Annotated in this window: 62 protein-coding genes and 1 pseudogene (1 of these 63 only partly in view); 28 read left to right on the top strand and 35 right to left on the bottom strand. The window is 58.7% G+C overall.

Going from position 1 to position 55,143, the window contains the following annotated elements; translation table 11 throughout:
- The 5 genes from PMI32_RS14760 to PMI32_RS14740 all read right to left on the bottom strand — a co-directional run.
- Window positions 1-1,316 (bottom strand): GntT/GntP/DsdX family permease (locus PMI32_RS14760; RefSeq protein ID WP_008029388.1); only part of this gene is annotated, 1,316 nt, incomplete at its 3' end.
- Between the two features lie 286 nt (window positions 1,317-1,602).
- Window positions 1,603-2,367: a hypothetical protein gene (locus PMI32_RS14755; protein ID WP_008029390.1), complete on the bottom strand. Its 765-nt coding sequence runs from the start codon at window positions 2,365-2,367 to the stop codon at window positions 1,603-1,605.
- 155 nt (window positions 2,368-2,522) lie between these two features.
- Entirely contained in the window at window positions 2,523-3,572 is a 1,050-nt protein-coding gene (locus PMI32_RS14750) for an NAD(P)H-dependent flavin oxidoreductase (protein ID WP_008029391.1), read from the bottom strand.
- Window positions 3,573-3,635: 63 nt separating this feature from the next.
- Window positions 3,636-4,025 carry a tautomerase family protein gene (locus PMI32_RS14745; RefSeq protein ID WP_008029393.1) on the bottom strand — a complete coding sequence of 130 codons (390 nt, stop codon included), beginning with the start codon at window positions 4,023-4,025 and terminating at the stop codon, window positions 3,636-3,638.
- Window positions 4,026-4,147: 122 nt separating this feature from the next.
- Complete coding sequence (locus PMI32_RS14740; protein ID WP_008029395.1) at window positions 4,148-5,665, bottom strand: CoA-acylating methylmalonate-semialdehyde dehydrogenase; 1,518 nt, start codon at window positions 5,663-5,665, stop codon at window positions 4,148-4,150.
- 530 nt (window positions 5,666-6,195) lie between these two features.
- Here PMI32_RS14740 and PMI32_RS14735 point away from each other — a divergent pair.
- A complete protein-coding gene (locus PMI32_RS14735; RefSeq protein WP_008029397.1) occupies window positions 6,196-6,555 on the top strand; it encodes a DUF6124 family protein in 360 nt (119 codons plus the stop codon).
- Between the two features lie 154 nt (window positions 6,556-6,709).
- On the opposite strand, the gene PMI32_RS14730 is transcribed toward PMI32_RS14735, so the two are convergent.
- Window positions 6,710-7,381, bottom strand: a complete 672-nt coding sequence (locus PMI32_RS14730) for an MOSC domain-containing protein (protein ID WP_008029400.1) — start codon at window positions 7,379-7,381, stop codon at window positions 6,710-6,712.
- Window positions 7,382-7,495: 114 nt separating this feature from the next.
- On the opposite strand from PMI32_RS14730, the gene PMI32_RS14725 reads away from it, so the two are divergent.
- Window positions 7,496-8,380, top strand: a complete 885-nt coding sequence (locus PMI32_RS14725; protein WP_008029402.1) for a LysR family transcriptional regulator — start codon at window positions 7,496-7,498, stop codon at window positions 8,378-8,380.
- Window positions 8,381-8,525: 145 nt separating this feature from the next.
- Here the strand turns inward: PMI32_RS14725 and PMI32_RS14720 are convergent, their stop codons facing one another.
- The 4 genes from PMI32_RS14720 to PMI32_RS14705 all read right to left on the bottom strand — a co-directional run bounded on the left by PMI32_RS14720 (window position 8,526) and on the right by PMI32_RS14705 (window position 12,080).
- Window positions 8,526-9,455: an NAD(P)H-dependent flavin oxidoreductase gene (locus PMI32_RS14720; protein ID WP_008029403.1), complete on the bottom strand. Its 930-nt coding sequence runs from the start codon at window positions 9,453-9,455 to the stop codon at window positions 8,526-8,528.
- A 3-nt stretch (window positions 9,456-9,458) separates the two neighbouring features.
- Window positions 9,459-10,013 (bottom strand): cytochrome b, encoded by a 555-nt coding sequence (locus PMI32_RS14715; protein WP_008029405.1) that lies wholly within the window; start codon window positions 10,011-10,013, stop codon window positions 9,459-9,461.
- 82 nt (window positions 10,014-10,095) lie between these two features.
- Entirely contained in the window at window positions 10,096-11,769 is a 1,674-nt protein-coding gene (locus PMI32_RS14710; protein ID WP_008029408.1) for a cation acetate symporter, read from the bottom strand.
- Window positions 11,766-12,080: a DUF485 domain-containing protein gene (locus tag PMI32_RS14705; protein WP_008029410.1), complete on the bottom strand. Its 315-nt coding sequence runs from the start codon at window positions 12,078-12,080 to the stop codon at window positions 11,766-11,768. Before PMI32_RS14705 ends, PMI32_RS14710 begins: the two co-directional genes overlap by 4 nt.
- A 271-nt stretch (window positions 12,081-12,351) precedes the next feature.
- Here PMI32_RS14705 and PMI32_RS14700 point away from each other — a divergent pair, with 271 nt between their 5' ends.
- A complete protein-coding gene (locus PMI32_RS14700) occupies window positions 12,352-13,263 on the top strand; it encodes a LysR family transcriptional regulator (RefSeq protein WP_008029412.1) in 912 nt (303 codons plus the stop codon).
- On the opposite strand, the gene PMI32_RS14695 is transcribed toward PMI32_RS14700, so the two are convergent.
- From PMI32_RS14695 to PMI32_RS14685, 3 genes are all read right to left on the bottom strand, one after another.
- Window positions 13,180-14,427 carry an MFS transporter gene (locus PMI32_RS14695; protein WP_008029415.1) on the bottom strand — a complete coding sequence of 416 codons (1,248 nt, stop codon included), beginning with the start codon at window positions 14,425-14,427 and terminating at the stop codon, window positions 13,180-13,182. The genes PMI32_RS14700 and PMI32_RS14695 overlap by 84 nt on opposite strands.
- 4 nt (window positions 14,428-14,431) lie before the next feature.
- Window positions 14,432-15,655, bottom strand: a complete 1,224-nt coding sequence (locus PMI32_RS14690; RefSeq protein ID WP_157214363.1) for a YbfB/YjiJ family MFS transporter — start codon at window positions 15,653-15,655, stop codon at window positions 14,432-14,434.
- 137 nt (window positions 15,656-15,792) lie between these two features.
- Window positions 15,793-16,122: a DHCW motif cupin fold protein gene (locus PMI32_RS14685; protein ID WP_008029418.1), complete on the bottom strand. Its 330-nt coding sequence runs from the start codon at window positions 16,120-16,122 to the stop codon at window positions 15,793-15,795.
- Window positions 16,123-16,313: 191 nt separating this feature from the next.
- On the opposite strand from PMI32_RS14685, the gene PMI32_RS14680 reads away from it, so the two are divergent.
- A complete protein-coding gene (locus tag PMI32_RS14680) occupies window positions 16,314-16,628 on the top strand; it encodes an NIPSNAP family protein (RefSeq protein ID WP_008029420.1) in 315 nt (104 codons plus the stop codon).
- 359 nt (window positions 16,629-16,987) lie between these two features.
- On the top strand, window positions 16,988-17,659 hold the full coding sequence (locus PMI32_RS14675; protein ID WP_008029422.1) for a class I SAM-dependent methyltransferase: 672 nt from the start codon (window positions 16,988-16,990) through the stop codon (window positions 17,657-17,659).
- Window positions 17,660-17,767: 108 nt separating this feature from the next.
- Here the strand turns inward: PMI32_RS14675 and PMI32_RS14670 are convergent, their stop codons facing one another.
- Window positions 17,768-18,085: a hypothetical protein gene (locus PMI32_RS14670; protein WP_008029424.1), complete on the bottom strand. Its 318-nt coding sequence runs from the start codon at window positions 18,083-18,085 to the stop codon at window positions 17,768-17,770.
- A gap of 119 nt (window positions 18,086-18,204) precedes the next feature.
- The gene (locus PMI32_RS14665; protein ID WP_008029425.1) at window positions 18,205-18,501 is read right to left on the bottom strand and encodes a DUF3144 domain-containing protein; all 297 of its coding nucleotides are present in this window, start codon (window positions 18,499-18,501) and stop codon (window positions 18,205-18,207) included.
- Window positions 18,502-18,744: 243 nt separating this feature from the next.
- Here PMI32_RS14665 and PMI32_RS29370 point away from each other — a divergent pair, with 243 nt between their 5' ends.
- The 4 genes from PMI32_RS29370 (at window position 18,745) to PMI32_RS29760 (ending at window position 21,030) form a co-directional block, all read left to right on the top strand.
- The gene (locus PMI32_RS29370; protein ID WP_008029427.1) at window positions 18,745-19,200 is read left to right on the top strand and encodes a hypothetical protein; all 456 of its coding nucleotides are present in this window, start codon (window positions 18,745-18,747) and stop codon (window positions 19,198-19,200) included.
- A 67-nt stretch (window positions 19,201-19,267) separates the two neighbouring features.
- Window positions 19,268-19,699: a DUF8617 domain-containing protein gene (locus tag PMI32_RS14660; RefSeq protein ID WP_008029429.1), complete on the top strand. Its 432-nt coding sequence runs from the start codon at window positions 19,268-19,270 to the stop codon at window positions 19,697-19,699.
- A 250-nt stretch (window positions 19,700-19,949) separates the two neighbouring features.
- Window positions 19,950-20,378: a hypothetical protein gene (locus PMI32_RS14655; protein ID WP_008029431.1), complete on the top strand. Its 429-nt coding sequence runs from the start codon at window positions 19,950-19,952 to the stop codon at window positions 20,376-20,378.
- A gap of 274 nt (window positions 20,379-20,652) precedes the next feature.
- Window positions 20,653-21,030, top strand: coding sequence for a c-type cytochrome (locus PMI32_RS29760; RefSeq protein ID WP_081501768.1), 378 nt, complete (start codon window positions 20,653-20,655; stop codon window positions 21,028-21,030).
- Here the strand turns inward: PMI32_RS29760 and PMI32_RS29765 are convergent.
- Window positions 21,011-21,211, bottom strand: a complete 201-nt coding sequence (locus PMI32_RS29765) for a MerR family DNA-binding transcriptional regulator (RefSeq protein WP_008029432.1) — start codon at window positions 21,209-21,211, stop codon at window positions 21,011-21,013. The two genes, PMI32_RS29760 and PMI32_RS29765, sit on opposite strands and share 20 nt — an antisense overlap.
- 367 nt (window positions 21,212-21,578) lie before the next feature.
- Here PMI32_RS29765 and PMI32_RS14650 point away from each other — a divergent pair, with 367 nt between their 5' ends.
- Entirely contained in the window at window positions 21,579-22,031 is a 453-nt protein-coding gene (locus PMI32_RS14650) for a hypothetical protein (RefSeq protein WP_008029433.1), read from the top strand.
- A 267-nt stretch (window positions 22,032-22,298) separates the two neighbouring features.
- On the top strand, window positions 22,299-23,432 hold the full coding sequence (locus tag PMI32_RS14645) for an aminotransferase class V-fold PLP-dependent enzyme (protein WP_008029435.1): 1,134 nt from the start codon (window positions 22,299-22,301) through the stop codon (window positions 23,430-23,432).
- Window positions 23,433-23,755: 323 nt separating this feature from the next.
- Here PMI32_RS14645 and PMI32_RS14640 read toward each other — a convergent pair whose 3' ends face one another.
- Window positions 23,756-24,637 (bottom strand): LysR family transcriptional regulator, encoded by an 882-nt coding sequence (locus PMI32_RS14640; RefSeq protein ID WP_008029437.1) that lies wholly within the window; start codon window positions 24,635-24,637, stop codon window positions 23,756-23,758.
- A gap of 100 nt (window positions 24,638-24,737) precedes the next feature.
- On the opposite strand from PMI32_RS14640, the gene PMI32_RS14635 reads away from it, so the two are divergent.
- The 3 genes from PMI32_RS14635 to PMI32_RS14625 are packed head-to-tail and all read left to right on the top strand — an operon-like array spanning window position 24,738 to window position 27,293.
- Window positions 24,738-25,802, top strand: coding sequence for an alkene reductase (locus PMI32_RS14635; RefSeq protein ID WP_008029440.1), 1,065 nt, complete (start codon window positions 24,738-24,740; stop codon window positions 25,800-25,802).
- Window positions 25,803-25,812: 10 nt separating this feature from the next.
- Window positions 25,813-26,652, top strand: a complete 840-nt coding sequence (locus tag PMI32_RS14630) for a pirin family protein (RefSeq protein WP_008029441.1) — start codon at window positions 25,813-25,815, stop codon at window positions 26,650-26,652.
- Window positions 26,653-26,708: 56 nt separating this feature from the next.
- Window positions 26,709-27,293, top strand: coding sequence for an isochorismatase family protein (locus tag PMI32_RS14625; RefSeq protein WP_008029443.1), 585 nt, complete (start codon window positions 26,709-26,711; stop codon window positions 27,291-27,293).
- Window positions 27,294-27,674: 381 nt separating this feature from the next.
- Here the strand turns inward: PMI32_RS14625 and PMI32_RS14620 are convergent, their stop codons facing one another.
- Window positions 27,675-28,505: an alpha/beta fold hydrolase gene (locus PMI32_RS14620; RefSeq protein WP_008029447.1), complete on the bottom strand. Its 831-nt coding sequence runs from the start codon at window positions 28,503-28,505 to the stop codon at window positions 27,675-27,677.
- Between the two features lie 234 nt (window positions 28,506-28,739).
- On the opposite strand from PMI32_RS14620, the gene PMI32_RS14615 reads away from it, so the two are divergent.
- Window positions 28,740-29,189 carry a MerR family transcriptional regulator gene (locus tag PMI32_RS14615; protein ID WP_008029448.1) on the top strand — a complete coding sequence of 150 codons (450 nt, stop codon included), beginning with the start codon at window positions 28,740-28,742 and terminating at the stop codon, window positions 29,187-29,189.
- 53 nt (window positions 29,190-29,242) lie between these two features.
- Here the strand turns inward: PMI32_RS14615 and PMI32_RS14610 are convergent, their stop codons facing one another.
- The 3 genes and pseudogenes from PMI32_RS14610 to PMI32_RS29770 all read right to left on the bottom strand — a co-directional run.
- Window positions 29,243-30,247, bottom strand: a complete 1,005-nt coding sequence (locus PMI32_RS14610; RefSeq protein WP_008029451.1) for a hypothetical protein — start codon at window positions 30,245-30,247, stop codon at window positions 29,243-29,245.
- A gap of 289 nt (window positions 30,248-30,536) precedes the next feature.
- A complete protein-coding gene (locus PMI32_RS14605) occupies window positions 30,537-31,301 on the bottom strand; it encodes a tetratricopeptide repeat protein (protein ID WP_032828761.1) in 765 nt (254 codons plus the stop codon).
- 523 nt (window positions 31,302-31,824) lie between these two features.
- Window positions 31,825-32,055: pseudogene (locus tag PMI32_RS29770) on the bottom strand (AMP-binding protein); the annotation flags it as partial.
- A 135-nt stretch (window positions 32,056-32,190) separates the two neighbouring features.
- Here PMI32_RS29770 and PMI32_RS14595 point away from each other — a divergent pair.
- On the top strand, window positions 32,191-33,627 hold the full coding sequence (locus PMI32_RS14595) for a M15 family metallopeptidase (RefSeq protein ID WP_008029458.1): 1,437 nt from the start codon (window positions 32,191-32,193) through the stop codon (window positions 33,625-33,627).
- A gap of 4 nt (window positions 33,628-33,631) precedes the next feature.
- Here PMI32_RS14595 and PMI32_RS14590 read toward each other — a convergent pair whose 3' ends face one another.
- The 5 genes from PMI32_RS14590 to ggt all read right to left on the bottom strand — a co-directional run bounded on the left by PMI32_RS14590 (window position 33,632) and on the right by ggt (window position 38,374).
- Window positions 33,632-34,090 (bottom strand): GNAT family N-acetyltransferase, encoded by a 459-nt coding sequence (locus tag PMI32_RS14590; RefSeq protein WP_008029460.1) that lies wholly within the window; start codon window positions 34,088-34,090, stop codon window positions 33,632-33,634.
- A 20-nt stretch (window positions 34,091-34,110) separates the two neighbouring features.
- Complete coding sequence (locus PMI32_RS14585) at window positions 34,111-34,485, bottom strand: nuclear transport factor 2 family protein (protein WP_008029461.1); 375 nt, start codon at window positions 34,483-34,485, stop codon at window positions 34,111-34,113.
- Entirely contained in the window at window positions 34,475-35,545 is a 1,071-nt protein-coding gene (locus PMI32_RS14580; protein ID WP_008029463.1) for a sterol desaturase family protein, read from the bottom strand. The genes PMI32_RS14585 and PMI32_RS14580 overlap by 11 nt, the downstream gene beginning before the upstream one ends.
- Before the next feature lie 498 nt (window positions 35,546-36,043).
- Window positions 36,044-36,577 (bottom strand): cysteine hydrolase family protein, encoded by a 534-nt coding sequence (locus PMI32_RS14575; RefSeq protein ID WP_008029467.1) that lies wholly within the window; start codon window positions 36,575-36,577, stop codon window positions 36,044-36,046.
- 69 nt (window positions 36,578-36,646) lie between these two features.
- Window positions 36,647-38,374, bottom strand: a complete 1,728-nt coding sequence (ggt, locus tag PMI32_RS14570) for a gamma-glutamyltransferase (protein WP_008029469.1) — start codon at window positions 38,372-38,374, stop codon at window positions 36,647-36,649.
- Window positions 38,375-38,523: 149 nt separating this feature from the next.
- On the opposite strand from ggt, the gene PMI32_RS14565 reads away from it, so the two are divergent.
- Window positions 38,524-39,033 (top strand): methylated-DNA--[protein]-cysteine S-methyltransferase, encoded by a 510-nt coding sequence (locus PMI32_RS14565; protein WP_008029471.1) that lies wholly within the window; start codon window positions 38,524-38,526, stop codon window positions 39,031-39,033.
- Between the two features lie 108 nt (window positions 39,034-39,141).
- On the opposite strand, the gene PMI32_RS14560 is transcribed toward PMI32_RS14565, so the two are convergent.
- Both PMI32_RS14560 and PMI32_RS14555 read right to left on the bottom strand, forming a co-directional pair.
- Window positions 39,142-39,729, bottom strand: a complete 588-nt coding sequence (locus PMI32_RS14560; RefSeq protein WP_008029473.1) for an NUDIX domain-containing protein — start codon at window positions 39,727-39,729, stop codon at window positions 39,142-39,144.
- Between the two features lie 50 nt (window positions 39,730-39,779).
- A complete protein-coding gene (locus PMI32_RS14555; RefSeq protein WP_008029475.1) occupies window positions 39,780-40,217 on the bottom strand; it encodes a hemerythrin domain-containing protein in 438 nt (145 codons plus the stop codon).
- Between the two features lie 146 nt (window positions 40,218-40,363).
- On the opposite strand from PMI32_RS14555, the gene PMI32_RS14550 reads away from it, so the two are divergent.
- Window positions 40,364-40,783 carry a GNAT family N-acetyltransferase gene (locus PMI32_RS14550; protein WP_008029477.1) on the top strand — a complete coding sequence of 140 codons (420 nt, stop codon included), beginning with the start codon at window positions 40,364-40,366 and terminating at the stop codon, window positions 40,781-40,783.
- Between the two features lie 125 nt (window positions 40,784-40,908).
- On the opposite strand, the gene PMI32_RS14545 is transcribed toward PMI32_RS14550, so the two are convergent.
- Window positions 40,909-41,259, bottom strand: coding sequence for a hypothetical protein (locus PMI32_RS14545; RefSeq protein WP_008029480.1), 351 nt, complete (start codon window positions 41,257-41,259; stop codon window positions 40,909-40,911).
- 161 nt (window positions 41,260-41,420) lie between these two features.
- Here PMI32_RS14545 and PMI32_RS14540 point away from each other — a divergent pair, with 161 nt between their 5' ends.
- From PMI32_RS14540 to PMI32_RS14500, 9 genes are all read left to right on the top strand, one after another.
- Window positions 41,421-41,669 (top strand): hypothetical protein, encoded by a 249-nt coding sequence (locus PMI32_RS14540; RefSeq protein ID WP_008029482.1) that lies wholly within the window; start codon window positions 41,421-41,423, stop codon window positions 41,667-41,669.
- Between the two features lie 20 nt (window positions 41,670-41,689).
- Window positions 41,690-42,019, top strand: coding sequence for a DUF6388 family protein (locus tag PMI32_RS14535; protein WP_008029485.1), 330 nt, complete (start codon window positions 41,690-41,692; stop codon window positions 42,017-42,019).
- 28 nt (window positions 42,020-42,047) lie between these two features.
- Complete coding sequence (locus PMI32_RS14530; protein WP_008029486.1) at window positions 42,048-42,752, top strand: YoaK family protein; 705 nt, start codon at window positions 42,048-42,050, stop codon at window positions 42,750-42,752.
- Between the two features lie 158 nt (window positions 42,753-42,910).
- Window positions 42,911-43,303 carry a sulfurtransferase complex subunit TusD gene (gene tusD / locus PMI32_RS14525; protein WP_008029488.1) on the top strand — a complete coding sequence of 131 codons (393 nt, stop codon included), beginning with the start codon at window positions 42,911-42,913 and terminating at the stop codon, window positions 43,301-43,303.
- A 1-nt stretch (window position 43,304) separates the two neighbouring features.
- Window positions 43,305-43,667 (top strand): sulfurtransferase complex subunit TusC, encoded by a 363-nt coding sequence (gene tusC / locus PMI32_RS14520; RefSeq protein ID WP_008029490.1) that lies wholly within the window; start codon window positions 43,305-43,307, stop codon window positions 43,665-43,667.
- Window positions 43,667-43,960, top strand: a complete 294-nt coding sequence (tusB, locus tag PMI32_RS14515) for a sulfurtransferase complex subunit TusB (RefSeq protein ID WP_008029491.1) — start codon at window positions 43,667-43,669, stop codon at window positions 43,958-43,960. The genes tusC and tusB overlap by 1 nt, the downstream gene beginning before the upstream one ends.
- Window positions 43,957-44,292 (top strand): TusE/DsrC/DsvC family sulfur relay protein, encoded by a 336-nt coding sequence (locus tag PMI32_RS14510; protein WP_008029493.1) that lies wholly within the window; start codon window positions 43,957-43,959, stop codon window positions 44,290-44,292. Before tusB ends, PMI32_RS14510 begins: the two co-directional genes overlap by 4 nt.
- Window positions 44,289-45,290, top strand: a complete 1,002-nt coding sequence (locus PMI32_RS14505; RefSeq protein ID WP_008029495.1) for a glycosyl transferase family protein — start codon at window positions 44,289-44,291, stop codon at window positions 45,288-45,290. The genes PMI32_RS14510 and PMI32_RS14505 overlap by 4 nt, the downstream gene beginning before the upstream one ends.
- A gap of 90 nt (window positions 45,291-45,380) precedes the next feature.
- A complete protein-coding gene (locus tag PMI32_RS14500) occupies window positions 45,381-46,388 on the top strand; it encodes a glutathione S-transferase family protein (protein WP_008029497.1) in 1,008 nt (335 codons plus the stop codon).
- Window positions 46,389-46,501: 113 nt separating this feature from the next.
- Here PMI32_RS14500 and cysG read toward each other — a convergent pair whose 3' ends face one another.
- The 6 genes from cysG to PMI32_RS14470 all read right to left on the bottom strand — a co-directional run bounded on the left by cysG (window position 46,502) and on the right by PMI32_RS14470 (window position 54,144).
- Entirely contained in the window at window positions 46,502-47,896 is a 1,395-nt protein-coding gene (gene cysG, locus PMI32_RS14495; protein ID WP_008029501.1) for a siroheme synthase CysG, read from the bottom strand.
- Complete coding sequence (gene serS, locus PMI32_RS14490; protein WP_008029502.1) at window positions 47,897-49,177, bottom strand: serine--tRNA ligase; 1,281 nt, start codon at window positions 49,175-49,177, stop codon at window positions 47,897-47,899.
- Between the two features lie 15 nt (window positions 49,178-49,192).
- The gene (crcB, locus tag PMI32_RS14485; protein WP_008029503.1) at window positions 49,193-49,567 is read right to left on the bottom strand and encodes a fluoride efflux transporter CrcB; all 375 of its coding nucleotides are present in this window, start codon (window positions 49,565-49,567) and stop codon (window positions 49,193-49,195) included.
- On the bottom strand, window positions 49,567-50,889 hold the full coding sequence (locus PMI32_RS14480; RefSeq protein WP_008029505.1) for a replication-associated recombination protein A: 1,323 nt from the start codon (window positions 50,887-50,889) through the stop codon (window positions 49,567-49,569). The genes crcB and PMI32_RS14480 overlap by 1 nt, the downstream gene beginning before the upstream one ends.
- A 150-nt stretch (window positions 50,890-51,039) precedes the next feature.
- Window positions 51,040-51,663 (bottom strand): outer membrane lipoprotein periplasmic chaperone LolA, encoded by a 624-nt coding sequence (lolA, locus tag PMI32_RS14475; RefSeq protein WP_008029508.1) that lies wholly within the window; start codon window positions 51,661-51,663, stop codon window positions 51,040-51,042.
- A 72-nt stretch (window positions 51,664-51,735) separates the two neighbouring features.
- A complete protein-coding gene (locus tag PMI32_RS14470; protein WP_032828762.1) occupies window positions 51,736-54,144 on the bottom strand; it encodes a DNA translocase FtsK in 2,409 nt (802 codons plus the stop codon).
- Window positions 54,145-54,439: 295 nt separating this feature from the next.
- On the opposite strand from PMI32_RS14470, the gene trxB reads away from it, so the two are divergent.
- On the top strand, window positions 54,440-55,143 hold the 5' portion of the coding sequence (trxB, locus tag PMI32_RS14465; protein ID WP_008029514.1) for a thioredoxin-disulfide reductase. It continues 256 nt past the right edge of the window; 704 of the gene's 960 nt are visible here — the first part of the coding sequence; its start codon is at window positions 54,440-54,442; the stop codon falls past the right edge of the window.

Here is a 55,143-nt window from a genome sequence, read left to right on the forward strand (position 1 = left end):
AAGGCGACCAGCGAAATAATGGTCTCCAGCACGGTCCAGGTCTTGAACGTCTGGGTGACGCTCATGTTGAAGTATTCCTTGATCAACCAGAAGCCGCCGTCGTTGACGTGGGAAAAGATCACCGACCCCGCGCCGGTCGCCAGCACCAGCAACTCCGGGTGCGGATAACCCAGACCGATGGCCACCGGCGCGACAATGCCGGAAGCGGTGGTCATGGCCACGGTGGCGGAACCGGTGGCGATGCGCATCAACGCAGCGAACAGCCAGCCCATCAGCAGCGGCGACAGGTGAAATTCGTGGGCCAGGCTGACGATCTGGTCGGTGACCCCGGCGTCCACCAGGATCCGGTTCAAACCGCCACCGGCGCCGACCAGCAAGGTGATGCTGGCCGTCGGTGCCAGGCATTCGTTGGTGAACTTGAGGATCGATTCACGGTTGAAGCCCTGGGCGAGGCCGAGGGTCCAGAAGCTCAGCAAGGTCGCCAGCAACAGCGCGATCACCGAGTTGCCGATGAACAACAGGAACTGGTTGAAGCCGCTGCCCGGTGTGGAAATCAGGTTGGCCCAACCGCCGATCAGCATCAACAGCACCGGCAACAAAATGGTCGCCATAGTGATGCCGAAACCCGGCAGGCTGTCGCGCGGTTCACGCTCGAGGAACTGCCGTTCCAGCGAGTTTTCCGCCGGCAGTTGAATGCGCGGCACGATGAATTTGGCGTACAGCGGACCGGCAATAATCGCCGTCGGAATGCCGATCAAAATCGCATACATCAACGTCTGCCCGACCGACGCCTGATACACCTGCACCGCCAGCATCGCCGCCGGGTGAGGCGGCACCAGCGCATGCACCACCGACAGCCCGGCGACCATCGGCAAACCGACCATCAGGATCGACACACCCACGCGGCGCGCCACGGTAAACGCAATCGGCACCAGCAACACAAAACCGACTTCGAAGAACAACGGCAGCCCGACCAGAAACGCAATGCACACCATCGCCCAATGCGCGTTCTTCTCACCAAAACGGTCGATCAAGGTACGCGCCACCTGCTCGGCGCCGCCGGACTCGGCCATCATCTTGCCGAGCATCGTGCCCAGCGCCACCACCAGCGCGATATGCCCCAGGGTCTTGCCGACACCGGCCTCGTAGGCGCCGACCACGCCGGACGGCGGCATGCCGGCGAGCAATGCCAGGCCGATGGAGACCAGGGTGATGACGATGAAGGGATTAAGCCGGTAACGGGCGATCAGAACGATCAGCGCGATGATGGCGATGGCGGCATACACCAGCAGCCAATAGCCGAAGGACAGGGTCATGCGGTACTCCTCGAAAGGGTCACGTCGAATGGGTTGTGAAACTCATAAAACATTTCGAGAGGTGATTTTCAAACGAGGCGAAAGTAATTTTCGTAGAGGGATAAGGGTTGTCGTGCAGAGGTATGGGGGGTCGTGTTTTTTGAAACTGGGCCAGGCGGATTTTCATCGCGCCTGAGCCATCCATGTTGAATTTTGAAGTAGAGCTCGCGTTTGAATTGTTTGGCGCAGTCGGCGAAAAATGTCGGCAGGAAGTTGTTCAAAGCGAGCCAGGCAGTTGCCAGGCCCTTTATACAGAGAGCGGCGCCTGATGCGACTGCTCAGCCTCGGAAACTGCAATATATCTAGCTTCCTGCCGAATGTAGGCCAGGCGCATCAATGCATTGGCAATATCGTCAAACCCAACTTGAACAGCTTCGTGTTTTTTTACTCTCTTGCGCAGCTTGTTCAGGTTGATACTTTTTTGTCCACGTAACTGCTCTCGTTCAAGAATGTAGAAGGTCCAGTTGCCCATCTCCAGCACTGAACTGACTAGCTCTTTTTGGGCGCTCTTGTAAGACGCTTTTTCCGGTGCCGTAGCGAGCGATGGGTTGGGGTTCCATTTTTCGTGAAGCCCCTTGAGCAGGTCGCATTTGCCGTTATCCAGCGTCAGGTAAGCGAAGATATAAAAGTCAGACCAATGATCGGCAGGTAAGGCTTTATTGGTTTCACAGTCAAATCCCTCTGCAAAAGACGTATCAAATTTCTGGCTCTTGCTATACGAGTCCTTCGACTTCACCTGGATGGTGAATTTTTCCTTGAACAAGAAAAAGACCAAGTCATGGACGTCACCCTCCATCTTCGTCGAAAAATGCGAAACAGGAACCTGAAACTCTGGGGGCTTCATCCTGAACAACGCTCTGTAGACTAAATATTCTGCGATATACCCCCTGAGCAGTGGATCGTGCAGTGCTGAAAAACTCCAGCCCCAGAATGACTTCAGAAACCCTGCTACTTTCATCTTGCCGGATTGGAGCAGCGGCTCATCACCCGTCAACGGATCTAACAAATTCATAGGCCCAATGCACTCTTGTGTCGTTGAATGTTTTGATATCGACAGATCAAGTGAAATGTCTTCGGGGCTGGTAACCAGCGCGACTCGAAGTGGCACATTAGCATCATCCTCAGTACTCAGTCCTCCGTGAGGTTGCACTGCACTAAAGGTCTGACTCAGTCGTTCATTTCCGCAGCGAGCACATTCACCAGCGCAGCGGCCGGCATCTCACGAATCAGGGGCGCGCCCTGCCCCGCCCACTGCACGGCAAATTCCGTGTTTGCCTGGGCGGTAGCCGCGGCGTTGAGCGCTTTGTTGGCGTCATAGGCGCGCGGATAGTCTGGCAGTGCCGAGCCAGCCTTTTCGAGGCAGGTGAAGTTGCGGTTGACCATGCCTCGGGCAGGACGCCCGGAGATGACGCTGGTGACGGCAGTCTGGTGCGCACGCGGCCCCTTCAAGGCCTCGCGATAGGCGCTGTTGGCGGAGGATTCGGGGCAGAGAATAAACGCCGTTCCCAACTGTGCGGCATCGGCGCCCAACTGCATGACGGCCTTGATTCCCGCGCCGTCCATGATGCCGCCCGCCGCGATCACCGGCAGTCGGCAAGCCGCCACCAGCACACGCACCAGCGCAAACGCCCCCATCTGCGAGTCCTGTTTTGGATCGAATACCCCGCGATGCCCCCCGGCTTCATAACCTTGTGCGACCAGCGCATGCACGCCGGCGTGTTCCGCGCTCTGCGCTTCGGCCAGGTTGGTCACGGAACACAACAGGATGATGCCCGCAGCCTTGAGCGCATCGATTGCCGGTTGTGGCGGCAGCCCGAAATGGAAGCTGACCACCGCCGGCCGTTCTTCCAGCAGCATCTGCAACATGTCCGGGTCTTCGACAAAAGAGGTGTAGATCTCACGCAGCGCCGTCGGTGCAGCGGCCCCGAACTGCGCAAAGAACGGCGCCAGAAATGTCAGCCACTGTGTTTCGCGAGCGCTGTCATGGACAGCAGGCTGGTGGCAAAAAACATTCACATTGAACGGTTTGTCTGTCAGCGCGGCCGTCTCGCGGATCATGTTCCGCGCCTGCTCGACGTTGCTTGCCCCGATGCCAATCGCGCCGAGGCCGCCGGCGCTGGACACCGCTGCCGCCAGTCGGGGCGTGGAAACCCCCACCATCGGCGATTGAAGGACGGGCAGTCGAATGTTCAAAAGAGACAGCAGCGGAGTGGACATGACATCACCTGAAAGAGAGTTGCACAGAGGTAAAAACGGACCACTTGGCCCACGCGGCAAACCCTAAAGTTCGCCGGTCAGAAATTGCGCCCTTCCACGGCCGAAGGACCAGTCCGCATCGGTGTTCTCCACCAGCGAAACAATCAGGTCGTCGGGTGACAGGCCACACTCGGCTTGCAGCCTCTCGGCCAGCAAGCGGTAGAACGCGGTTTTTTGCGCCTGTAGACGCGGTCGCGAAATCACCGTCAGCAACACCACATTGGTCGTGCGTGTGTAACCCAATCCGGTGTCGTGCAGCACCAACTCCCCCGGACGATGTTGCGTGACGCTTTGGTAGCGATCACTGCCGGGCACTTCAAAGGCCTCGACCATCGCCTGATGGGTTACGTCCAGCAGGGTCTTGAGTTGTTGGTCATTGCGCCCCTGAATGATGTCGAACTTGAGCAGCGGCATAGCGGTTCACCTGTGCGGAAAAAACCGGGAGCGAGGTGTTCGCTCCCCCTGGGAAAAACGATGCCGTGCAAGCCCGCGCCAACACGTCATCCACCCCAAACCCGTGGAGCAGAAAGCGGTGCTTACTTGGAGGTCGGCATGGCGAATTCCGCGCCCTTGGCGATGCTGTTCGGCCAGCGCTGCATGATCGACTTCTGCTTGGTGTAGAAGCGCACGCCCTCTTCGCCGTAGGCGTGTGTGTCACCGAACAGCGAGCGCTTCCAGCCACCAAAACCATGCCACGCCATCGGCACCGGAATCGGCACGTTGATGCCGACCATCCCCACTTGAATGCGACTGGCGAACTCACGTGCGATGTGACCGTCGCGGGTATAGCAAGCGGTGCCGTTGCCGAACTCGTGTGAGTTGACCAGATCGACCGCCTCGGCAAAGTCCTTCACGCGCATGCACGCCAATACCGGACCGAAAATTTCCTCTTTGTAGATTTTCATCTCGGGGGTGACATGGTCGAACACCGTGCCGCCGAGCCAGAACCCTTCGGCGCAATTCGCGCCAGCCTGGGCGCCGTCAAAACCACGGCCGTCGACCAGCAGTTCTGCGCCCTCCTCAATGCCTTGTTCGATGTAGCCGGTGATGCGTTGCAGCGCCACTTGCGACACGATCGGGCCCATCTCGGCGGCCAGGTTCATGCCTTCGAGGACTTTGAGCGTGCGGGTGCGTTCCACCAGTTTCGGCATCACTTTATCGGCGACATCGCCGACAAACACCGCCACCGAGATCGCCATGCAGCGCTCGCCGGCAGAGCCGAACGCGGCGCCGATCAGCGCGTCGACCACCTGATCGATATCGGCGTCGGGCATCACCACCATGTGATTCTTCGCGCCGCCCAGTGCCTGGACGCGCTTGCCGTGGCGGGCACCGGTCTCGTAGATGTAGTTGGCAATCGGCGTCGATCCGACAAAGCTCACGGCTTTGACGTCCGGGTGATCGATCAGCGCATCCACCGCTTCTTTATCGCCCTGCACCACGTTAAACACGCCATCCGGCAGCCCGGCTTCCTTGAACAATTCGGCGATCAGCAGCGAAGGCGACGGGTCGATGGGGCTCGGCTTGAGCACGAAGGTGTTGCCGCAGGCGATGGCCACCGGGAACATCCACATCGGCACCATCACCGGGAAGTTGAACGGGGTGATGCCGGCCACCACGCCCAGCGGCTGGCGCATGGTCCAGTTGTCGATGTTGGTGGAGACCTGTTCGGTGTAGTCACCCTTGAGCAGTTGCGGGATGCCGCAGGCGAACTCGACGACCTCGATGCCGCGCGTCACTTCGCCCTGGGCGTCGGTGAAGACTTTGCCGTGCTCGGCGGTGATCATGCGCGCCAGTGTGTCGCGGTGTTCATTGAGCAACGCCAGGAACTTGAACAGGATGCGGGCGCGACGCAGCGGCGGCAGCGCCGACCAGGCGGGAAACGCGGCCGCTGCCGACTTCACTGCCGCGTCGACTTCAGCGGCATTGGCGAGGGCCACTTTGCCGATGACGGAGCCGATGGCAGGGTTGGTGACGTTCTGCGTGCGACCGGAAGTACCGTGCGTCACGCGGCCGTGAATGTAGTGTGCGATGTCTGCTGGCTGGTTGCTCATGGCGGGTGTCCCCTGGTGGTGGATAAGAGCCATCTCTTGTTGTTGTCGGGAGAGCGCCAGGCGGCCGGTGGCTCGCCTGCCAGGGTCAAAGTAGGCCAGCCAAAGGATCATGTAAAATGATGATTAATGATCTTATGGATCAGAAATGGTGAAGTTGTTTGAGGTGTTAAACAGAACTGGAGAATGCTTGTTTAAGCGCGCCCGTGGTTACGTGATGAAAGCTACAAAACCTTGCGCCGTTGCCTACGGCTACGCCAGAATCCGCCGGCTTGTGCGCTTTGGGGGTGCCCGGTAACTTGATTCGTGCCACTGCTCATCAGTGGTCGGGTTTAGTCGCCCGGGGGTGATTCAAAGCGTATTGGCATCCAGACAGTCAGGTCATTTCATGCCTGAACTTCATGGTAGCTGTGCGCAGGGCGCCTTCGGGTGCGCCGGTTTTGAGTCTCCCCCGGTCGACTAACCTGCGTACAGCTGCCACCCCTTGTTTAGTCGCAAGTCGGTGACGGCTCCACGTTTTTGGAGACAGAACCATGGTCAAACCTTCACCCAATCCGCCAGACACTGATCCGGCCTCCCCATACGAACCCGATTCAAACAAACTCAACGAGGCCGCCGAGCGTGCCCTCGACTACCACTTCCCGTCGACTGCCGACATCAAAGCCACGCCGCGCACACCCAGCACTCTGTTTACCGTGGACCCAGAGCTCACGACCGAAACCCTGATGGTTTATCTGGTCGAGACGCTGGCCTCGGTCGATGTGATGGTCCATCACTTGGTGGACCTTCTGGACGGTGGGTCGCGCAACGCGCTGCTGGGCATTTCCAACAGCATCATGCTGGCGGAGATCACGGCGAACCGGGTGCTGGATCAGATTGATCCGCGAGACTGAACACCGCTAAACGGGTGATCCATTGTAGGAGCGAGCCTGCTCGCGAAAAGCGTTAACGATAACGCGTGAAGTCTGGAAACACGCGGTGTCTATGGGTTTTTCGCGAGCAGGCTCGCTCCTACACAAGTGTGTGTGTGTGTGTGTGTGTGCAGCTTCAGACCTGAAGCGATTTCTGCAGCCACTTCGCCCGCTCCGACAGGCGCCGCTTCCAGTCCTCGGCCAACCCACGACTTGCCGCCAGCGCCAGCAGGTCGTCGATCACCGGCCGGTGCGACAACTGCACCTGCCAGAATTCATCAATGGAAAAACGCTCCGTTTGCCTTTCCAGCAGCTCGATCCTGTCGCCCGCTTCAATGAAGCCCGGTTGAAGCACCCGGTAATACCAACCGGTGATTCGCTCCTTGGCGACCTGCATCGACATACGCTCGGCGTCGAAACGATGATTGATTTTCCAGCACGGGCTACGCGGTTGAGAGACCTGCAACACCGCACTGCCCATCTGAAATACATCGCCGATGTGCACGTTGCGCTCCGAAAGTTCGAACGCAGAAATGTTCTCCCCCAGGCTGCCGGGAAGCAGCTCATGGGCGCAGTGCGCAAAGGCCTGCGCCAGGTGCTGATAATTTTCGGCCGCATAGTGATGAACAGCCTTTTCCGGGCCGCCGTGAACCCTGGTGTCGCCGTGCTGGTCACCGACAATCCCGTGAAGCTCGACGAGAACGGGGCCTGAACGGCGCTGTTTGAAGATGCCCGTACGCTGCCCTTCGGGCTTCAACAGCCCCAGGCCGCCGGCGAAGACGTGATCAATTTTCGAAATGAGTGTCATGGGTCGATCCGCATCTTTTACCGGGTTTCGGTCACTTTACTAACCACCGGCAATGACCGTAAAGTGATCGTTAAATATGTCCATAATCACTTTTTATGATGGATGGTGACGATCATGGAAATGCGCCAACTGAAGATTTTCTGCGCGGTTGCCGAACTCGGCAGCTTTACCGCAGCCGCCGTCAACGTGAACACGGTGCAGTCCAACGTCACCATGCGGGTGAAGGAGCTGGAAGCCGAACTGAACCGGGAGCTGTTCATCCGCAAGAAATCCGGGGTGGTGCTCACGTCGGCGGGCGAGACCTTCCTTGGTTATGCGCGGCGCATCCTGCAACTGACAGAAGAGAGTCGCAATGCGTTGACGGACACCGGTGTTCCGACCGGCCTGCTGCGGCTGGGCTCAATGGAAACCACCGCCGCCATCCGCTTGCCGCAGGTGCTGACGAAGTACCGCGAGCAATACCCCGAAGTGCAACTGTCGCTGCTGACCGGAACGACGGCCGAGCTGATCAAGGCGATTGAAGCCCATCGACTCGACGGCGCGTTCGTCGGTGGATTTCACCAGAACCCGGCGTTGGCGCAGGAAGAGGTGTTTCAAGAGGAACTGGTGCTGGTCAGCAGCAACCGCTTCGAGTCACTGCCGGCGCTCATCGAGAAAATCCCCCAGCAAACCGTGCTGGTCTTTCGCACCGGATGCTTCTATCGCTCCACCCTGGAAAACTGGTTCTACCAGGTCGGGCTGGTGCCTAACCAGATCATGGAACTGGGCACCCTCGATGGCATCCTGTCATGCGTCGCGGCGGGCATGGGCGTGACCTTGCTGCCCAAAGCCATCGCAGAGAATTGCAGCGTGCGGCATGCGATTCGCTGCCACACGCTACCGGCCGAATTCGCCAACGTCTCGACCGTGTTCATCCGCAGGAACGACTCGATGATCACCTCGGCGATGAGCGCGTTCATCGGTCTGGCGCAGGAGCAGATTGCCCGGCCGGCGGCGTAAAACACTCAGTTCGACACTGTAGTTGCGAGAGGTGCGGCGTTCCGGTTTGCCTGCGAAAGCATCAGGGCATTCACTATTGAAACTGAATGCACTACCGCCTTCGCGAGCAAGCTTCGCTCCTACAGGTTAATCGAGGAGCGACTGACTACAAGCCAAGGGCAAGCTCCGCCACACGCTCGGCAGCGGGGACGACGCTATGGATTTTTCCAACGCCCTGCCCCGCGTACAGCGACAGCTTCTTGGCCATGCGCGGTTTGTCGATTGCACGGGCGCCACCGCCAATGAAACGCAGCAGGTTCCACTTGTCACGATTGGGAATCACCCGGTGCGGCGTGCCGTAGGTCCAGCCGAACGAATACCCGGTCCGGTACTCGGTGTCATCCGTCGTCGCCTCGACAATTTTTTGCTTGTAGAGCGGGTGCGCATTCGACTCGTCGGTGGCAATAAACGCCGTGCCTACCACCACCCCTGACGCGCCGAGCGACATCAGCGCGCGGACATCGTCACCGTTGGTGATGCCACCGGCCGCCAGCACCGGTCGCCCCTCGGATACCGCAAGGATGGACGTCAGCAACGGCATGATGCCGATGGTGCCTCGATTCAAATGACCGCCACTTTCACTGCCCTGCGCCACGATGATGTCAGCGCCTTGCGCGATGGCGATTTTCGCCAGCTCCACCGAGCCCGTTTGCACCATGACCACCAACCCCGCGTCTTTGGCCCGGGGAATCATGTCGGCGGAATAGGCCTCGGCGTAAAACAAGGACAGCAGCCGCGGTTTTTCTTCGAGCACGACCTGGAATTGCGCTTCAAACACGTCAGGCCCGCCGAACTGCGGCACCAGGTTCACACCAAAGGGTTTGTCGGTCAGCGCTCGGGTTTCCTGTATCCATCGGCGCAAGGTCAATGGCGGCAGGCGCAAGCCGCCCACCACGCCCAGGCCTCCGGCGTTGGCGACGGCCGCAACGAGCGGCGGGCCGGAAATCGCCGCCATCCCGCCGAGAAAAATCGGGTATTTCACGCCACACAATTGAGTGATGGCGTTACCTGCAAAATCGAATCTGGCTTCGTTCATGGCTCACAGCTCCACATGTTTTCCAAGCATCCGCTTGAGCGTGTTGTTCTTCAGGAGAAAGTGATTCTTGAGCGCACCGAACACGTGCAAGGCCAGGCCGACCAGGAACGCCGACGCCCCGATATCGAAGAGCACATCGACCACCTGCTTCAATGCCGCATTGGTGGGCAACAGCGCCGGAATCGAAAAGCCTCCGGGCAGCCCCACCCCCTCGCCGGCCGCCGACCGCGAGGCCCACACCGCGACCGGCAGCAGCACCATCGCCAGGGCGAGCGCCACCGCAACGGAACGGCTGATGATCACTTCAATGGGATTGGGCGTGCCCACCGGCAGCGGGTGGTAAGCGGTGATCCTGGCCCAGAACCGATAGATCGATACGAGAAACAGGATCAGCCCCATGAGGTTTTGCAGGTGTACCAACGACATCCGCCCGGCTTCACTGGACGCCTGGCCGATCATCACCTGCAAGCCGAGGATGGCGAGCAGCGACAACGCCACGACCCAGTGCAGCACGACCGTGATGGGTGAAAATCTTAAGCCATTGTCTCGAAGTTGCATGGCTGACTCCTTTTGCAGAGAGCACAAATCAGGGTATGGAAATGACTGGCACACCTTCATCGCAATGAAGGTGTGCCGCGCCTCAGTGGCTGACCGCTTGCGATGCGCCAAGGCCCGTGCGGGCGCGAATGAGCTGATCATCGAAACGCTCGCGTTCAAGCGCTGCCCCTCGGCTGCGATCGGTGACCGAGCCGAGCCAGGTAAACAGGAACGCCACGTTCATCGAGATGATGGCCGGGTAGTCGAAGGGGAAGATGGCGTCGGCATTACCCAGCACTTTGACCCACACCGCCGGCGAGAGAATCACCAGGCTGACCGAGCTCACCAGCCCGGCGATGCCACCGATCAACGCCCCGCGTGTGGTCAGCCCTTTCCAGTACATCGAGAGCACGAGGATCGGGAAGTTGACCGAGGCCGCCACGCCAAAGGTCAGCGCGACCAGGAAGGCGATGTTCTGGTCCTTGAACAAAATGCCCAGCACCACCGCAACGATGCCGATACCGACCGAGGCGATCTTCGACACACGCCGCTCGTCTTTCGCATCCGCACGGTTTTTGCGGAAGACCCGGACATAGAGGTCATGTGAAATCGCCGAGGTCCCCGCCATGGTGAGCCCCGAGACCACGGCCAGGATCGTGGCAAACGCGACGGCCGAGATGAAGCCTAACAACAGGTCGCCGCCCACGGCTTTTGCCAGATGCATCACCGGCATGTTCCCGCCGCCGATGAGCTTTCCACCGACAATGCCGGACTCGTAGAAGGCCGGGTCTTGGCCGACGATCACGATGGCTGCCAGCCCCAACACCGCAACGATCAGGTAGAAGAAGCCGATGAAGCCCGTCGCGACGAATACCGATTTGCGCGCTTGCTTGGCGTCCGGCACGGTAAAAAAGCGCATGAGGATATGGGGCAATCCTGCGGTACCGAAGACCAGGCCCAGTGACAGCGAGATGAGCGCCAATGGGTCGGCCACCAGCTTGCTGGGCAGCAGGATCCGCTCGCCATCGTGATGGGCGGCAACCGCTTTTTCGAACAGCAACTCGAAAGAAAAACCGAACTTGCTCAACGCCAACACGGCGAGCAATGTCCCGCCCACCAGCAGCAAGCCGGCCTTGATGATCTGCACCCAGGTGGTGGCAACCATCCCGCCAAACGTCACGTAGATCGCCATCAACAGACCGACAGCAATCACCGCGTAGTTGTAGGGAAGACCGAACAGCAACTGGATCAGTTGCCCTGCCCCGACCATCTGCACCACCAGATAAAAGCAGACCACGGTCAACGAACCGAACGCGGTCATGGTGCGGATCCGGTTTTGATCGAGCCGGAACGAGGCGATGTCCGAGATGGTGATGCGCCCCAGATTGCGGATGCGCTCGGCAAACAGGAACAACAGCAACGGCCAGGCGACGAAGAAGCTGATCGAGTACAGCACGCCATCAAAACCGTTGAAGAAAATCATGCTGGTGACGCCCAGTAACGCCGCCGCCGACATGTAGTCCCCCGCCAGCGCCAAACCGTTCTGGAAACCGGTGATGCCGCCGCCGGCATTGTAGAAATCGTCCATCGATTTGGTCTTGGAGGCAGCCCAGTAAGTGATGCCCAGAGTCGTCAACACGAAGACCAGAAACATCGCGATTGCGGTGATGTTCAGCGGCTGTTTTTCCACCGCCTGCAAGACGTCGGCAGCCGAGGCGCATGTCGCGACCGGGCCCAACAGAGAAGGCGCAATGAGGTAGCGAAGAATGGGTTTCATACGATGGCCCCCTCGCGAATTTCTGCGGTGAGGTCATCGAACTCGCCGTTGGCGCGCAGGATGTACAGGCCGGTAAACAACCAGGCGCCGACGATGAAGGCGACGCCCAGCGGCCAACCGATATTGATGATGCTGGTCGCGGAGAGTTTCTGCGCTAGAAGCTGAGGCGCGAACGCCGCGACGAGGATGAACGTGAAGTACGGGACAAGGGTGGCGGCAGTAAGACAAGCGACGAATCTTCGCTGCCGTGATACCAAATCCTGGTACCGGGGATGGTTGCGAATTCTGGCTGACTCGGATGCATGGTTCACGTTGACTCCGTGTAGCAGTGGACAGTTATTGTTGTTCCACAGCCTCAAATTCGAAGACTCGATTTGCCACTGGCTGCGGTGTATTTGCACCCTCAACCTATGCCCGGCCAAAGATCATGTAAAACGATCATTAATGATGCGTATGATCTTTTTTGATGAATTCAATCGCTCCCTATGTCGGCCATTGCTTGCCTTTGCCGCACACGAAAACTAATCTGCTGAACGCTGTTTATTTGCGGTTGGTTATTGGTTTTAGAGATAGGTGAATTCGATGGATGTCACGGATCTGAAGGTGGTCGATGCGGTTGCGCGCCACGGCAGCATGAACAAGGCTGCGAGCGAGCTGAACACCGTGCAGTCCAACGTGTCCGCGAGGATTCGGTCGCTGGAAGACGAGCTCGGAGTGGCGCTGTTTCAACGCAGCGCCAGAGGGGTTCAGGTCACGCCGGCTGGACGGCGGATCCTGCCGTTCGCCGCCCGCCTTTCCCGGCTCCTGTCCGATGCATCCTGCGCCGCGCGCGATGATGGGCATCCAAAAGGTGTCTTCGAGATCGGTACGCTCGAGACGACGCTGGCGCTGCGCCTTCCACGGCTGATCGCAAAGTTTGCCAAGGCCTACCCGGAGGTTCGCCCGGTGATTCGCACCGGCACCACCTGCAGCCTCATCCAGGGCGTCATCGACTGTAAGCTCGAAGGGGCGTTTGTCGTGGGCCCGGTCAATCATCCGGAATTGATCAGTGAACAAGCCTTCCGCGAAGAGCTCGTGCTGGTCACGTCCTGCGCCATTGACACGCTGGACGCGGTCGCCGCGGTCGACAATCTGAAGACCGTGGTTTTTCGAATCGGCTGCTCCTACCGCCAGCGCCTGGATTCCCTGTTGGCCAACCTGGGCATCCTGGCGCCTGAGCCACTGGAGTTCGGCTCGATTGAAGCGATCATTGCCTGTGTGTCGGCGGGCGTCGGGGTCACGTTGTTGCCCCGAGGCGTTGTGGCGAACGCTTTGCGCGAGGGGTTGGTCAACGTGCATGAGCTCGCGCCAGACATCGCCGATGTAGAGACGGTGTTCGTCAGGCGCCTTGATGGCTACTTTTCCAGCGCGTTATCCACTTTTCTGGACAGCGTTCGTCTGGACGGTGTCGCCCAGGTAGCGATTCCTCACCCAGCCGTTCATCAAGGCGCATAACACCAGCAATGCCGCCGTCACCAGGAACACATGATGCAAGCCGAAATGGGCACCAATCTGGCCGCCGATCAATGGACCTATCACCTGCCCTGAGAACTGCGCCGATTGCAGGTAACCGAGGATTTTGCCTGTGTTGTGCTCTTCGACTGAATGCCGGATCAACTTGGCAATCGCCGGCAAGAGCCCGGCAATGGTCATGCCCATGACGCCGCGCAATACCGCCAGTTGCCACCATTGCGTGACGAACGCCTGCGGCACCATGACCACCGCCGTCAGCAACAGGCAACCGACAATCACGCTCCAGCCGCCCACCCGGTCGGCCAGCGCTCCCAACCTGGCGGCGGTCAGGATACTGCCCAACGCGGAACAGGCCATGACCACGCCGGCTATCCGCGCCTGATGATCAACCGGTACGCCGAGGTCGCCGATATAGACGGTGATGATCGGCTCGATCGACATGTTGGCCAACAGCACCATCATCGCAGTCATGAGCAGTGCAGCGATGACCGGCCATTTCGAACCGGCCCCCTCAGGCCGGTTTTTCCTGTCCCGTTGCCTGGCGTCCGACGCTCGGTCGAAATCCTCACGAACGAACAGGATGGTGGTCATGGCGGCGACCGCAATCATTGCTCCACCGACGAAAAAGGTGCCGCGAATACCGACAAGCTCAGGTAAAAAACCGCCAACCAGCGGCCCGATCAGGTTGCCGGACAAGGCCCCCGTGGACAAGACACCGAGTGCCCAACCCGCCCTTTCGCGCGGGACTTGCGACCCGATCATGACGATGGACGCCGATGCGTAGCCACCGATGAGCCCGGCGATGAGACGCAGTGCAACCAGATCGGTAACGTTCCGGGCCAGCCCGATCAACGACATGACAACGGCCATCCCGATGGCCGCTCTGACCAGCATGGGTTTTCGGCCATAGCGGTCAGCCAGGCGCCCCCACAACGGCGCGGTAATCGCCGTGCCGAAAAAAGTCGCGCCGAATGCCACGGCCGACCATTGCACCACGTCCGCCTGCGACGTCACGCCCAGTTGTTGAACGTACAGCGGTAAAAAGGGCAACAACATGCTCAGGCTGACCAGGGTCGTGAACGAGCCGAACACACAAACGGTCAGGTTGCGGCGCCAATACATCACGTTTCTATCGGAGTAATTCACGGTGTCAAAGACTCCGGGAATCGCTGGAGCTTTTCGCACCTGCGAGCACATCAATCACAAACGCAAGCAGCATGGCCACAGTCCCCATGATGAAGAGCACGCTGTAGTTCCCGTCGCTGTAGGAGAACAGGAACGACAAGCCATAGGCGGCGACCGCTTGAAACAAGGCAAATCCGACTGTGGCTGTTTGCCAGGCCGAACTGTGTTGGGCGGGATGGTGGGCGAGAATTTCATGGACCCGCCCCAACACCAGCGGCACGGTCCCGGTCACAAACGCCCCGACGACAACGCTGGAGGCCATCAACCAATCGGCTCCGAGCCCAAGGACAGGGACAATGACGGCGAAGGCCTCGACGATGAACGACAGCCGCAACGCGCGACCGAAACCGATCCGGTCCGCCAGTGCGCCGGCAAGCAGTGGCCCGACGGTCGCGCCAATGCCGAAAAGAACCCAGTACTGCGCCCCCACTTGAAGACCTTCGCCCCTGCCCCGGGCAACGAAGTCCACCAGGAAAATCATGTGCGGCACCCAGCCCGCAGCGTTTAGGGCGTACTCGATGTACAACGCCTTGAGTGTTCCGTTGCGTGCCGGGCGCGGGTGGTGCGTCGTTTCGGCGGCCGGCGCGGGTTCTTTCGGCCAGCCCCGCCAGGCAAGGGCTGTGAGCAGCAGGGATATCAGGCCAAGGCCCAGCCATGTTTCGCCCAGGCCCTGTTGAAGCAAGAGCGGCACCAGTGTTCCGGAAAGGGCAATACCAACGCCCACGCCCATGAATATGACCCCGGCGACCAATCCGCGCCTGGACGGCGGCACATGGGCCAAAACGGTCGGAGCGGCCAACACCATCAACGCGCCACCGGCGGTGCCGGACAGGAATCGCCACGCGAAGAACCACGCGAACGACACGGGATAGACGCACGCGAAAAACGCCACACTGGCCAGCAGCATCATTGCTCTGAGCATGAACACCGTTGAGGTTTTCGCCGCCGCGGAACGGCCGAAAATGGCGCCACCCAGATACCCGGCAAGGTTGGCGGCACCCAAGTAAGCGGCCTTGGACGGATCAAACCAGTGGGCGCCGATAATCGCCGGAAGCAACGGCGTATAAGCGAACCGCGCAAGGCCGATGCCGACCAGGCTTGCAGCAAAGCCTGCCACCGTTGCCCAGCCTGCGCTGGCTGGCCGCAACGCGGGCTGCGCATTGGCGATCGTTGTGTTCAACCTGTTCATCATCCGCCCTTCTCTACTTCAGACAGGGCAGACACTACGCGCGCGGGATATATCTCAAGAAGCGAATTAATCTGATCACAGCTATCTCATATAGAGATAACCAGCGCTACGGTCAGTGGCGAAATTCAATCCGGCGCTTAATCCACAATGAACAATTTCGCGCCGCTGGTGGTGAACGACCGATGCCCTTCAGCATTGTTGCCCACCTGATAACTCATGCCGGCCGTCAGCGTGAATTGTCGACCGTCCTCCAGTTCCGTGTGCAACTCACCCTCAAGGCACAACAGGATATGACCTCTCCAGCACCAATGATCGGCGAGGTATCCGGGGCTGTATTCAACCATTCGCACACGCGTCGAACCAAACTGACAGGTTCGCCAATAGGCGTTTCCGGTCTGGCCGGCATGGGTGACAGGTTCGATCGTCGACCAGTCGGTCGTCCCGAACGGGATGGCGGTGAGATCCATTTTTACCTCATCGAATACGGTAGAGGCGCAAACGTAACAACCTCGCGATGTGGCCGATAGACACAGATGGCCCGCATTTACGGGATACAGGGTTCAGTGAAGACTCCCATGCAGCCAGGTGATCTGCGAAACTGCCGAATGGCTGAACAGCCTTTGAATGGTTTAACCCTCCCGTAGAAGAGAGCGAACACATGGTCACTTGTTACCTGAAGTACGTGCTGGACCCGTACCAGATCAGCGCATTCGAACACTACGCAAAGTTGTGGATTCCACTGGTGGAAAAGTTCGGAGGGCAGCACCACGGCTATTTCCTGCCGTCCGAGGGCGCCAACAACATTGCGTTGGCGATGTTCACTTTTGCGAGCCTTGCCGAGTACGAGCGCTATCGGCAGGACTCCATGAACGACGCGGACTGCATCGCGGCGTTCAAGTATGCCGAGGATAAAAAATTCATCCTCAGCTATGAGCGGAGTTTTTTCCGGCCGGTGTTTGGGGATCAGGCGTAAACCCGTTCGGAAAGTCTTTTGCCGGGGTTCCCTCAGGCCGTCTTGACGGGAACAGGTCGCCATGATGGTCGGGACTTCGGTTTCAATGGATCGAGCATGCGGTACCCGCTGCTCTTGCGCAGGTGTTCAGCGACTTCGAGTTCATTGCGCAAAGCGCGCAAGTCACCGTCGCCACCGCGCATAAGAGCCATCCCGGCCAGCGCCAAAACAGGCAAAGGGCAGATGCAACTCCGTCTAAACTGCAGGATACAAATGCGCCTGCCGCCTCTCGATACGGGACCGAACAGCGTCACTGACAGGGTTCGCTCCGCGCGCACTTGCCCTATCCTTCTCTCCAACCCACAACTCCGGACATCGACATGCCCGCCCCCGAATCGACCCTTCTCGATAGCTGGCACCACAACGCCCGATCCTGGATCGACGCGATCCGCAGCGGCGCCATCGAAAGCCGCCTCAAGGTCACCGATCAGGCGATCCTGCTGGCAGTGGCAAGCCGTCAGCCCGAACGTGTGCTCGACCTGGGCTGCGGCGAGGGCTGGTTGTTGCGGGCGCTGGCTGAACGGGCGATCGATGGGGTTGGTGTGGATGGCGATGCGACGCTGGTCGAGGCGGCGCGGGCAGCGGGCTCTTCGTCGGTGCATCTGGCGACTTATGAAGAGCTGGTGGAAGCGAAAGTGGACATCGGCAATGACTACGACCTGATCTGCGCCAACTTCGCCCTGCTGCACCAGGACATCATCCCCCTGCTCGCCGCCATGAACGCCCTGCTCGCCCCCGGCGGCGCGCTGGTGATCCAGACGCTGCATCCGTGGAGCGCAGCGGCGGGCGACTATCAGGATGGCTGGCGGCAAGAAACTTTCACCGGGTTCAAGGGGCAGTGGCAACCCATGCCGTGGTACTTGCGCACCTTGTCCAGCTGGCTCAATGCGCTGGACATGGCCGGCTTTCAACTGACCGGCCTGCAGGAGCCACAGCACCCGCAAAGCCCTGTGCCGCAATCGTTGTTGTTGGTGGCTGAAGTGCGGCGGTGAGTCCGCTTGATGGATGTCGGCGGGGGGTTGTTTGGTTGAAGACTCACTAGCGGATCTCAGGCGATTGCTGCCATTTACGGAAGGCGGCAATCGGCCAATAGCTGCCCCTCATAGGCGGCTGCTTTCGTCCCCTGTAAACGGCATCTCCAGAGTCTTCGCGATTCGGGCCAATATCTTTGTGCATTCTTCAGAAACAATGAGCGGTGGCTCATTAATCATGTAAAGCAGGTGTTCGAACGCTATTCCAGCCTCGTTGTGATCGACATAATCCAGAACGATTTCACCACCATTCTCTAAACCTGCCTGAGCTAACGCATGGTCATCCGGTACTGGGCCGCTTTGTTCGTATGCAATGGACATCAGCGCGGTGATTTCCTTGAGCGCCTCTATGAAGTCGGTTCTCAAGTCGTGGTTATGGCCGCTCACTAAAAACGCTCCTTCGATTAAGATAACTTGCGGTCAGCATGCCTCTGGTCGATAGCGGCCCACCGAGATCGACTGCCAACGACCAAAAACAGTCAATCACCGAGAGCAACCAAGATCAATCAGGCGTCTTTCTCAGTCATGTACTTGCTGAAGTTGTTGATATGGTCGTCAAGATTATCCTCAAGCATCATCCGGTACTGCTCACAAAAATACTTCAACATCGCTTCGCGAGCCTGCGCCATTTCCTCGCCTGATTTGAAGTTGCGAGTGCTCACCCAAGCATTGAATCGAGTGGTGCCAAACATCATCGACGCGCTTACCTTGCCCAAGTCTCCGAACTCCCTAAGCTGCTCGTTCGACAGGTCTATATGCGCGTCTGCACGATCATAGAATGCTTCATCGGTGGCATCTGGCATTGCTGGGTACCTTTCCATCACTATCGGAGATTCCGTAATTGGAACACTTCCCGCATCGGCTAGCTACGACATGTAAACGAAAAATACCAAGGTCTGACGCCCGCTATTGGCACGAGCCGTTTACCGCCCGGTTGCCCTTCAGCAAGCGTTGAATCTGGCGATAACCTGTTCGGCGACTCACGCGGACTCGAGCGATTGCCCACCGAATGATTCCTTGGCCCTCTATCGTTGAATGGACTTCCTATGTATCACCGTATCCATGCCGCTTACCATCAAGCGAAATGTAGCCGTAGCTGCTGTGCCTGGCTGTTTATCAACGATGTACCTATTGAGGAGTGGCTAAACAGTCAGCTCGAATATCCCGATCTCGACCTGTACGGTCTTTCATTGATGTGGTTGCTGGACGAGGAAGAAGACGCGCTTGCCCAACGGCGTTTCGCGCCTGCAGAAGACGGCACATCGACGCCGGTTCCGCTGCTGGTCTGCGGCGATGACATGGACTTCGATTGCTTTGTGCTGATGACCGAACAGGTGATTGACGGAGAGACTCTGCACTGGCGCCGTTTTGGGTTGAGCGTGTCCAGCGGCCTGGAAGTCGGTATCACCACTCGATGGGACGCCGAGAATCGCCCGATCAGTTTTTCCCTGGCGGAATTTCGCGAGGCGCTGGAGGAATTTTACAGGCTGATGAAAGCCTGAAGGGCTGAGTGAATTACTCCTGCCCAAGTCGAAAGTTTTGCCAAAGAGTTGTCCGCCATTTAACGAAATGATCGAACGCCAGGCTGATGAACCGCAAATAAGCAAACTGGGTTGCAAGTGTGGCCATGTGATTACCGATCAGACCGACAGCTTGCCCTATAAGGCGAGCCTGCTTCGCGACGAGGTAGAAAATGAATTTTGGGATGAGGTGCACTGTGAGCTCAAACCTCTGGTAGAGGCTGCGGAGTCCGGGGACAAGGCTGCGATAGCTGAGGCATTTGGCAAGTTCGCACCCTGGATCAGCGCTACTGACGAACTGCAAGGCCCGATATCCAGCATCTACAATCACCGAATGTCGACTGCCTACGAATGCCAGAACTGTGGACGCCTTTGGGTGCAAAAGGATGCCAGTGACAAATTTGTTTCCTATGTCCCTGAGGAAGAAGCATATGGGGCGATCCTGGCAGTGGCATCAGGAGAGTCTGAGAATCGAGATTGAGCGTGCGCGATTGGTCGAAAGCTGCAGTTGCAATTGGCTGCATTCGGCCAAAAGCAGACCATGGACACGCTGCTAATGCGCCAGTAATGTGCGCCCAAGTCATGTCGCTTTACCTCCTCACCTCATATTGCGTTTCTGGCGCGACACTCAAGCCGAACAAGGCGTTACGCATGGACAAGGAACGTTATCAGACACAAACAGCGGAAAATATTATGCCACTTGTATCGTCTACTTATAGTCAGGCATAGCCATGGACACCTTCGAAACGCATGAAAAGTTAATTGCCGAAGGCTGCAGCACTCAAAACTTCGCAATCAACAGCAATGGAAGTGACGTGTATTGCCTATGCAATACAAATGGTTTTTGGTCAGTTTTTTATACGGAGCGCGGGGTAGATCACCCCCCAATATTTAGTTCGACATCCGAAGAAGTCGCTTGTAAATTCTTCTATGACCACATTATGAAAATGGAGCATTGGCACATCGTAGGCTTTTACAAAGACAACAATTTGGCAGAAGCAATGGAATCTAAGCTTTCTAACCTTGGAATCCGATTTGTGCGCAATGACATACCTGCATATCAAGCACAAAATGACCCAAGATTTCGGATATTTATAGTGGGTAAAGATATTTTTAGATTCAAGGATGTATTCGGTGAGCCGTATATCAGCTACGCCTAACAAGGCGCTGAAATCGCTCATTTCATTCGCTGGGACGGCGCGCCGCCGCCCCTTAGCTTAGTCGTTGGTCAGCGTCCGTAATGGGTCGATTTCTGCCCATCGTGACAGGAAGAAATCGACCAAGAATATTCACCGGGATGCGCCGGGAAAACGTGTTGGTTTAATGGGCATCAGAAATGCAGAAATGACTGTGTGCCGACGCGATGACTGATATCTTTCCCGCGCTCCAAATCGCGTCCAATCGACGCCGATTCCATCAAGGAAGATAAAAACAATGAAAATATTATTCATCGCTTCGCTAGGAATTTTATCGCTGACTCAAACATCACTATCCTTCGCGGATAATGCTAATGGAAAAAATCTCTATCTACAGCGATGCAGCATGTGCCACGGAATGGATCTCAAGGCAACAGGACCGCTGGCCAATAAAAGCAATCCGCCTACACCTGATCTAACAACGTCCGCTTTCAAAAAACGATTAAATGATTATCCTGGCGTGATTGTATCTTCGATAATACTTCGCCCAAATGGCGACTTAATTCCAAGAACCTTGCGTGAGAATGGAGTAAAGCTATCGCCGCACTCATGGAGCGTTAAGGATTTTCGCGATTTAAATCAATACATGGGTGGTGTTATTTCACAAAACCAATGACCTTTGAAGTGCCTGGTCCTGTGCCGTCACCTTCGATTGACATGACGCCAGCGCTTGACTCTGTCCCTTGGGGCAACCCGTAACTGCCGTGGCGCTGAGGGCCCAGCAGGCCCAGTTGCTCATACAAACGAATGGCTTGGGGAGTGCACCCCGACAACCTGGCAAGTTCACCTATGCACATATGACGCTCCTCCCCGATCCAGCTCCGGCCCGCAGTTTACTGGCTGTGGCCGGATGCTGTCCTGGTGCTCACGGTGTTCATGCAGAGTCGGTCAGCGACACCGCGACAGGCAGAAAGCGGCCAAAAGCTGCCTCTAGCCCTTATCCGCGCATGCGCCGCCCGCTGCCTGATGTCCCTCACGGAGAGAGTGATAACAATCAGCGCTGATGCAGACGGTCGCGGCGCACATTCAGCCAACGCATCGCGGATAAATCCGCTCTTGCAACAGCGCGTGCAACTGCCGATCAGGCAGAGCAGCTGTCTTGCGACTAGCTTTACCTCGAACACTAAAATCTCAGTCCACAGCTCAATCAGGTGAAGGTTCGTTATGACAAAAAAAATCGATCTGACGATTACCCACGATTACCTCAATCCGTTTGCCTCGCCGGACAACCCCAAGCTAAGCCCCGAGCTGGTGGACTACCTGTCAGATAGCGCCTGGTACCACTCCGAACTGTGTCTGCACATTCGCTGCCCGGAAGATGAGCGAGAACGCCTGCAGCAAGCCATCAGCAATACCTTTGCGGAAAAGAGCGAACAACTCAGAGGGGATATTCGCACCCAACGGCTGGTAGCGCTGACACTCCTGGGCTTGGCACTAGCCTTGGTGCTGGCAGGCACGGCTCTGGGCATTGAAGGCACCATCCCCGTGGGAGTCGTTACCGTCACCGCGTGGATGCTGCTCTGGCGTAGCGCAGAGATATTTTTTCTGGATATCCGCAACATTAACCGACAGCTGCGTAAGTACCAGCGCATTGCCAGCGCCTCAAAGCAGTTTTGATTGAGGTTGATCGTTCTCACGCTACGCGTGGAAGTCATGCCTGAGTTCTGGCGGGCTGAAAATCCGACTTTTTCAACTGATGACCCATTGCTGCCCTGCATGAAGGGCAGCAATGGGTCGGCTGCTGCCCTTCGTAACTGGTCGTTATCGACCTGATGATGCCAGCCGCTCGACAGAAGTCGCCATTCCATCCCGAGCAATCTTGTCATTTGCCAAGGCTTAAGGCAGGGTCGATACCACTGACATCTCTGCCGAAGGAGTCACTCCATGTCAAAGCTATATCCCAGTATCGATCCTGAGGGGCTGGTCGAGTACTCAGTGGTCTACACCGACCGCTCGCTCAACCACATGTCGCAGTCATTTCAAGGCGTGATGAAGAACATTTCCAAGACCCTGAAACAGGTCTACAACGCCCAGGCTGTTGCGGTGGTCCCGGGCAGCGGCACATTTGGCATGGAAGCGGTGGCGCGACAGTTTGCCACCGGCCAGCAATGCCTGGTGATACGCAACGGCTGGTTCAGTTATCGCTGGAGCCAGATCCTTGAGATGGGCAACATCCCGGCGGCCACCACGGTGCTGAAAGCCCGACCGGTCGACACGGGTCGCCAGGCTGCCTACGCCCCACCCCCTCTGGACGAAGTGCTGGCAGCCATTGCGGCGCAGAAGCCGCAGATTGTCTTCGCCCCCCACGTTGAAACCTCATCAGGGATTATCCTGCCCGACGAGTACCTGCGAGCCGTCGGCGACGCCGTGCATGCGGTGGGTGGCCTGTTCGTGCTGGACTGCATCGCCTCAGGCACGATTTGGGTTGATATGCACAAATGCGCCGTCGACCTGCTGATCAGCGCACCGCAGAAAGGCTGGAGCGCCTCCCCTTGCTGCGCCCTGGTGATGCTCAGTTCCCTGGCCCTCGAACGCATCGAGCAGACGCAGAGCAGCAGCTTCGCCTGCGACCTGAAAAAATGGCTTCAGATCATGCAGGCCTACGAACAGGGCGGACATGCCTACCATGCGACCATGCCCAGCGATTCCCTCGCGCGATTCAACGAAGTGATGAAAGAGACGCAAGCCTACGGTTTCGACAAGGTCCGCGACGAACAACAGGCGCTGGGTGATCGGGTGCGCGCCATGTTGACCGGCAAAGGCATCAAAAGCGTGGCCGCAGCCGGCTTTCAGGCCCCTGGCGTCGTGGTGAGCTACACCGATGATGCCGACATCAAGAACGGCAAGAAATTTGCCGACCACGGCCTACAGATCGCCGCTGGAGTGCCGTTGCAATGCGACGAGCCGGCCGACTTCCAGACCTTTCGCATCGGCCTGTTCGGACTCGAAAAGCTGCAAAATATCGAGCGCACGGTCAGCACCCTCGAACAGGCACTGGATGAGGTGATGGAGAACTAAGCCGGCATCTTGCCTGCTGCACATACCGAACTTGTGAATTCCAGGAAGTCATCCTGCCCTGGGCACTGCCGACCCATGGCGTTGATCTACGAACATGACGCTGGTCGTCCGGACGTCATGTTGGGACCATAAGGGAAAGCCCGTGCACGCGTCTTACTGACGCGTGTGCTCTTCAGCGCGATCAGAGAAGGTTTCCAATGAAGCCTTTCACGGGGCGGGTGATTGGCGGCTGTATGATTTGGATCGATTCAAAGCTGACGGTGGGGATAGGCGGAAATCGGCCAGAAGCGGACAGTCGTCCCAGGAATCTGCGAGCCACAGCGCTAATTGGCTTCCAACTTATCGCGCACAAATTCGATAAACCGCTGGGTCTTGGCAGGCAGTAGCCGCGTTTCAGTGAGGGCATACACTGATACTGGCGACGCTTGCCACTCCGGCAGAATTTGTCGCAATTTGCCCTCGGATACGTCCTGTGCGGCGATCCCCTCCGGCAGCAGTGTGATCCCCAAATTCAATGACGCCAGACGCCTCAGCATCCCAACGCTGTTGAGTTCGAAACGTCCACCGACATCGACCTGCTCGGTTCCACCTTTTCCCGAAAGCGTCCAGCGATCCGAACCTGGGCCCCGTAGTCGCAAGCATTCATGGTGGGGCAGATCCGAAGGCGACTGCGGTTCGCCCGACGTTTCCAGGTATTGGGGAGATGCATACAAAAAGCGCTGAAGGCTCGCCAGTTTTCGCGCGATTAGATTCGAGTTGGCAGGCTCACCCATGCGGATCACAACATCGACCGGTTCGCTGATCAGATCCACCTGCCGTGGGGTGAGGTCAAACTCAAAGCTGATTCCCGGGTAAAGCTGAGCGAACTCTGCAATCAGCGGCGCCAAATAGACATTGGCGAAATCCACGGGCAGTGACGCCCGCAACAAACCGCTGGGCCTAGCCAGCATCTCGCCTAATTGCTCATGCGCAAGTCTCGCTTCGTCGACGATTCGTTTGCAGCGTTCGTAGTAAAGCTGCCCGGCCTCGGTCAGCTCGATCTTGCGCGTTGTACGGTGCAGAAGACGAAGACCAATGGCCTTCTCCAAACCGCTGATACGGCGCGAAAGAGTTGAGTTCGGCATATCGAGGGCCTCCGCTGCCCGTCGAAAGCTGCGCACTTTCACAACCTCGACAAACAACGCCATGTCATTGAGATACTCCAACGCATTGCTCCATCAGTGGATCAGTGATTTCAATTTTACCGGATTTATCCCGGATTCGGATTGATCAATCATAGTCACATCACCACTGAGGAACAGCGCAATGAACTCTCTTTTTTCCGAAGTCAAAGTAGGCCGTTACACTCTCTCCAACCGGATGGTCATGGCGCCCATGACCCGCTCGCGCTCTGATGATGCTGGCGTGCCCTCTGACTTGGTCACCACTTACTATTTCCAGCGCGCTTCGGCGGGTCTGATTATCAGCGAAGGCGTTTTCCCGGTTGCCATGGGCAAGGGCTACGTTCGCACGCCAGGCATTGAAACCGCAGAACAGGTGGCGGCCTGGAAGAAAGTCACCAAAGCCGTTCACGCTCGCGGCGGTCGCATCTTTATGCAACTGATGCATTGCGGACGTGTGTCGCACCCGTCCCTGCTGCCGAACGGTGCACAGCCTCAGGCCCCTTCCGCGATCAAGGCGGCGGGTCAGACCTATACCGCAACTGGTCTGCAAGATTTCGTCACTCCACACGCGCTCACCGTTACCGAGATCACCGAAGTGATCGCCGGTTATCGCAACGCTGCACGTCTGGCGATTGAAGCCGGTTTCGATGGTGTTGAGCTACATGCGGCCTCGGGCTACCTGCCAGAGCAATTTCTTTCCACTGGCAGCAACCAGCGCGACGATCAATACGGTGGCTCGGTCGAAAACCGCGCCCGATTCGTTCTGGAAGTGCTCGCCGCCATGGTCGACGAAGTGGGTGGTGATCGCGTAGGCATCAAGATTTCTCCGGAGATGAACTTCAATGACATCGTCGACGCCAATCCGCAGGAAACCTACACCTACCTGGTCTCGCAATTGCGCGATCTTGAACTGGCATACCTGCACGTGGCCCTGTTTGGTGCCAAGTTCGATTACCACGCAGCCCTTCGCCCTCTGTTCGACGGCAGCTACCTGATCGGTAGTGGCCAGACCAAAGACAGCGCTCAGTCCCTGATTGCCGGGGGCAAAGCCGATGCTGCCGTATTCGGCGGCGCGTTCCTCGCCAACCCGGATTTGCCGAATCGCTTCCTTGTCGGTGCTGAGTTGAATGTACCGAACAAAGACCTCTTCTACGCCCCTGGTGCGGAAGGCTACATCGACTATCCAGCCATGTCCGAAGGGGCATAAGGAGACCGTCATGTCATCCAGTGCACGTTTGCAGCGCATGAACCACGGCAGCCAATTCAGGGCCTTCAACCTGCGTGGCGACCAGCACGCAAAACCTATCGATCCATTTCTGGGTGTTGACCATGCCTGGATCAACGGGCCGACGTTCCCCCCACACCCTCATGCAGGTTTTTCAGCGGTCTCTTACCTGTTTCTGGATTCAGAAACAGGTATCGACAACCGAGATTCGCTGGGCAACCGCAACTTGATTCAACCGGGTGGGCTGCACTGGACGGCAGCAGGACAAGGCATTGTGCATGAAGAGGTTCCGGCAGAGCCCGGCAAGACCGTCCACATGCTTCAGATCTTCATCAACTTGCCGGAGCAGAAACAGGGCGACGTGCCATTTGTGTTGAGCCTGGAAACTCAGGACGTGCCCGTTATCTACAAATCAGGGGCAAAGATTCGTGTACCGCTGGGCAGCTTCGAGGGAGCAGTGTCTCCCCTGGCAACGCCTACAGAAGTCCGTCTTTTGGATATCTCGCTAGAAGCCGGCAGTGAAGTCTCGATCTCGGTTCCAGAAGGCCACATCGCCTTTGTGATGCCCATCGATGGCGAGACTTCGGTGGACGGCCAACCTTTCGATCTGGGTGAGCCGAAGGCTGCCGTAAACCTGCCACAAACGGCAGATCGGGTCGTGACCCTGGCTGCAAACAAGGGTAACGCCAAGGCAGTAATGTTTTCCGGCGTTCCGCTGAACCAGCCTGTGTTTTGGCAAGGGCCACTGGCGCTTGCCTCCGCAAGCGCTTTGGTCAAGGCGGTCTCCGGATACCAGCGCGGCTCATTCGGAAAGCTGCAAGCTGCCAATTGATGCAAATAATCCCCAACCGGGGTGATGTACCCCAAATAATCCCTAGGAGAAAGACCATGACGTACGAAAATTTCAGTGCCGACAATGCTGCCCTCCTGCTGATCGACCATCAGGTCGGCACCATGGGGTGGGCGAAATCCATGCCCTTTGAAGAACTCAAACGCAACGCGCTGATGCTGGCCAAAGCCGCTCGCATCCCTAAGCTCCCTGTGGTGCTGACCTCCAGCATGGAAGAGCACGCCCAAGGGCCATTGCTGAGCGAGCTGGAAGAGATCCTCCCGACCGAATTTGCCGGTCGCATCAAACGGCTGGGCATCGTCAATGCAATGGACGACGAAAACTTCGCCGCTGCGGTGAAAGCTACAGGTCGTAAAAAACTCATCATCGCTGGCGTAACCAACGACGTCTGCACGGTGTATCCGGCGCTGTCGCTGGTACGCGATGGTTTCGAGGTTCAGGTCGTGGCTGACGGTGGTGCTTCGCCTACCGCCATGGCTGATGACATAGCCTTGCGCCGCATGGATAAAGCCGGTGTAACACTTACCACCACCAACCAGCTAATTGCTGAATTAGCAGGCAGTTGGGCTACGCCAGAGGGCGGCCAGTTGGTTCAAGTGCTGATGGAAGCATTTGGCGACTAATTCACCGCTCATGGCCGGAGGAGTCGGTGTCACGGTTCCTCCGGTCAAATGCTGATGGGCGGTAAGGTGACAATCGGCGATCACAACCTCTGCAAACGAGTTGGCAACAGCTCTGCAAAGCCTCCACCTTGGTGGCGCATTCAATACACATGAGCTGTAAGAATCAGGAACTCGCCCGAGCGAGAAGGAATACGGTCAAGTGGTATGGGTCATCAGCGTCTGCTTTGGGTTGACAGCAGTCCTTGGTGGCTGGCAGCAATCGACCAAAAATGGAAACTTGGTTCGCACAGCTTTTACGCATTCAACCGAATCTGAAACGCGTCGTTCCAGTGACTTCAGAAAAGGTAAGGGCAGGATTTTTACCCGCCCTCCCCCGGTTGCCTAACCTCGCAGGAAAGCGAGCAAATCGGCGTTGATCGTATCGGCGTTCGTTGTAGGCATTCCGTGTGGGTAGCCCGAGTAGGTTTTCAGCGTGCTGTTCTGCAAGAGTCTGGCTGACAAGGGCCCGGAGTTTTCATAAGGCACGATCTGATCATCATCACCATGCATCACCAGCACGGGGATCTTGATGCTCTTCAGATCGTCGGTAAAGTCGGTCTGGGAAAAGGCTACGATCCCGTCGTAATGTGCCTTTGCACAGCCCATCATGCCTTGGCGCCACCAGTTCAGGATGATGCCTTCAGACGGTTTGGCGCCCGGGCGGTTGTAACCGTAGAAAGGTCCCGCTGGAACGTCGTGGTAGAACTGTGCACGGTTGGCTTTGAGCTGTGCCTGCAAGTCATCGAAAACCGACTTCGGCAAGCCACCTGGATTAGCCGGGGTCTGAACCATCAGCGGAGGCACGGCGCTGATGATGGCGGCCTTGGACACTCGGTCTTCGCCGTGGCGAGCAATGTAATGAATGACTTCACCACCGCCGGTGGAGTGCCCCACATGGGCTGCGCCCTGCACGCCAAGATGATCGACTACGGCCGCGACGTCATCGGCATAGTGATCCATGTCGTGCCCGTCCCAGACCTGGCTAGATCGCCCATGACCGCGTCGGTCGTGTGCAACCACCCGGTAGCCGTTCGCCAGGAAAAATAGCATTTGCGCATCCCAGTCGTCCGCGCTGAGCGGCCATCCGTGATGGAAAAAGACCACGGGGGCATCGCGTGGTCCCCAGTCTTTATAAAAGATCTCAACACCGTCCTGCGTAGTGACATAACCCATGTTCGCATCTCCCGAATGAAATGGAGGCCATGACCAGAATCGTGTACTGATCGTGCCCCTTGTTGAACAAGTGCAGCCCACCCCATAGGCGGTTCTGAGACGGGTCCTGGTCTGGCTTTCGCCTATCCCTGCATTCCATGGCGTTTGAGCAACGCATGACATCCGCGCCGCTTGGCCACCAAATCACTTTAGGTTTAAAGTCAACTTTAAGGTCAATGGTTTTCTGGGGGGAATATGAGAATAGGCGAACTGGCGAAAATCAGCGGATTGGCGCCTTCACGTATTCGTTTCTACGAAGCAAGCGGCCTGATTAAATCTGTCGTGCGCAAAGCCAATGGGTATCGGGACTACGCCCCTGACACAGAGTGGGTTCTGGAGATCATCACGGGCGCCCAGGCGGCGGGTTTTTCATTGGAAGAAATCCGACAATTACTGCCGATGAATGCGAACGGTTGGCAGCATGAAGAGTTGCTCAGCGGGCTCAAACGCAAGGTTGAGGAAATCGAAGTCCTGCAGCAACGGCTGGCCCAGAATAAAGCGCAACTTCTTCTGGTTATCGAGGGCATTGAAAGCAAGCCGGAAGGCATGGGTTGCGTGGACAACACGCAGTTGTTATTGCATCGTCTGCGAGAGGAAGGTGTGGCGGCAGCACCGCGCGGCCGTGATACCGCATCGTCCAAGTAAGGCGTCACCTGTCAGGCTTATGAGGCCTGACAGATTTTTGCCGGCAGGTTTAGTTAGTGCGTGTCAGCCAGTGCCGCTAATGGCTTCGGCGCGTAGAGCGCACTTTGGAATGCTGGCACGTATTCGTACTTCATCATTTTCCCCAGTTTCAAGGAGCGGATGTAGTTCGACAGGCTGCCGTCACCCAGCGTGAGGGTTGCCGAATCTTCGTTTCTGCTGGAGCCGTGGCTGAGCTGGCGGGAAACAGCATACCCATAGGCTAGCCGGCCTTGGTGATCGAGATTGGTGAAACTGCTGGTGACGATATCGACGTCACTGGACAGGTCGTCGAGCTTCTGCGCTTTGAAGGACACGTCCACTTTGCCGGTCTCGCTATCGGTAATGTCATAGACCACCGATTGGGCATCTTCTTTGCGGTCAATCCCCGTCAGCCATTTCGGCAGGTTGTAACCGACGACACCACGAACCCTCGCAAGCTCTGTATTGACCGGCAACTTGAGTACATAACCCCAGAAGTCTCCAGACATCGACTGGCCAATCAGCGTGAACGGCCCCAGATTGGCTTTGCCCGGTTTGTTGGTGATGATCGACACCGCGACTTCGTTATAGGCGTCGTTATCGCAGTGCTCATAGGTGTATGCGGTAAACGCAATCAAGCCTCGACCGGGCCAGATTTGCAGAGGCTGGGCGGCTGCCAACACTTCGGGTGGCATCAGTGCCCGGAGCTTGTCCAGATCTGCCGTATAGACAGCCGTTACGCGACTGTTCTGGTAGTAAAAGTTTGGGGAGAACGATTCAAAGCCTATGTCGACCTTGTTCTTCTCCAACCCTTTGAACCAGCCCAAATCAACGCCCGGTACTTCTGCTGCAATCACCGACAAAGGAGGGTTGGAGCGAAAGCGATCGTACAAACCGCCCTTGACGACGGGCACCTGGTGACCGGCGATATCGATCATGGTTGTGTTGGTCGGGCTGGGCATTTCAGGCGTCCCCGCCAACGCATGGTTGGCGAACGTGTTGAACAGCAATCCTGTTAAAACGGCGCTTGCGAGTTTCAATCTGTCTCTCTCCAGGTGATTGCATCTGCTTGATGGCGTCAGCCAGGGCCGGCTTCTGAGGCCGGCTTGAAATCACCTTAACGTTAAACTGAACTTTAAGGTCAAGCGCTGGAAAGGCAGATTTTCAGTTTGTTCGCAGCAGCGTTTTCAACGTGCCATCGACCAGGATTCAGCGATTCGAGATTGAGGGTTTTGGCCCTCCATCGGTGATGGCAAATGCAGTGAATGGCTCACCCGTCTGTCCTCAAGGAAGAAGGGAACCTGATGAGTCCATATACGGACGCCCAGCTCAACCACGGACCAAATAGGCCCCTGGCGGAACCCGATGTCGCAGCTTCTTGCATTTTCCGGGTGCGGGCTGATGCCCCGGTGGGCGATCCGGGAACCAGATTCGGCATTTACCCGGCGGCGGCCAATGGCCCCGGGGTATCTCGACCGCATCGTTTGTACCCGCAGGCTCGGTGGAAGCCATTTGCATGTTTCCTTCGGGCCCCGGCCTGCCAACCATAGGCGAGTCCAATGCCGGCGCTGCCTCTGCGCGAACGAAGCTGCCAGCGTCGCGCCCAGCATTCTGAGCAGGTTGTTCAGCAATGCTGATTTCTTCTTCGCTGCGCCTTTGGGTCTCCGCTTCCGGTTTGTTCAGTACGGCAACCCTGTCTACGTTGGCACTGGGTGGGATACCGAAAGCCTGGGCCTGCTGCGCAGCCTGTATCAATTGCAAGTTGCGGTTACGTAACTCGACGTTACGCCCCACCCGAATGTTAGAGCGCATCGCCAAGTTTTCAGCCTGCTGGTACTGCCCCTGCTGAAGACGCAACACACCGAGGTAATGCAGCGTCGCGGGATTGTTCGGCTGGATATGCAGGGCTCGCTCCAGCGTGGCAGCAGCCTGGTCCAACTGGCCATTTTCATACTGCCGCGAGGCCGTTTCGATCAGGGTGGTTGATGCGCTGTTGCTTTGCGCTGTGGCTCTTCGCTCAGCAGCCACCGAATAAAGCGACGCGCTGGCGCAGAACACCAGAATGAAACCTGTCAGAAAACGTTTGGTTGGCATCAGCGGGCGAACTCGATTGATCTCTCGTGGCACGATCGTACAACCGACCACAGCACTCGATACAGGGCCCCAACTGACCTGCCCGGCAGCCTGAAGTTCCCGCTGCAACGACCAGCGTAACCCGTGTTTTTTTTGCCACCCCATCATCAAGCGTGAAGGTTGATGCAACTCAAAAGCGCTGGTGATATCGATCTTAAACTGCGCACCGATCCATGGCCGGGGCGGCACCTAAAACGGACTGGCTACACCAATCAACTGTAGGAGCCGGCTTGCTGGCGATAGCGTCCGTCCAATCAGTAAACAGGTGACTGACCCACCGCCATCGCCAGCAAGCCGGCTCCTACAAGGGATCGGTGTGTGCTTTTGATTTTCACCACTCATCAGGCCGAGCGTTAGCTCGCCTTCAGCTTTTGATCTGAGCGCCCCCCTCGAGAGCATGCCGAGCCACAGCGAGGCACCGAACGAAAGGGCGAAACCGCCAGCCGCCATCATCGCAGCAACGGATAGGCCACCAACCTGACCAGCGATTGGAAACAATCACCACCCGGTCGGATTCGGTCGCGCCATTGACCTTCAGGAAGGACGCAATGCCATGGCTTATCTGTTCAAGCTGACGATAACTGCACGTCGCGTCGTGAGAGACGACCGCAATGGCGTCAGGCGAGCGCTGTGCCTGTTGCAAGAAGTCCATGAATATCGGGCGATCGGCGCAATACTCCAGATTAAGCGTCGGATTTGGGCGATGATCCTGCATCTTGGATTTATGCTCCGCATGATCTGTACGAGATTAACGTGGTGCCCCGGAAATACTGACTGAGGTCAGTCCCCCTCACCTCAGTCTGCTACCTTTCCCCCGTTCATTGCGTACCCGGCATTCTGGAGACATCGCATGCGCCCTCTTCGCACCATCGCCCGCCCCTGGCTGCAATCGCTGCTGTTGCTGGGCAGCGTCATAGCGGGCATGTCCAGTGCCGAGCCGCGGCCGGGGCACATGGTCTATCTGCGCGCGATTGATCCGAGCATCGAGCAAGACATTCGCTACGCCAGCGCCCACAACTTCACCGGTCACCCACTCGACGGTTATGCCGCCACCGAATGTCTGTTGACGCTGGACGCCGCCAGGGCGCTCGCCCGGGTACAAGCGTCGTTGCGTGCGCAAGGCTACGGTTTGAAGGTGTTTGATTGTTATCGCCCGAATCGGGCGGTGGCCGATATGGGCCGCTTTGCCACCGAACCGGGCGACCCACGTAAGGCCGAGTTCTACCCGCGTGTGGACAAGCAGGACTTCTGGCGCCTGGGGTATGTGGCGCGAGTGTCGAATCACTCCAGAGGCTCGACCGTGGACCTGACACTCACCGGGCCCAAGGCGTTGCCCGCCAGCGCCTGGACGCCCTCGGCCACGCAGGTCGATTGCACCGCCCCCTACGATCAGCGCTGGCATGACGGCGCACTCGACATGGGCACCGGCTTCGATTGCTTCGATGAGCGGGCGCATACCGCCAACCCGACGATCAATGCGACCGCGCAGGACAATCGCCAGCGGCTCGGCAGCGCCATGGCAAAAGAGGGTTTCTCCGGGTACTCGAAAGAATGGTGGCACTTCACTTATGGCAGCGCACAGGCACCGAACAACGTGATGGATTTCCCCATTACGCCGCTCGACGCCAACGCAGCACTCGACACCAGCCATCAGCTGATTGTGGTCACCACAAAAAACTGGGATGACCTGCAAGGCAGCGCCCAGCGCTATGAACGCGACGGGAACACCTTCCGCAAATATGGCGAGGCGTTTGCGGTGGTGGTCGGCAAAAACGGCATGGCTTGGGGCAAAGGGTTGGACAACGTTGAGCCAGGTGCAGAACCCGTCAAACACGAAGGCGATGGAAAAGCCCCGGCCGGGATTTTCAAGCTGGGAACAGCGTTCGGTTACGAGACCAGGGCCGACACGAAACTGCCCTACCTCGCCCTGACAGCGACCACCGAATGCGTGGACGACAGCCATTCCGGACACTACAACACCCTGGTCGACGGCGCGGCGATGCCCAAGGACTGGAACAGCTCAGAACGCATGCGCAGCGAAGAAGGCTATCGCAAAGGCATTGTCATCGAGCACAACACACCGGCGTCCCCCGCCTCGGGCTCGTGCATCTTTTTCCACATCTGGCGTAGCCCGACATCGCCGACGGCGGGTTGCACGGCCATGGATCAGGCAGACATCAGCCGATTGTTCGACTGGCTCGATCCGCAACAGTCTCCCCTGCTGGTGCAAATGCCCGAGGCGCAATACGAGCACGTTCGCGAGCGCTGGAACCTGCCGGCGCGGTGATCGGTCAGCCCTGCTTCAAATCCAGGCAATAGGTGTAGTAACCCGTATCGCGCACATAGCCCAAGGCTTCATACAACCGCTGCGCACCGTGATTGTCCGTGGCGGTTTCCAGCACCAGGCCTTTGGCGCCGCTCAACACCGCGAAGTCGCGCGCGGTGTTCATCAGCCGCGTTGCGACCCCGCGTCCTCGGGCGGCAGGCGCGGTGAACAGGTCGCCGAGCAGCCAGGTGCGATGCGCGTCGATAGACGAAAAGGTCGGGAACAACTGGACGAACCCCAGCGCTTCGCCGTCGGTGTCCCGGGCGCAGAAGATCACGGATTCATCCCGGGCAATGCGCTCGGCGATAAAGTGGCGGGACTGATTCAGGTTCGAAGGCTGACCATAGAAACCCCGATAGGCGTCGAAGAGGCTGGCGACTTGATCGATGTGCGTTGCGTCGGCGCGATGTACCTGAACATCCATCTCAATGGTCTCCGTGCGGTTCACGACTCATGGTAGTAGTACAGCTTGTTGATGATGACCCAGCGATCATCGATCTTCAGTAACGACAGGTAATCGGTAAACCTCATCCCTGCATAATCATCGATGATTTTTACGGCGGCGGCGTCGCCTGTTATGTCCAGGTCAATCACTTCCCAAAAAGGCTTCACCTCTTTTGCTGCCGGGCCTTCGGTTTTGATCGCGTCGACAAACTCATCAAGGGACAGCCATTCAAGCGCTTTTTGGAAGTGACCGATGATGCGACACGACGGATGAAATGCCTTTCGCAACGAGGCTTCGTCAGCGAAGACCATACCCTCGACATAGTGTTTGACGGCTTCTTTGACAGACTCTTTTTCTGCGGAATCAGTTGTCATGTCTCACCTCCACTTCTGCTAACGCATTCTGGATTGTTCGCAAGGGCGCCCGCGAACGATCAGGTCGTTTGGTCGAACGGATCCTGCGGGCAATGTCCACAAACGGCGTGACGATCAGGCTGTAAACCGTCAGGTAACGCTCAGAATCCTGCTCACCGGTGCCGAACCGCAGGGCTTCGGGTTTCGACGTGGTGACGTAGAGCGTGCCGAACATCCAGTCCCACAGTGACAGGTTGATGCTGAAGTTCTTGTTGAAATGGTGCGGTGCGTCGCTGTGATGAATCTGGTGCTGGGCCGGGCTGTTCAGCACATGTTCGAACACCGGGCCGAACGACAGCCAGACATGACTGTGACGCAGGTTTCCCACCAGCCCGTTGAGGATGAACACCAGCCAGGTCACGCCGAACAAAGTATAGCGGCTGATCTCGCCGCCGCAGGCGTACCAGAAGACGCCGGCATAGGCGCCGATGCCGATAATCGTCGAGAGCTTTTCGACAATCTTTTCCACGAAATGAACCCGGCTGGCGGTCGCTGGAACCAGCACCGACGCCGAATGATGGACCTTGTGGAATGCCCACAGCCATTTGGAATGGAAGGCGCGGTGCGCCCAGTAGGCCATGAAGTCTTTCACCAGAAAAACGCCCAGCCCGTAGAGCAAGGACAGTGAAAGATTCTGCTCCACTTGCACCCGCGCGCCCCACAGGTTGGTGAAAAAGGCGATGTAGTCTCCGGAGCGCAGGACGAGCGGGTCCACCAGACCGACAATCGGCAACACCAACGCCACTTTCAGAATCGCCCGCACGAAGTAGTAGCGGTAATCGAGCAACGCCGAACGATGGAAATACACCCGACGCCCGCCGATGAACTGCCCGAACGACTGCGCGTCGGTGAGACCTCGATGTTTCCTGAACCGGAACAGGGCGTAAGCGATGCTGTAAGACGAGAACAGAAACAGTACACCCATGCGCCCGTTCAGATCGAAAAGGCCCAGGAACTGGCGAGTGACGGGCTCGATCACCCACTCGGTCAGGCCGTTAAAAAGCAGCACAAGGGCATCCACCAGGAGCTTGCCTCCCTCAAAGAAAAGGTATTGAAATTTAACCGCAACAGAGAACGGTTCTTAAGTGTAGATTGAGTTCAAGCCTCTGCACATCCCCCCACTCAGAGATTGGATCTGCTTCCTCGCCACAGGGTTTGCGGCTGACGTAAAGTCGCGGGACTTACCGGAGGCCAACATGAGCGAACCCACCCCCACGATCTACCTGTCCGATACATCCGACCGGGCGCTGTTCGACCGGATCGCCGATGAATTGCAGGTTTTCGATTAGAAAAAATCGATGGGGACGCACCCCAATCCGTAGGAGCCCGGCTTGCCGGCGAAGGCGTCCGTGAAATCGCCATCGCCAGCAAGCCGGCTCCTACAGGTTTTGGGTGAACCCGCCATCCCGGACATCCCGCGATCCGTAGGAGCCGGCTTGCTGGCGATGGCGTCCGTGAAATCGCCATCGCCGGCAAGCCGGGCTCCTACAGGGTTGGGCGGGGCCCGTCATCATGGGTGCTAGAAGGTGATGTCCGCCGCGGGTATCACGTCGATCCGCGCCACTGAACCGGTCAAATGCGCCAGGTCCTTGTTGTGCTCGGCGATGATGTCTTCGGCGGGGATGTTGCCGTTGTCGACCGTGGAGTGAGCGTCAGCCGCCAGCACCACGTCGTACCCCAGTTGCAGCGCCTGACGCACTGTGGCGTTGACGCAATAGTCGGTTTGCAAACCGCAGATGACCAGGCGTTCGAAATCCTGCACCGGCAGCAGCTTTTGCAGGTTGGTCTGGTAGAACGAATCCGGTGTGGTCTTGCGTACGTGCCAATCCTTGGGCGAGGTTTCCAGCCCCTCGGCCAGTTGCCAGCCGTCAGCGTTATACGCCAGCGGACTGCCTGTCTCCTCATGCTGGATCAGCACCACCGGAATCCCGGCCTTTCGGGCACGGGCGCCGAGCCCGTTAATGGTGTCGATGACACGTGAGATTTCGAAGCACTCGTACTCGCCCGTGCAAAGTGCTTGCTGGACATCGATGATCAACATTGCGGTGGTCATGGTTCCATCCTTGATCTGTCGTTGGATCTGGGGACAGAAACTAAATCCGTCCCCTTCCAAACACAACCCTCAATAACCGAGAGACAACCCGGTGTTACGACGCGGATCGTTCGCTCCGTAGAAACGGTTTTTGCCCACCGGTTTACCTTCCAGCGACGGCGCCCCGACCAGAATCGCGGCGATATGGTTGGCATCCTGCGGCCCTGCAAACTTGTGGCCCCAACTTTCAAGCAGTTTCACCGTGTCCGGACTGGTGGTGAACGCTTCCAGGTTGGTTTCTTCCGGCAACCATTGCTGATGGAAACGCGGTGCATCCACCGCTTCCTGGATGTTCATGCCGTAGTCGATCACGTTGAGGATGGTCAGCAAGGTCGCGGTGATGATGCGGCTGCCGCCTGGGGTGCCGACGACCATCACGACTTTGCCGTCCTTGGTAACGATGGTCGGGCTCATGGACGACAGCGGCGCCTTGCCCGGCGCGATGGCGTTGGCCTCCCCTTGCACCAGACCGTACATGTTCGGCACGCCGATTTTCGAGGTAAAGTCGTCCATCTCGTCGTTGAGGATGACCCCGGTTTTGCTGGCCATGACCCCGGCGCCAAACCAGTCGTTCAAGGTGTAGGTCACCGACACCGCGTTGCCCCATTTATCGACGATGGAGTAATGAGTGGTGTTGCTGCCTTCGTGCGGCGCGACGCCGGGTTTGAGCTCGCGGGACACGCCGGCCTTTTGCGGATTGATGGCAGCGCGGATTTTGCTCGCGTAGTTTTTATCCAGCAAATGGGCGATCGGATTTTTCACGAAGTCCGGGTCGCCGAGGTAGCTGTTGCGGTCGACATACGCGTGGCGCATGGCTTCGATCTGGTAATGCATACCCTGCGCCGAGCGGTACCCCAGGTCTTTCATCGGGTAGCCGTCGAGGATGTTCATGATCCCGCAGATCACTACGCCGCCGGAGCTTGGCGGTGGTGCCGAGACCACGTGGTAGCCACGGTAATCGCACTCGATGGGGGCCAGTTCGCGGGTCTTGTATTTGTCGAGGTCGGCCTGGGTGATGATGCCTTTGTTGGCCTGGCTGGAGGTGACGATCGCGTCAGCGACCCAGCCCTTATAGAAACCGTCGGTGCCCTTCTCGGAGATTTCCCGCAGGGTTTTGCCCAGGTCTTTTTGCACCAGTTTCTGGCCGACCTGCATCGGCTCGCCGTTGCTCAGGAAGATCGAGCCGGAATCTTTCATGTCCTTTTTGAAGACGTCGGTGGCGGACTCCAGCAAATCGACATCGCCCTGCTCCAGCACAAAGCCCTCTTCAGCGAGTTTGATCGCCGGGGCGATCACTTCCTTGCGCGGTTTGGTGCCGTAGGTTTTCAGCGCCAGTTCCATGCCGGACACGGTGCCCGGCACGCCGACCGCCAGATGACCACGGGTGCTGAGGTCCGGGACGACGTTGCCCTCTTTGTCGAGGTACATGTCGGCAGTGGCGGCCAGCGGGGCTTTTTCGCGGAAGTCGAGGAAGGTCTTGCGCCCGTCCGCCAGTTGAATGGTCATGAAACCACCGCCGCCCAGATTACCTGCCGCGGGATACACCACCGCCAGCGCATACCCGACCGCGACGGCGGCATCGACGGCGTTACCACCGTTCTTGAGCACATCGACGCCCACATGACTGGCCAGATGCTGGGCAGTGACCACCATGCCGTTTTCGGCTGCAACGGGGGCGACGGAAGCGGCGTGAGCCGCCAGGCAACTGAGTGCCAATGAAGTCGCGATGAGCGATTTGGCAAAAGGTTCGAACTTCATGAGTCGGTCTCTTTTTGTTTTTAGGGTCGGTAAAAAAACAGAGAAAACGTTTCAAGAGCAGTACGCAGTATGGTCGGGATTGCGTATTGCGCCTCTCCGTCGAGGCAGTATGCTTGCCGCCTGCTCACCTGTTTTCGGAGTCCGCCCGCATGAGTTACACCTTCACCACCATGGCGTCGCCGGTCGGCGAGTTGAAGCTGGTTGCGAACGGTTCGAGACTGGCGGCCATCCTCTGGGAAAACGACAAACCGAATCGCGTACGGCTCGGGCCGATGAGTGAGGCGGCGGACAACCCGGTCCTGGTGCGCGCGGTTCAACAGTTGCAGGAATACTTCGCCGGTACACGAAACCGCTTCGACCTGGAACTGGATTTTGCCGGGACGGACTTTCAGAAAAAGGTGTGGCAGGCCCTGCTGACCATTCCGTTTGGCGAAACGCGCAGCTATAGCCAGATTGCCGAGCAGATCGGCAACCCGAGCGCAGTGCGTGCAGTGGGCGCGGCGAATGGCAAGAACCCGATCTCGATTATTGCGCCGTGCCATCGGGTGATCGGCGCGTCGGGGAAATTGACCGGGTTTGCGGGTGGGCTTGAGGCGAAGGAATTATTGCTGACGCTGGAAGGCGGCCGAGGTAAAACCGGACGTTTCGAAGGCTTTTGACCTTGCTTTATGTAGGAGCGAAGCTTGCTCGCGAAGGTGTGTCAGGCGACAGCACCGTTGCTGACACACCTTCGCGAGCAAGCTTCGCTCCTACAGGGGATTGCGTGCTCAGGTGAATATATTTTTCATGGCGGCGTACTGCAGCAGCATGATGGTCTTCGCGTCGCAGATCTCCCCGCGATAAAACGCTTCCAGTGCGGCCTCGAACGGCCACTCCAGCACTTCCAGTTCTTCGGTCTCTTCTTCGAGCCCGCCGCCCTCGCCGACTTTCGATGAAGCATCGTATTCGGCGATGAAGAAATGCAGTTTTTCTGTCACCGAGCCGGGGCTCATGTAGGCCTCGAACACCTTCTGCACATGGTGCACGCGATAACCGGTTTCTTCCTCCGCTTCATCGCGGATGCGTTCTTCGGGCGCGGCGCCTTCGAGCAATCCCGCAGCCACCTCGATCAACAGACCGTCGTGACCGTTGACGAACACCGGCAAGCGGAACTGCCGGGTCAGTACGACGGTTTTCTTCTCGCGGTTGAACAGCAGAATCGCCGCACCATTGCCACGGTCGTAGACCTCGCGAGTCTGGCGTTGCCATTCGCCGTTGTTGCGCTGGTAATCGAAGGTGATTTTCTTCAGCAGATACCAGTCGTGGGACAACACCTGGGACTCGACGATGTTGACCCGCTCGGCTGTGTTCGGCATGGCAACGCATCCTTATTTCGTCAGAAAACGCCCATCTTAGACGAAGGCCCTCACGAAAGTTGAGCCTTGTATTCCTTCTCATATTGCCTGGCGAGCGTTTCTTTTTGCTGGTCGTCGAGCAGCTTGCCGGCCATCTGGAAGAACTTCTGCTCTTCCTCCTTCAGATGGTGATGGACCTTCTCGGAGAGCTTCTTCGCGGTCGCCAGCCAGGCCGGGCTGGACATCTCGGTCTCGTCGAGTTCTTCCATCATTTCGTCCATCTCGTGATGTTCCGAAATCGCGTGGCGACTGAGGTCGACACCGTTGTCGAACTCCATCAGCGGGATATAAAAATGCCGCTCTTCTGCGGTTTCGTGTGCCTGGAGTTCGGACTTGAGCTGCTTGTAGGCTTCAACGCGCTCCGGGGTGTCGCCGCTGGTCTTGACCAATGCGACGGCGTAGGTGCGTTGGCGGTCATGGCTTTCGCGCAAGGCTTCGAAAATGTTCATTGGCAATCCTCATCGGCCGCGTTCTGGAATGACGCTGTAAAGGCTAGACATCTGCGCGCTGGCGACGGTTCCTCTGAATAACGAGGGATAGAACAATCGTCGCGACCCGGATACGCTCGTGCATCACTGCCATAAGGATGTAGCCGATGACACTCAGCATCGAACAGTCGCACAACCCGACACCGGAAGATCGCGAGGCGATCCTTGCACCGTTGCGGGCCTACAACGTCGCCCAAGCGGGGGACGGCAAAGCGCAACCGCTGGCCCTGCTGGTGCGCAATGACCAGGGCGAAATTCTCGGCGGGCTGTACGGCCGGTTTTTCTATCAATGGTTGTTTATCGAATTGCTGTCGGTGCCGGAACAGGGCCGAGGGCAAGGCATCGGCTCCAGACTGATGCAGATGGCCGAGGACCTGGCGCGGGAGAAGGAATGCGTGGGGATCTGGCTGGACACCTTCGACTTTCAGGCGCCGGAGTTCTACAAGAAGCTGGGGTTCAGCGAGTTGGGGCAGATCGTTGACTACCCGCCGGGGCACAAGCGCTTCTTTTTCCAGAAGCGCCTCTGACTGACTACACACAACCCTGTAGGAGCCGGCTTGCTGGCGATGGTGTGTCAGTCGACATCTCTGTAGCTGACACACCATCGCCAGCAAGCCGGCTCCTACAAAGGGGTATTGCGGTGTTCAAAAGATCAAAGGCAGGTCGCCAGCGCCGCCAAACGGCGCTTGGCGACAAAGTCGTCATGCTGCGCGTAGTAACTCAACGCCGTCCCTGACGCATCGGTGGTCACGTCCACAAAGGACTCCGCCGAACGCGTGTAAACGGTAGACCCGCCCTTCTTGCCCGGCTGCAAATACGCGCCCGCATCGACGCCGAATACTGCCTCGTCCTGCCAGGCGAACTGCACGCACTGGGCGACGACTTTTTCCGGTTTGTCCGAAGTCAGGGTCTTGTACGGGGTGCCCGTGCGGGCATCGTTCATCACCGAACCGGCGCATCCCGCCAGCAACGTTGCGGCCAGCGCCACCATCAGAATTCGCATTGCGTGTGCTCATCAAGAAAAAGCGGACTGTATCACCGTGGGCCGGCGTATCGTTCTGCTTTACTTCATTTATACCGCGACACCGCGCAACGATTCGCGCACCCTGTCGCGCCAACCGCTGCATCGCCCCTGTTTTCGGGCTCATTTTTTCTGGAACGTCCATGACACCCAACGCCGAACTCTACAAACCGACTGTTGAATATGCCGACAAGCTGATCAGCCAGATCGGCCAGACGCCTTCCTGGATCGCCAAGCGAATCGGCGTCACCGACAAGCGGATCCGTTACATTCTCGACGGCGAACGCACCGTCAAGGGCGAAACCACGCCGATCCAGATGACCTACTGCGAGCAGTTTGCCCTCGAATGCCTGGCCGCAGCGGCCAAGGCCAGCAAGAAGCAGTCCGTGTAACCCATTCTCAAGGAGCGACCATGGCGGCAACCGAACAGCAACACGAGCAGGCACTGCAGAAGTTTCTCGATGAGCGACCTGAACTGCGCCACGAACTCGACAACCTCAACCCGCTGCTGGCTCAGGCCAAGGGCGAAACCGCAGCGCAGTTTCGCGACGAGCGCTTGCATGAAGCGTTCGAAGCCGAGGCCGAACGCCTGGGGTTGTTTGCCTGGGAGCTGACCCTGCAACTGACCGCAGCGACACCGGAGGACTACGAAGCTCAACGCCTGAACGTACACCGGGAAGTGGCCGAGATGGCGGGGATGGACTGGCTGGAGTATTGCGAGTTATATGGTCTGATCCCATAACCGTCGCCGCACAAGGATCCCGCCACCGATGCTGCCTTCGTCCTCCACGACCCGCGCCAGTCCGGGGCATCTGCACACTCAGAAATGGCGCGGCCGCATCGGCCTGTCGCTGGTGGCCGCACTCTCGGTACTCGCCGGCATGACCGACGCTATCGGCTTCATGGCCAGCGGCGATTTCGTCTCCTTCATGAGCGGCAACACCACCCGCCTCGCCGTGGCGATCAGCGACGGCGACATGGGCCTGACCCTGCGCCTGCTGCTGCTCGTGGCCACGTTCATCCTCGGCAACGCCTTGGGCATTGTCGTCAGCCGTGTCGGCGGGCGCCGCGCGCTGCCCTTGTTGTTGTGCATCGCCATGTTGCTGTGTGCGGCGGCGGCCTGGCCTTATGACGAACAATTGCCGGCGCTGCTGGCAGCGATCATCGCGATGGGCATGCTCAATGCCGCCGTCGAAGAAGTGAATGGTTTGCCGGTGGGCCTGACTTACGTGACGGGCGCCCTGTCGCGCTTCGGTCGCGGCCTGGGACGCTGGATGCTCGGCGAGCGGCGCAATGGCTGGCGGGTGCAGTTGATCCCCTGGACCGGAATGTTTGCCGGCGCGGTGCTGGGAGCGGTGCTGGAGCATCATCTTGGACTCAGGGCGTTGTTTGTCAGCGGGTTGCTGGCGGGGGCGCTTGGCGTGCTGTCGTTGAGGATTCCAAGGCGTTGGCAGTTGGGGTATATGCCGCGTTGAGCGGCGTAGCACATCCAGCATTTATGTCGGCAGACAGACCGCCATCGCTGGCAAGCCAGCTCCTACAGGGGGTTTTCCTGTAGGAGCCAGCTTGCTGGCGATGGCGACAACTCGGTCCACGCCTTATCATGGCCGCAGTTTTACTGATCGAGTCCGTCATGAAGTTCGCCATTGCGCTGTTTTCCGCCGCCCATGCGCCCTCCTCGCGCCGTGCCTTGCTGTTCGCCCAGGCTGCGCTGGCCGGCGGGCATGAGATTGTCCGGCTGTTTTTCTATCAGGATGGCGTCTACAACGCGTCCGCCAGCGTGGTCACGCCGCAGGATGAACAGGACCTGCCCAAGCAATGGCGCGCCTTTGTTGCCGAGCATCAACTGGACGGCGTCGTCTGCATCGCCGCCGCCCTGCGTCGTGGCGTGTTGAACGACGAAGAGGCCCAGCGTTATCAGCGCGAAGCGGTCGCCGTCGGCGCGCCGTGGGAATTGTCCGGTCTCGGTCAGTTGCATGACGCGGTGCAGGACGCCGACCGACTGATCTGTTTCGGAGGTGCGTGACATGCCTACATCCTTGCTGATTATCAGCCGTCAGGCGCCGTGGTCCGGGCCGAGCGCACGCGAAGCACTGGACATCGTGCTGGCCGGTGGTGCCTTCGACCTGCCGATCGGCCTGCTGTTTCTTGATGACGGAGTGTTCCAGCTCGCGCCGAAACAGGACGCCAAGGCCCTGCAACAAAAAGACTTGAGCGCCAACCTGCAAGCGTTACCGATGTTCGGCGTCGAAGACCTGTTCGTCTGTGGCGACAGCGCCGCCGAGCGCGGCCTGGCCCCGGACAGCTTGTCGCTGGAGGACGCCCAAGTGCTGGCCGCCCACGAAATCACCGCCCTTATTGACCGTTACGACCAGGTGATCACCCTCTGATGTCGACTTTGCATGTGTTGTCTCATTCCCCGTTCGGCGACGACCGCCTGAGCAGTTGCCTGCGCCTGATCGGCGCGAACGATGCGCTGCTGCTGACCGGTGACGCGGTGTATGCGTTGCAACCGGGCACCGCGCCCTTCAGCGCACTGATCGCCGGCAACCCGACGCTGTTCGTGTTGGCCGAAGACGCCCAGGCCCGTGCGGTGGAGGTTCCGGATACGGCCAAGGCGATCGATTATCCCGCCTTCGTCGAACTGTCGATTCACTACGACAAGGTCAACAGCTGGTTATGAATGCACTGACGGTCGGCGCCCGCGCCATCGAGTTGGACAAGGACGGTTTCCTGGTTGAACTGAGCGACTGGTCCGCCGACGTGGCCAGCGCCCTCGCCGCTGCCGAAGACATCAAGTTGAGCCCCGAACACTGGGAAATCCTCGAATTGCTGCGCAGCTTCTACGCCGAGTTCCAGCTGTCCCCGGCCACCCGTCCGCTGATCAAGTACACAGCGTTGAAGCTCGGCCCGGAAAAAGGCAACAGCCTGCACCTGAACCGACTGTTCAAAGGCACCCCTGCCAAACTCGCCGCGAAACTGGCGGGCCTGCCCAAACCGACGAATTGCTTATGACCGATTATCCAGTGCTGACTCTAGAAACGCCCGCCGAACACCCCTTCGCCCAATTCGTGCGGATCCTCGGCAAAGGCAAGCGCGGCGCCCGCGACCTGACCCGCGAGGAAGCCCGCGAAGCCATGGGCATGGTGCTCGACGACAAGGTCGAAGACACTCAGCTCGGTGCGTTTCTGATGCTGCTGCGGCACAAGGAAGAAAGCGCCGAGGAAATGGCCGGCTTCACCGAAGCCCTGCGTGAGCGCTTGCAACCACCGGCCTTGAATGTCGATCTGGATTGGCCAACCTACGCTGGCAAGAAACGCCATCTGCCGTGGTATCTGCTGGCGGCCAAGTGCCTGGCGCAAAACGGCGTGCGGATTTTCATGCACGGCGGCGGCGCGCACACCGCCGGGCGGCTGTACAGCGAGCAACTGCTGGATGAGCTGAAGATCCCGTTGTGCCGCAGCTGGCAGCAGGTCGGCTCGGCGCTCGATAACGGCGGCCTGGCGTTCATGCCGCTGGTGGATTGGGCGCCGCAACTGCAACGCATGATCGACCTGCGCAACACCTTGGGCCTGCGCTCGCCGATCCACTCCCTGACGCGCATTCTCAATCCGTTGAACGCCCGCTGCGGCCTGCAAAGCATTTTCCACCCCGGCTACCAGGCGGTGCATCGCGATGCCAGCGGCTTGCTCGGCGACACCGCGATCGTGGTCAAGGGCGATGGCGGCGAGATCGAGATCAACCCCGACACCGACAGCCACTTGTACGGCACCACCGGCGGCGAGAGCTGGGATGAGGAATGGCCGCAGCTCTCAGCGCAACGCCATGTCAAACCCGCCTCTCTCGATCCCGAACATTTGAAAGCCGTATGGCGCGGTGACGTGGTCGACAGTTATCCGCAAATGGCGCTGATCTCGACCATAGCCCTCGCACTACGCGGCCTCGGCCAACCTCGCGAAATCGCCTTCGAAACAGCCCAGAAATATTGGGATGCACGGGACAGATCGATTTAACCGATCATAAGCGCCCAACCTTTGCGCTTTTTTATCGAACCTATCGGAATAGACTCCTCTCCAACGCTTATCGGTTGAGGAGTCTTGAACATGGGTTTGTTAGTCGAAGGTCGCTGGCATGACCAGTGGTACGAAAGCAGCAAGGACGGCGCGTTCCAGCGCGAACAGGCGCAGCGTCGAAACTGGCTGACGGCCGACGGCACGCCCGGCCCGACCGGTGTGGGTGGCTTTGCCGCCGAGGCGGATCGTTATCACCTCTACGTATCGCTCGCCTGTCCGTGGGCGCATCGCACACTGATCCTGCGCAAACTCAAAGGCCTTGAAAGCCTGATCGACGTGTCGGTGGTCAGTTGGCTGATGCTGGAAAACGGCTGGACCTTCGACAAGCACTTCGGCTCGACCGGCGACAAGCTCGATCACTTCAACTTCATGCACCAGCGCTATACCGCCGACACCGTCGACTACACGGGTCGCGTCACTGTGCCGGTGCTCTGGGACAAGCAGCAGAATCGCATCGTCAACAATGAATCGGCGGAGATCATCCGCATGTTCAACGGCGCATTCGATGACTTGACCGGCAATGACCTGGATTTCTATCCGGCGCCGTTGCGCGGCGAGATCGATGCGTTGAATGAGCGGATTTATCCGGCGGTGAACAACGGTGTGTACCGCGCCGGGTTCGCGACATCGCAGACGGCTTATGAAGAGGCGTTCGACGGGTTGTTTGCGGAACTGGATCGACTGGAACAGCTGTTAGACGCCAATCGTTATCTGGTGGGCGAATACCTGACCGAAGCGGACATTCGCCTGTTTACCACGCTGATTCGCTTTGATGCGGTGTATCACGGGCACTTCAAGTGCAACCTGCGACGGATTGCCGATTATCCGAACCTGTCGAACTGGCTGCGCGAGATTTATCAGTGGCCGGGGATTGCCGAGACGGTGGATTTTCAGCACATCAAGAACCACTACTACGGCAGTCACAAGACCATCAACCCGACCGGGGTTGTGCCGAAGGGGCCGGAGCAAGACTTTACCGTGGCGCATGATCGGGCGCGGTTGAGTGGGAAAGGGGTTTGGCGCAAGAACAGCGCCTGATCTGGACCTTGCATCAATTTTGAGGGCCTCTTCGCGGGCAAGCCTCGCTCCTACAGGGATTTGTACGTTCCCTGTAGGAGCGAGGCTTGCCCGCGAAGAAGGCGACGCGGTCTCTAGACTTGCGCCTGCGCACCCTCAAACCACGCCAGTTTCTCGCGCAACTGCACCACTTCCCCAACAATCACCAGCGTCGGCGCATGCACTTCATGCTCCGCCACCAATCGTGGAAGATCGGCCAAGGTGCCGGTGAACACCCGCTGATTAACCGTGGTGCCCTGCTGAATCAACGCCGCCGGCGTATCCGCTGCGCGACCATGCTTGATCAACTGCTCGCAAATGATCGGCAAGCCCACCAGCCCCATGTAGAACACCAGGGTTTGCGCCGGCGCAACCAGGTCACCCCACGGCAAATCGGTGGAACCGTCCTTCAGGTGCCCGGTGACAAATCGCACCGACTGCGCGTAATCGCGGTGGGTCAGCGGAATCCCGGCGTACGCCGCGCAACCGCTGGCCGCCGTGATGCCCGGCACCACCTGGAACGGGATGCCATGGGCCGCCAGTTCTTCGATCTCTTCACCGCCACGGCCGAAGATGAACGGATCACCGCCCTTCAACCGCACGACGCGCTTGCCCTGTTTGGCCAGGTCCACCAATTGCTGGTTGATCTGATCCTGCGGCACGGCGTGATCGGCGCGACGCTTGCCGACGTAGACCCGCTCGGCATCACGACGGCACAAATCGAGAATCGCCGGCGCCACCAACCGGTCGTACAGCACCACATCGGCTTGCTGCATCAGGCGCAAGGCGCGGAAGGTCAACAGGTCGGGATCACCCGGCCCGGCACCGACCAGATATACCTCACCCGTGGCAACCGGCGCTTCACCGCTGATTTTCGCCTGCATCATGCGCTCGGCTTCAGCGCCCTGCCCGGCCAGTTGCCGGTCGGCAATCGGGCCCTGGAACACATCTTCCCAGAACGCCCGACGCTGCTGTACATCCGGAAACAGGCCTTTGACCTGACTGCGAAAACGCGCAGCCAGACCGGCCAGTTGACCGTAGGTGGAAGGAATCCAGGTTTCGATCTTGGCGCGGATCAACCGCGCCAGCACCGGCGCATCGCCGCCACTGGAAACCGCGATGATCAATGGCGAACGGTCGACGATCGCCGGGAAGATCACGCTGCACAAGGCTGGCGCATCCACCACGTTGACCGGCACGCAACGCCGATGAGCATCGGCGGAGACTTGTGCATTCAGCGGTTCATCATCGGTGGCGGCAATGATCAGCCCGCAACCGTCCAGATCCGCTTCGACGTAGCCACGCAGCAGGCACTCGCCACCGCTGCCGGCAACGAGTTCGCGCAGTTGCGGTTCGATTTCAGGCGCAACCACCCGCAGCAGCGCACCGGCTTCGGCCAGCAGGCGGGATTTGCGCAAGGCAATTTCCCCCCCACCGACGACCAACACACGACTGCCGCGAAGGTTGTGAAACAGCGGCAGATAGTCCATTTAGCCGATGACCTCGAGGCCACCCATGTACGGTTTCAGCACGTCCGGCACACGGATCGAACCGTCGGCCTGCTGGTAGTTTTCCAGTACGGCAACGAGGGTACGACCGACCGCCAGACCGGAACCGTTCAGGGTGTGAACCAGTTCAGGCTTGCCGGTTTCCGGGTTGCGGAAACGCGCTTGCATGCGACGGGCCTGGAAATCGCCGCAGTTGGAGCACGACGAAATCTCGCGGTATTTGTCCTGGCTCGGGATCCACACTTCCAGGTCGTAGGTCTTGACGGCGCTGAAGCCCATGTCGCCGGTGCACAGCGCAAGGGTGCGATAAGGCAGTTCCAGCAGTTGCAGGACTTTCTCGGCGTTGGCGGTCAGGCCTTCCAGCGCTTCCATCGAGGTCGATGGTTCAACGATCTGGACCATCTCGACCTTGTCGAACTGGTGCTGGCGAATCATGCCGCGGGTATCGCGACCCGACGCACCGGCTTCACTGCGGAAGCACGGCGTATGGGCGACGAACTTGATCGGCAGCAGTTTCGAATCGACGATTTCGCCGGCGACGATGTTAGTCAGCGACACTTCAGCGGTCGGGATCAGGTACAGATCGGCCTCGCCTTCGCGCGCGATCTTGAACAGGTCTTCTTCGAATTTCGGCAATTGACCGGTGCCTTGCAGCGCCGGCGCCTGGACCAGGTAAGGCGTGTAGGCCTCTTCGTAACCGTGCTCGCTGGTGTGCAGGTTGATCATGAACTGCGCCAGGGCGCGGTGCAGACGGGCGATCGGGCCGCGCAACAGGGCGAAACGCGCGCCGGACAGCTTGGCGGCGGTTTCGAAGTCCAGCCAGCCGAATTTCTCGCCCAGGGCGACGTGGTCCTGGACCGGGAAATCGAACGCGGTCGGGGTGCCCCAGCGGCGCACTTCAACGTTGCCGTCTTCGTCATCGCCGATTGGCACAGATTCGTGCGGCAGGTTCGGGATGCCGAGCAGGATCGAATCCAGATCGGTCTGGATCGCGTCCAGTTCCACTTTGCCGGCGCTCAATTCGTTGGCCATGCGCTCGACGTCCGCCATCAACGGCGCGATGTCTTCGCCGCGCTGCTTGGCCTGACCGATGGATTTGGAGCGCGCATTACGTTCAGCCTGCAGTGCTTCGGTGCGGGTCTGGACGGTCTTGCGCTGTTCTTCCAGCGCTTCGATGCGCGCAACATCCAGCGTGTAGCCACGGGATGCCAGGCGGTCCGCTACGTCCTGAAGGTTGCTACGTAACAGTTTGGAATCGAGCATGTCGGTCTCTCGTTATCAAAGTTTGGTCAAGGACAGGCCGGCCCAGGTGGCGAGCAGCCCGCCGAATACGCTGATGGCAGCATAGCCCAGGGCTAGTGGCACCTGCCCGCTTTCCAGCAGGCGCACCGTATCCAGTGAAAAGGATGAAAAAGTCGTCAGCCCCCCGAGGAAGCCGACAATCAGCCCGGCGCGCACTTCGAAAGGCACCTCCGGGCGAATCAAAAACAGACCGTATAGAACGCCGATCAGCAAACAGCCGACGATATTAACGGCCAGCGTCGCGGTATAGAAGTGCCGTGGCCAATTAGCGTTGACCCAATTACCGGTGGCGAAGCGCAACAGCGTGCCAGCGACCCCGCCGACGGAAACCGCAACAATCAATGGAAGCACTATTTTCTCCGCTGCCGGGGGCTTAAACGGTCAAGTTGCGCGAGGTGATTGAGCTTCTCGCCAATCTTCAGCTCCAGGCCTCGCGGCACTGGCTGATAGAACGGTTGCGGCTCAAGCTCTTCAGGGAAGTAGTCTTCACCGGCGGCGTAGGCATCCGGTTCATCGTGGGCATAACGATACTCGTCGCCGTAACCGAGTTGCTTCATCAGCTTGGTCGGGGCGTTGCGCAGGTGCAACGGCACCTCCAGCGAACCGTGTTCGGTGGCGCTGCGCATCGCGGCTTTGAAACCCATGTACACCGCGTTGCTTTTCGGCGCGCAGGCCAGATAGGTGATGGCCTGGGCCACCGCCAACTCGCCTTCCGGGCTGCCGAGGCGTTCCTGCACTTCCCACGCGGCCAGGCACAGGCTCAAGGCGCGGGGGTCGGCGTTGCCGATGTCTTCGCTGGCCATGCGCACCACGCGCCGGGCGAGGTACAGCGGATCGCAACCGCCATCGATCATCCGTGCGAACCAGTACAACGCGCCGTCCGGATTGGAGCCGCGCACCGATTTATGCAGCGCGGAAATCTGGTCGTAAAACGCTTCGCCGCCCTTGTCGAACCGCCGACGGGTATCGCCGAGCAGACTTTGCAGCAGATCGACGCCGATTTCGCTGTTGTCTTCGGCAAGGTCCGAGGCGTTTTCCAGCAGGTTGAGCAGGCGCCGACCATCGCCATCGGCGGCGGACAGCAGCATCTGAAAGCCTTCATCGCTGAGGGTCAGTTGCCGTTTGCCCAAGCCACGCTCTTCGGTGAGCGCACGATGCACCAGTTTGCGCAGCGCCGCTTCGTCGAGGCTTTTGAGCACGTAGACGCGCGCCCGGGAGAGCAACGCGTTATTGAGTTCGAACGAGGGGTTTTCCGTGGTCGCGCCGATGAAAATCAGCGTGCCGTCTTCGACGTAGGGCAGGAAGGCGTCTTGCTGCGACTTGTTGAAGCGGTGCACTTCGTCGACAAACAGGATGGTGCGTTTGCCGTACTGACCGGCCTGTTGCTTGGCGATTTCCACCGCCTGGCGGATTTCCTTCACGCCGGCCAATACAGCCGAGACCGTTTCGAAGTGCGCATCCGAGACTTCCGCCAGCAACCGTGCCAGGGTGGTTTTGCCCACGCCCGGCGGGCCCCAGAAAATCATCGAATGCAGCGCACCCTGCTCCAGCGCTTCGCGCAAAGGCTTGCCGCGAGCGAGCACGTGTTCCTGACCGACGTACTCGTCCAGATTGGCCGCACGCAAACGGGCGGCCAAGGGCTGAGCTATCGGGGCGCTGCGAAACAGGTCCATCACTGCTTATGAAACCTCACTATGAACACCGCAATACCTGTAGGAGCTAGCCTGCTAGCGATGGTCGTAAACGATAACGCGGCATGCCTGACACCCCGCGGCGCCCTGAAGTCCATCGCGAGCAGGCTCGCTCCTACAAGGGGCTGTGTTTTATTCCTGGATGATGTCCGCGCCTTTAGGGATGTCGAACTTGAACTTCGACGCCGGGATCGGCTCGTTGGCCTTCACGCCGGTAAACAGGATGTTGGTGCGCTGGCCGACGCTGTCGATCAGTTGCATGTCATTGACCAGGCCATTGCGGAACGACAGGCGCAGGCTGTCGAACAGGGTGTCCTTGGTCTTTGGCTTCAGGGTGAAGTCGATCACGCCGCCGGCTTCCTTGGCGCTGATGGCGAAGCTCTGGCTGATCTTGGACACGTCACCGGACAACAACAATGCCGGCGTCTGGCTCAGACGCAGATCGAGGGTCTTGATGGTGGCCTGTTCCAGGTCAGGGTCCCACAGGGTCACTTTCTTGCCGTCGGAAACCACGACTTGCTCGGCCGGCGCATCGGTGTGCCAGTAGAACAGGCCCGGGCGCTGCAGCGACATTTCACCGGCCGTTTCCTGCAACTGGGTGCCGCTGCCATCAAGGGTCAGCTGCGAGAAGCGTGCAGTCAGGGTCTGGGATTTTTCCAGGAGTTGGGTCAGACGTGCCACGTCCTTGTCATCGGCGTGGGCCGAGAGCGTGGTCAAAGCCAGAACCGGCAGCAACAGCATGCGGATAAGACGCATGGGAGTCCTCATAACATTCGTGGGGAGTACGATGGCGCGTCACTGCGCCATCGTTCAAAACATCAAATCAAATCAGTCGCGCACCGGGCCAGGCGCCAGGACTTCACGCGAACCGTTGGTGTTCATGGACGTCACGACCCCGGCCATTTCCATGGCTTCGATCATGCGTGCGGCGCGGTTGTAGCCGATCTTCAGCTTGCGCTGAACCGCAGAGATGGACGCGCGACGGCTTTCCAGTACGAACTGCACCGCTTCGTCGTACAGCGCATCGGTTTCAGCATCGTCATCACCGCCGCCACCGCCATTCTCAAAGCCGCTACCGGCCTCTTCAACACCGGCGAGGATGTCATCGTTGTATTCCGGCGCACCGCGCAGTTTCCAGGCTTCCACCACCCGGTGAACCTCGTCATCGGACACGAACGCGCCATGCACACGAATCGGCAGGCTGGTACCCGGCGGCATGTAGAGCATGTCACCGTGGCCCAGCAGCTGCTCGGCACCACCCTGATCGATGATGGTCCGCGAGTCGATCTTGCTCGACACCTGGAACGCCATGCGCGTCGGGATGTTTGCCTTGATCAGACCGGTGATCACGTCAACCGACGGACGCTGGGTCGCGAGGATCAAGTGGATACCGGCGGCACGGGCCTTCTGGGCGATACGGGCGATCAGCTCTTCAACCTTCTTGCCGACGATCATCATCATGTCGGCGAATTCGTCTACCACCACGACAATGGTCGGCAGCTTGGTCAGCAGCGGCGCTTCGTCGTGAATGCTTTCGCGCTTGTACAGCGGATCGGTCAGCGGCGTGCCGGCGTCCTGGGCTTCCTTGACCTTGGCGTTGAAGCCGGACAGGTTTCGCACGCCCATCTTCGCCATCAGTTTGTAGCGACGCTCCATCTCCGCCACGCTCCAGCGCAGGGCGTTAGCCGCGTCTTTCATGTCGGTCACAACCGGGCACAGCAGGTGCGGAATGCCTTCGTAGATCGACAGTTCAAGCATTTTCGGGTCGATCATGATCAGCTTGGCGTCTTCCGGGCCGGACTTGAACAGGATCGACAGAATCATCGCGTTCACACCCACCGACTTACCGGAACCGGTAGTACCGGCCACCAGCAAGTGCGGCATTTTGGCGAGGTCGGTGATGACCGGCTTGCCGCCGATGTCATGACCGAGGGCCAGGGTGACCGGGGATTTGAAGTTGTCGTACTCAGGCGTCGAGAGCACTTCGGAGAAGCGCACGATCTGCCGGTCTTCGTTGGGAATCTCGATACCGACGGTGGTCTTGCCCGGAATCACTTCCACCACCCGCACGCTGGTCACGGCCAGGGAACGCGCCAGGTCTTTTGCCAGGTTGGCGATGCGGCTGACCTTGACCCCGGCGGCAGGCTGGATTTCGTAACGGGTAATCACCGGGCCCGGGTGAATCGAATCCACCGAGACTTCGACGCCGAATTCCTTGAGCTTGATTTCCAGCAAGTGGCCGACGGCCGCCAGCGACTCCGGGGAATAATTGAGTTGCTTCTTTTCGGCCGGATCGAGAATAGAGATCGGCGGCAAGGTGCCTTCGACGGCGCTGTCGACGAACAGCGGCGCCTGTTTCTCTTTTTCCACGCGCTGGCTTGGCGCGGCGGGTTTCGGCGGCGCGGGGGCAATCACCGGCGGGACCTGCTTCTCGCGGTCCGACATGTGTTTGCTCAGGGCTTGCTCACGCTCGATCAGGCGCTCCTTGACCTTGGCTTGCTCGCGCTTGTCGGTAACGGTCGGCGCGACCACGTCATGCACGCGATCATCGACTTCACGCAACTGCGCAACCAGCTGCTTGCGCTCGACACGGGCGGCCCACCAGCGGTTGGCCGCGCCTTGGAACACTTCGAACAGGTCGAGGGTGATCTTGCCGGTAACGTCCATCACCTTGAACCACGACAGGTCGGTGAACACCGTCAGGCCGAACAGGAACAACGCGATGAACAGCAAGGTGCTGCCCTGGATATTCAGTGCATTGCGGGCCAGATCGCCAAGGCTTTCGCCCAACGCGCCGCCCGCGCCGGCCGGCAGACCGGTCGGTGCATGGAAATGGATGTGAGCCAGGGCCGCGCCCGACAGCACCAGGAACACCAGGCCGATCAGGCGCCAGGAAAACAGCCAGCCGCTCCACTGCCACGGCTCGTGGCGTTGACGGAAGATCTGGTAGGTCTTGACCGCCAGCAACAGCGGGAAAATGTAGGCGAAGTAACCCAGCACCATGAACAGGATGTCGGCACTGTAGGAGCCGACCGGTCCGCCAAAGTTTTGAACATCGTCGATCTTGCTGTTATGGCTCCAGCCCGGATCGTCCTTGCCGTAAGTCAACAAGGCCATCATCAGGAACAGGCACAGGCCGCCGATGGCGATCAATGCACCTTCCTTGAGCCGGTAGTGCAAATGCTGGCGCCAGAGCGGAACGACGGCTGGTTTAGGTGCTGCGGTGGATTTCTTCAAAACGCTTCTTTTCCTGCGCCTATGGCGCGTCCATCTGTTGAATGACTATAAAAAACTGCCCAATCCAGGCAGGTAAAAAAGTTAACCGGCGCAACTGGGACTACTTTTAACACTGCACTCCGGTTTTTATAAACACGGGGCGCACTGAATATTCAAGTGACCGGCACGCATTGTACGGGTTTGTTCGTACGATGCCATGCTGGCAGGCCATGGATCAGCATAGCTAACGGCGCACCGATTGCGATTCAATTTGAGCACGCATTCTCTTTCGTGACAAAGGCTTATGAGGTGTTTTATGAGCGAATCCAAGCATTGCCGCCTGATCATTCTGGGTTCCGGCCCTGCCGGTTACAGCGCAGCCGTTTATGCTGCCCGCGCCAACCTCAAACCTGTGGTCATTACCGGCATACAGGCAGGTGGCCAGCTCACCACCACCGTCGAAGTCGACAACTGGCCCGGTGACGTTGAAGGCTTGACCGGCCCGGTACTGATGGAACGCATGCAAAAACACGCCGAGCGCTTTGACACAGAGATCGTTTACGACCACATCCACACAGCCAAGTTGCAACAGCGCCCGTTCGAACTTATCGGCGACGGCGGCACTTATACGTGCGACGCACTGATTATCGCCACCGGCGCTTCGGCGCAATATCTGGGCCTGCCCTCGGAAGAGGCCTTCGCCGGCAGAGGGGTTTCGGCCTGCGCAACGTGCGACGGCTTCTTCTACCGCAATCAGGTGGTCGCCGTAGTCGGTGGCGGCAATACCGCTGTTGAAGAAGCGTTGTATTTGTCCAACATCGCCAAGGAAGTCCATTTGATCCACCGACGCGACAAGTTGCGCTCGGAGAAAATCCTTCAGGACAAACTCTTCGAAAAGGCCGCCAACGGTAATATCCGTTTGCACTGGAACCAGAATCTCGATGAAGTGCTGGGCGACGCCAGCGGCGTGACCGGCGCCCGCCTGCGCGAAAGCCACAGCGGCGAAACCAGCGAGCTGTC

This window comes from Pseudomonas sp. GM60 (assembly GCF_000282415.1).
Classification (GTDB): Bacteria; Pseudomonadota; Gammaproteobacteria; order Pseudomonadales; family Pseudomonadaceae; genus Aquipseudomonas; species Aquipseudomonas migulae.

Coding starts and splice junctions, on each gene's coding strand:
- PMI32_RS14755 (WP_008029390.1), bottom strand. CDS start 2,367: ATGAATTTGTTAGATCCGTTGACGGGTGATGAGCCGCTGCTCCAATCC.
- PMI32_RS14750 (WP_008029391.1), bottom strand. CDS start 3,572: ATGTCCACTCCGCTGCTGTCTCTTTTGAACATTCGACTGCCCGTCCTT.
- PMI32_RS14745 (WP_008029393.1), bottom strand. CDS start 4,025: ATGCCGCTGCTCAAGTTCGACATCATTCAGGGGCGCAATGACCAACAA.
- PMI32_RS14740 (WP_008029395.1), bottom strand. CDS start 5,665: ATGAGCAACCAGCCAGCAGACATCGCACACTACATTCACGGCCGCGTG.
- PMI32_RS14735 (WP_008029397.1), top strand. CDS start 6,196: ATGGTCAAACCTTCACCCAATCCGCCAGACACTGATCCGGCCTCCCCA.
- PMI32_RS14730 (WP_008029400.1), bottom strand. CDS start 7,381: ATGACACTCATTTCGAAAATTGATCACGTCTTCGCCGGCGGCCTGGGG.
- PMI32_RS14725 (WP_008029402.1), top strand. CDS start 7,496: ATGGAAATGCGCCAACTGAAGATTTTCTGCGCGGTTGCCGAACTCGGC.
- PMI32_RS14720 (WP_008029403.1), bottom strand. CDS start 9,455: ATGAACGAAGCCAGATTCGATTTTGCAGGTAACGCCATCACTCAATTG.
- PMI32_RS14715 (WP_008029405.1), bottom strand. CDS start 10,013: ATGCAACTTCGAGACAATGGCTTAAGATTTTCACCCATCACGGTCGTG.
- PMI32_RS14710 (WP_008029408.1), bottom strand. CDS start 11,769: ATGAAACCCATTCTTCGCTACCTCATTGCGCCTTCTCTGTTGGGCCCG.
- PMI32_RS14700 (WP_008029412.1), top strand. CDS start 12,352: ATGGATGTCACGGATCTGAAGGTGGTCGATGCGGTTGCGCGCCACGGC.
- PMI32_RS14690 (WP_157214363.1), bottom strand. CDS start 15,655: ATGAACAGGTTGAACACAACGATCGCCAATGCGCAGCCCGCGTTGCGG.
- PMI32_RS14685 (WP_008029418.1), bottom strand. CDS start 16,122: ATGGATCTCACCGCCATCCCGTTCGGGACGACCGACTGGTCGACGATC.
- PMI32_RS14680 (WP_008029420.1), top strand. CDS start 16,314: ATGGTCACTTGTTACCTGAAGTACGTGCTGGACCCGTACCAGATCAGC.
- PMI32_RS14675 (WP_008029422.1), top strand. CDS start 16,988: ATGCCCGCCCCCGAATCGACCCTTCTCGATAGCTGGCACCACAACGCC.
- PMI32_RS14665 (WP_008029425.1), bottom strand. CDS start 18,501: ATGCCAGATGCCACCGATGAAGCATTCTATGATCGTGCAGACGCGCAT.
- PMI32_RS29370 (WP_008029427.1), top strand. CDS start 18,745: ATGTATCACCGTATCCATGCCGCTTACCATCAAGCGAAATGTAGCCGT.
- PMI32_RS14660 (WP_008029429.1), top strand. CDS start 19,268: ATGATCGAACGCCAGGCTGATGAACCGCAAATAAGCAAACTGGGTTGC.
- PMI32_RS14655 (WP_008029431.1), top strand. CDS start 19,950: ATGGACACCTTCGAAACGCATGAAAAGTTAATTGCCGAAGGCTGCAGC.
- PMI32_RS29760 (WP_081501768.1), top strand. CDS start 20,653: ATGAAAATATTATTCATCGCTTCGCTAGGAATTTTATCGCTGACTCAA.
- PMI32_RS29765 (WP_008029432.1), bottom strand. CDS start 21,211: ATGTGCATAGGTGAACTTGCCAGGTTGTCGGGGTGCACTCCCCAAGCC.
- PMI32_RS14650 (WP_008029433.1), top strand. CDS start 21,579: ATGACAAAAAAAATCGATCTGACGATTACCCACGATTACCTCAATCCG.
- PMI32_RS14645 (WP_008029435.1), top strand. CDS start 22,299: ATGTCAAAGCTATATCCCAGTATCGATCCTGAGGGGCTGGTCGAGTAC.
- PMI32_RS14635 (WP_008029440.1), top strand. CDS start 24,738: ATGAACTCTCTTTTTTCCGAAGTCAAAGTAGGCCGTTACACTCTCTCC.
- PMI32_RS14630 (WP_008029441.1), top strand. CDS start 25,813: ATGTCATCCAGTGCACGTTTGCAGCGCATGAACCACGGCAGCCAATTC.
- PMI32_RS14625 (WP_008029443.1), top strand. CDS start 26,709: ATGACGTACGAAAATTTCAGTGCCGACAATGCTGCCCTCCTGCTGATC.
- PMI32_RS14620 (WP_008029447.1), bottom strand. CDS start 28,505: ATGGGTTATGTCACTACGCAGGACGGTGTTGAGATCTTTTATAAAGAC.
- PMI32_RS14615 (WP_008029448.1), top strand. CDS start 28,740: ATGAGAATAGGCGAACTGGCGAAAATCAGCGGATTGGCGCCTTCACGT.
- PMI32_RS14605 (WP_032828761.1), bottom strand. CDS start 31,301: ATGCCAACCAAACGTTTTCTGACAGGTTTCATTCTGGTGTTCTGCGCC.
- PMI32_RS14595 (WP_008029458.1), top strand. CDS start 32,191: ATGCGCCCTCTTCGCACCATCGCCCGCCCCTGGCTGCAATCGCTGCTG.
- PMI32_RS14590 (WP_008029460.1), bottom strand. CDS start 34,090: ATGGATGTTCAGGTACATCGCGCCGACGCAACGCACATCGATCAAGTC.
- PMI32_RS14585 (WP_008029461.1), bottom strand. CDS start 34,485: ATGACAACTGATTCCGCAGAAAAAGAGTCTGTCAAAGAAGCCGTCAAA.
- PMI32_RS14575 (WP_008029467.1), bottom strand. CDS start 36,577: ATGACCACCGCAATGTTGATCATCGATGTCCAGCAAGCACTTTGCACG.
- ggt (WP_008029469.1), bottom strand. CDS start 38,374: ATGAAGTTCGAACCTTTTGCCAAATCGCTCATCGCGACTTCATTGGCA.
- PMI32_RS14565 (WP_008029471.1), top strand. CDS start 38,524: ATGAGTTACACCTTCACCACCATGGCGTCGCCGGTCGGCGAGTTGAAG.
- PMI32_RS14560 (WP_008029473.1), bottom strand. CDS start 39,729: ATGCCGAACACAGCCGAGCGGGTCAACATCGTCGAGTCCCAGGTGTTG.
- PMI32_RS14555 (WP_008029475.1), bottom strand. CDS start 40,217: ATGAACATTTTCGAAGCCTTGCGCGAAAGCCATGACCGCCAACGCACC.
- PMI32_RS14550 (WP_008029477.1), top strand. CDS start 40,364: ATGACACTCAGCATCGAACAGTCGCACAACCCGACACCGGAAGATCGC.
- PMI32_RS14545 (WP_008029480.1), bottom strand. CDS start 41,259: ATGCGAATTCTGATGGTGGCGCTGGCCGCAACGTTGCTGGCGGGATGC.
- PMI32_RS14540 (WP_008029482.1), top strand. CDS start 41,421: ATGACACCCAACGCCGAACTCTACAAACCGACTGTTGAATATGCCGAC.
- PMI32_RS14535 (WP_008029485.1), top strand. CDS start 41,690: ATGGCGGCAACCGAACAGCAACACGAGCAGGCACTGCAGAAGTTTCTC.
- PMI32_RS14530 (WP_008029486.1), top strand. CDS start 42,048: ATGCTGCCTTCGTCCTCCACGACCCGCGCCAGTCCGGGGCATCTGCAC.
- tusD (WP_008029488.1), top strand. CDS start 42,911: ATGAAGTTCGCCATTGCGCTGTTTTCCGCCGCCCATGCGCCCTCCTCG.
- tusC (WP_008029490.1), top strand. CDS start 43,305: ATGCCTACATCCTTGCTGATTATCAGCCGTCAGGCGCCGTGGTCCGGG.
- tusB (WP_008029491.1), top strand. CDS start 43,667: ATGTCGACTTTGCATGTGTTGTCTCATTCCCCGTTCGGCGACGACCGC.
- PMI32_RS14510 (WP_008029493.1), top strand. CDS start 43,957: ATGAATGCACTGACGGTCGGCGCCCGCGCCATCGAGTTGGACAAGGAC.
- PMI32_RS14505 (WP_008029495.1), top strand. CDS start 44,289: ATGACCGATTATCCAGTGCTGACTCTAGAAACGCCCGCCGAACACCCC.
- PMI32_RS14500 (WP_008029497.1), top strand. CDS start 45,381: ATGGGTTTGTTAGTCGAAGGTCGCTGGCATGACCAGTGGTACGAAAGC.
- cysG (WP_008029501.1), bottom strand. CDS start 47,896: ATGGACTATCTGCCGCTGTTTCACAACCTTCGCGGCAGTCGTGTGTTG.
- serS (WP_008029502.1), bottom strand. CDS start 49,177: ATGCTCGATTCCAAACTGTTACGTAGCAACCTTCAGGACGTAGCGGAC.
- PMI32_RS14480 (WP_008029505.1), bottom strand. CDS start 50,889: ATGGACCTGTTTCGCAGCGCCCCGATAGCTCAGCCCTTGGCCGCCCGT.
- lolA (WP_008029508.1), bottom strand. CDS start 51,663: ATGCGTCTTATCCGCATGCTGTTGCTGCCGGTTCTGGCTTTGACCACG.